The 57,671-nt window shown below is 70.9% G+C and carries 45 protein-coding genes and 1 pseudogene (2 of these 46 cut by a window edge); 27 read left to right on the top strand and 19 right to left on the bottom strand.

The window, feature by feature from the left end; translation table 11 throughout:
• From ACFYY6_RS20805 to ACFYY6_RS20815, 3 genes are all read left to right on the top strand, one after another.
• Positions 1 to 4,489 carry the 3' portion of a DNA repair ATPase gene (locus tag ACFYY6_RS20805; RefSeq protein WP_389194543.1) on the top strand. Its footprint begins 602 nt before the window's first position, so the window shows 4,489 of its 5,091 coding nt (coding positions 603–5,091); its start codon lies off the left edge, out of view; it ends in the stop codon at positions 4,487 to 4,489.
• A gap of 37 nt (positions 4,490 to 4,526) precedes the next feature.
• Positions 4,527 to 6,593, top strand: a complete 2,067-nt coding sequence (locus tag ACFYY6_RS20810) for an NAD-binding protein (RefSeq protein ID WP_351517639.1) — start codon at positions 4,527 to 4,529, stop codon at positions 6,591 to 6,593.
• Between the two features lie 209 nt (positions 6,594 to 6,802).
• Positions 6,803 to 7,423 carry a 3'-5' exonuclease gene (locus ACFYY6_RS20815; protein ID WP_351517638.1) on the top strand — a complete coding sequence of 207 codons (621 nt, stop codon included), beginning with the start codon at positions 6,803 to 6,805 and terminating at the stop codon, positions 7,421 to 7,423.
• Positions 7,424 to 7,499: 76 nt separating this feature from the next.
• Here ACFYY6_RS20815 and trpS read toward each other — a convergent pair whose 3' ends face one another.
• Entirely contained in the window at positions 7,500 to 8,615 is a 1,116-nt protein-coding gene (gene trpS, locus ACFYY6_RS20820; RefSeq protein ID WP_389194547.1) for a tryptophan--tRNA ligase, read from the bottom strand.
• Positions 8,616 to 9,023: 408 nt separating this feature from the next.
• Here trpS and wrbA point away from each other — a divergent pair, with 408 nt between their 5' ends.
• The 4 genes from wrbA to ACFYY6_RS20840 all read left to right on the top strand — a co-directional run bounded on the left by wrbA (position 9,024) and on the right by ACFYY6_RS20840 (position 12,524).
• Positions 9,024 to 9,641 (top strand): NAD(P)H:quinone oxidoreductase, encoded by a 618-nt coding sequence (gene wrbA, locus ACFYY6_RS20825; RefSeq protein WP_351517636.1) that lies wholly within the window; start codon positions 9,024 to 9,026, stop codon positions 9,639 to 9,641.
• Between the two features lie 363 nt (positions 9,642 to 10,004).
• Positions 10,005 to 11,150, top strand: a complete 1,146-nt coding sequence (locus ACFYY6_RS20830; protein WP_351517634.1) for an LLM class flavin-dependent oxidoreductase — start codon at positions 10,005 to 10,007, stop codon at positions 11,148 to 11,150.
• A gap of 5 nt (positions 11,151 to 11,155) precedes the next feature.
• Positions 11,156 to 11,836 carry an FMN reductase gene (locus tag ACFYY6_RS20835; RefSeq protein WP_388651566.1) on the top strand — a complete coding sequence of 227 codons (681 nt, stop codon included), beginning with the start codon at positions 11,156 to 11,158 and terminating at the stop codon, positions 11,834 to 11,836.
• Positions 11,837 to 12,101: 265 nt separating this feature from the next.
• Positions 12,102 to 12,524, top strand: a complete 423-nt coding sequence (locus tag ACFYY6_RS20840) for a universal stress protein (protein WP_351517632.1) — start codon at positions 12,102 to 12,104, stop codon at positions 12,522 to 12,524.
• Between the two features lie 209 nt (positions 12,525 to 12,733).
• Here ACFYY6_RS20840 and ACFYY6_RS20845 read toward each other — a convergent pair whose 3' ends face one another.
• Positions 12,734 to 13,144, bottom strand: a complete 411-nt coding sequence (locus ACFYY6_RS20845; protein ID WP_351517630.1) for a hypothetical protein — start codon at positions 13,142 to 13,144, stop codon at positions 12,734 to 12,736.
• A 165-nt stretch (positions 13,145 to 13,309) separates the two neighbouring features.
• On the opposite strand from ACFYY6_RS20845, the gene ACFYY6_RS20850 reads away from it, so the two are divergent.
• The 4 genes from ACFYY6_RS20850 to ACFYY6_RS20865 all read left to right on the top strand — a co-directional run bounded on the left by ACFYY6_RS20850 (position 13,310) and on the right by ACFYY6_RS20865 (position 17,773).
• Complete coding sequence (locus ACFYY6_RS20850) at positions 13,310 to 14,329, top strand: hypothetical protein (protein ID WP_389194550.1); 1,020 nt, start codon at positions 13,310 to 13,312, stop codon at positions 14,327 to 14,329.
• A 12-nt stretch (positions 14,330 to 14,341) separates the two neighbouring features.
• Positions 14,342 to 15,376: an NADP-dependent oxidoreductase gene (locus ACFYY6_RS20855; RefSeq protein WP_351517628.1), complete on the top strand. Its 1,035-nt coding sequence runs from the start codon at positions 14,342 to 14,344 to the stop codon at positions 15,374 to 15,376.
• Positions 15,377 to 15,399: 23 nt separating this feature from the next.
• Positions 15,400 to 15,696, top strand: a complete 297-nt coding sequence (locus ACFYY6_RS20860) for a DUF2630 family protein (RefSeq protein ID WP_351630773.1) — start codon at positions 15,400 to 15,402, stop codon at positions 15,694 to 15,696.
• 64 nt (positions 15,697 to 15,760) lie between these two features.
• Positions 15,761 to 17,773 carry an FUSC family protein gene (locus ACFYY6_RS20865; RefSeq protein WP_389194554.1) on the top strand — a complete coding sequence of 671 codons (2,013 nt, stop codon included), beginning with the start codon at positions 15,761 to 15,763 and terminating at the stop codon, positions 17,771 to 17,773.
• 114 nt (positions 17,774 to 17,887) lie between these two features.
• Here the strand turns inward: ACFYY6_RS20865 and ACFYY6_RS20870 are convergent, their stop codons facing one another.
• Together ACFYY6_RS20870 and ACFYY6_RS20875 are read right to left on the bottom strand one after the other, a co-directional pair.
• The gene (locus ACFYY6_RS20870; protein WP_351517623.1) at positions 17,888 to 18,289 is read right to left on the bottom strand and encodes an RNA-binding S4 domain-containing protein; all 402 of its coding nucleotides are present in this window, start codon (positions 18,287 to 18,289) and stop codon (positions 17,888 to 17,890) included.
• 63 nt (positions 18,290 to 18,352) lie between these two features.
• Positions 18,353 to 18,538: an aldehyde dehydrogenase gene (locus ACFYY6_RS20875; protein WP_351517621.1), complete on the bottom strand. Its 186-nt coding sequence runs from the start codon at positions 18,536 to 18,538 to the stop codon at positions 18,353 to 18,355.
• A gap of 486 nt (positions 18,539 to 19,024) precedes the next feature.
• Between ACFYY6_RS20875 and ACFYY6_RS20880 the strand changes: the two genes are divergently transcribed.
• A complete protein-coding gene (locus ACFYY6_RS20880; protein WP_389194557.1) occupies positions 19,025 to 20,899 on the top strand; it encodes a VWA domain-containing protein in 1,875 nt (624 codons plus the stop codon).
• Here ACFYY6_RS20880 and ACFYY6_RS20885 read toward each other — a convergent pair.
• Positions 20,833 to 22,044 carry a sensor histidine kinase gene (locus tag ACFYY6_RS20885; protein ID WP_386609019.1) on the bottom strand — a complete coding sequence of 404 codons (1,212 nt, stop codon included), beginning with the start codon at positions 22,042 to 22,044 and terminating at the stop codon, positions 20,833 to 20,835. The genes ACFYY6_RS20880 and ACFYY6_RS20885 overlap by 67 nt on opposite strands.
• 263 nt (positions 22,045 to 22,307) lie before the next feature.
• The gene (locus ACFYY6_RS20890; protein WP_073789152.1) at positions 22,308 to 22,961 is read right to left on the bottom strand and encodes a response regulator transcription factor; all 654 of its coding nucleotides are present in this window, start codon (positions 22,959 to 22,961) and stop codon (positions 22,308 to 22,310) included.
• A 203-nt stretch (positions 22,962 to 23,164) separates the two neighbouring features.
• On the opposite strand from ACFYY6_RS20890, the gene metG reads away from it, so the two are divergent.
• Positions 23,165 to 24,769 (top strand): methionine--tRNA ligase, encoded by a 1,605-nt coding sequence (gene metG / locus ACFYY6_RS20895; RefSeq protein WP_389194560.1) that lies wholly within the window; start codon positions 23,165 to 23,167, stop codon positions 24,767 to 24,769.
• Positions 24,770 to 24,884: 115 nt separating this feature from the next.
• On the opposite strand, the gene ACFYY6_RS20900 is transcribed toward metG, so the two are convergent.
• Both ACFYY6_RS20900 and ACFYY6_RS20905 read right to left on the bottom strand, forming a co-directional pair.
• Positions 24,885 to 25,466 (bottom strand): Uma2 family endonuclease, encoded by a 582-nt coding sequence (locus ACFYY6_RS20900; RefSeq protein ID WP_351517615.1) that lies wholly within the window; start codon positions 25,464 to 25,466, stop codon positions 24,885 to 24,887.
• Between the two features lie 66 nt (positions 25,467 to 25,532).
• Entirely contained in the window at positions 25,533 to 26,408 is an 876-nt protein-coding gene (locus ACFYY6_RS20905; RefSeq protein ID WP_389194563.1) for a L,D-transpeptidase family protein, read from the bottom strand.
• 798 nt (positions 26,409 to 27,206) lie between these two features.
• On the opposite strand from ACFYY6_RS20905, the gene ACFYY6_RS20910 reads away from it, so the two are divergent.
• Positions 27,207 to 27,383 carry an amidase domain-containing protein gene (locus ACFYY6_RS20910; protein WP_389194566.1) on the top strand — a complete coding sequence of 59 codons (177 nt, stop codon included), beginning with the start codon at positions 27,207 to 27,209 and terminating at the stop codon, positions 27,381 to 27,383.
• A gap of 54 nt (positions 27,384 to 27,437) precedes the next feature.
• On the opposite strand, the pseudogene ACFYY6_RS20915 reads toward ACFYY6_RS20910, so the two are convergent.
• Positions 27,438 to 27,554 (bottom strand): annotated as a pseudogene (locus ACFYY6_RS20915) (DUF397 domain-containing protein); the annotation flags it as partial.
• Between the two features lie 542 nt (positions 27,555 to 28,096).
• Between ACFYY6_RS20915 and ACFYY6_RS20920 the strand changes: the two are divergent.
• Positions 28,097 to 28,693, top strand: a complete 597-nt coding sequence (locus ACFYY6_RS20920) for a dihydrofolate reductase family protein (protein WP_351517610.1) — start codon at positions 28,097 to 28,099, stop codon at positions 28,691 to 28,693.
• A gap of 136 nt (positions 28,694 to 28,829) precedes the next feature.
• Here ACFYY6_RS20920 and aspS read toward each other — a convergent pair whose 3' ends face one another.
• On the bottom strand, positions 28,830 to 30,614 hold the full coding sequence (gene aspS, locus ACFYY6_RS20925) for an aspartate--tRNA ligase (RefSeq protein ID WP_351517609.1): 1,785 nt from the start codon (positions 30,612 to 30,614) through the stop codon (positions 28,830 to 28,832).
• 296 nt (positions 30,615 to 30,910) lie between these two features.
• On the opposite strand from aspS, the gene ACFYY6_RS20930 reads away from it, so the two are divergent.
• A complete protein-coding gene (locus tag ACFYY6_RS20930; protein WP_389194569.1) occupies positions 30,911 to 33,409 on the top strand; it encodes a SpoIIE family protein phosphatase in 2,499 nt (832 codons plus the stop codon).
• A 134-nt stretch (positions 33,410 to 33,543) separates the two neighbouring features.
• Here ACFYY6_RS20930 and ACFYY6_RS20935 read toward each other — a convergent pair whose 3' ends face one another.
• The 3 genes from ACFYY6_RS20935 to ACFYY6_RS20945 form a co-directional block, all read right to left on the bottom strand.
• Entirely contained in the window at positions 33,544 to 34,659 is a 1,116-nt protein-coding gene (locus ACFYY6_RS20935) for an AI-2E family transporter (RefSeq protein WP_351517607.1), read from the bottom strand.
• 192 nt (positions 34,660 to 34,851) lie between these two features.
• Positions 34,852 to 35,808, bottom strand: a complete 957-nt coding sequence (locus ACFYY6_RS20940; RefSeq protein ID WP_389194572.1) for a pirin family protein — start codon at positions 35,806 to 35,808, stop codon at positions 34,852 to 34,854.
• 225 nt (positions 35,809 to 36,033) lie between these two features.
• The gene (locus ACFYY6_RS20945; RefSeq protein WP_073790626.1) at positions 36,034 to 36,474 is read right to left on the bottom strand and encodes an SseB family protein; all 441 of its coding nucleotides are present in this window, start codon (positions 36,472 to 36,474) and stop codon (positions 36,034 to 36,036) included.
• Between the two features lie 174 nt (positions 36,475 to 36,648).
• Between ACFYY6_RS20945 and ACFYY6_RS20950 the strand changes: the two genes are divergently transcribed.
• The 4 genes from ACFYY6_RS20950 (at position 36,649) to ACFYY6_RS20965 (ending at position 44,549) form a co-directional block, all read left to right on the top strand.
• Positions 36,649 to 38,475 carry an acyl-CoA dehydrogenase gene (locus tag ACFYY6_RS20950; protein ID WP_351517604.1) on the top strand — a complete coding sequence of 609 codons (1,827 nt, stop codon included), beginning with the start codon at positions 36,649 to 36,651 and terminating at the stop codon, positions 38,473 to 38,475.
• Positions 38,476 to 38,967: 492 nt separating this feature from the next.
• Positions 38,968 to 40,266 carry a M18 family aminopeptidase gene (locus ACFYY6_RS20955; protein WP_351524242.1) on the top strand — a complete coding sequence of 433 codons (1,299 nt, stop codon included), beginning with the start codon at positions 38,968 to 38,970 and terminating at the stop codon, positions 40,264 to 40,266.
• 211 nt (positions 40,267 to 40,477) lie between these two features.
• On the top strand, positions 40,478 to 43,357 hold the full coding sequence (locus tag ACFYY6_RS20960) for a BTAD domain-containing putative transcriptional regulator (protein WP_351524243.1): 2,880 nt from the start codon (positions 40,478 to 40,480) through the stop codon (positions 43,355 to 43,357).
• Between the two features lie 430 nt (positions 43,358 to 43,787).
• On the top strand, positions 43,788 to 44,549 hold the full coding sequence (locus tag ACFYY6_RS20965; protein ID WP_389194575.1) for a DUF4232 domain-containing protein: 762 nt from the start codon (positions 43,788 to 43,790) through the stop codon (positions 44,547 to 44,549).
• Positions 44,550 to 44,662: 113 nt separating this feature from the next.
• On the opposite strand, the gene ACFYY6_RS20970 is transcribed toward ACFYY6_RS20965, so the two are convergent.
• A complete protein-coding gene (locus tag ACFYY6_RS20970; RefSeq protein ID WP_389194578.1) occupies positions 44,663 to 46,501 on the bottom strand; it encodes an NHL domain-containing thioredoxin family protein in 1,839 nt (612 codons plus the stop codon).
• Between the two features lie 159 nt (positions 46,502 to 46,660).
• On the opposite strand from ACFYY6_RS20970, the gene ACFYY6_RS20975 reads away from it, so the two are divergent.
• Positions 46,661 to 47,152, top strand: coding sequence for an LURP-one-related/scramblase family protein (locus ACFYY6_RS20975; RefSeq protein WP_389194581.1), 492 nt, complete (start codon positions 46,661 to 46,663; stop codon positions 47,150 to 47,152).
• A 98-nt stretch (positions 47,153 to 47,250) separates the two neighbouring features.
• Here ACFYY6_RS20975 and ACFYY6_RS20980 read toward each other — a convergent pair whose 3' ends face one another.
• Entirely contained in the window at positions 47,251 to 48,051 is an 801-nt protein-coding gene (locus ACFYY6_RS20980) for a carbon-nitrogen family hydrolase (RefSeq protein ID WP_351524247.1), read from the bottom strand.
• Between the two features lie 170 nt (positions 48,052 to 48,221).
• Here ACFYY6_RS20980 and ACFYY6_RS20985 point away from each other — a divergent pair, with 170 nt between their 5' ends.
• Positions 48,222 to 49,046 (top strand): maleylpyruvate isomerase family mycothiol-dependent enzyme, encoded by an 825-nt coding sequence (locus ACFYY6_RS20985; RefSeq protein WP_351524248.1) that lies wholly within the window; start codon positions 48,222 to 48,224, stop codon positions 49,044 to 49,046.
• Positions 49,047 to 49,320: 274 nt separating this feature from the next.
• Here the strand turns inward: ACFYY6_RS20985 and ACFYY6_RS20990 are convergent, their stop codons facing one another.
• A complete protein-coding gene (locus tag ACFYY6_RS20990; RefSeq protein WP_351524249.1) occupies positions 49,321 to 50,631 on the bottom strand; it encodes an MFS transporter in 1,311 nt (436 codons plus the stop codon).
• The gene (locus tag ACFYY6_RS20995) at positions 50,628 to 51,374 is read right to left on the bottom strand and encodes a GntR family transcriptional regulator (protein WP_389194584.1); all 747 of its coding nucleotides are present in this window, start codon (positions 51,372 to 51,374) and stop codon (positions 50,628 to 50,630) included. The genes ACFYY6_RS20990 and ACFYY6_RS20995 overlap by 4 nt, the downstream gene beginning before the upstream one ends.
• Positions 51,375 to 51,654: 280 nt before the next feature.
• Here ACFYY6_RS20995 and ACFYY6_RS21000 point away from each other — a divergent pair, with 280 nt between their 5' ends.
• Both ACFYY6_RS21000 and ACFYY6_RS21005 read left to right on the top strand, forming a co-directional pair.
• Complete coding sequence (locus ACFYY6_RS21000) at positions 51,655 to 52,674, top strand: BRO family protein (protein WP_351634762.1); 1,020 nt, start codon at positions 51,655 to 51,657, stop codon at positions 52,672 to 52,674.
• 141 nt (positions 52,675 to 52,815) lie between these two features.
• Positions 52,816 to 53,715 (top strand): serine hydrolase, encoded by a 900-nt coding sequence (locus ACFYY6_RS21005; RefSeq protein ID WP_351634760.1) that lies wholly within the window; start codon positions 52,816 to 52,818, stop codon positions 53,713 to 53,715.
• A 76-nt stretch (positions 53,716 to 53,791) separates the two neighbouring features.
• Here the strand turns inward: ACFYY6_RS21005 and ACFYY6_RS21010 are convergent, their stop codons facing one another.
• Both ACFYY6_RS21010 and ACFYY6_RS21015 read right to left on the bottom strand, forming a co-directional pair.
• Positions 53,792 to 54,133 (bottom strand): DUF5713 family protein, encoded by a 342-nt coding sequence (locus ACFYY6_RS21010; protein WP_351524253.1) that lies wholly within the window; start codon positions 54,131 to 54,133, stop codon positions 53,792 to 53,794.
• A 110-nt stretch (positions 54,134 to 54,243) separates the two neighbouring features.
• On the bottom strand, positions 54,244 to 55,185 hold the full coding sequence (locus ACFYY6_RS21015) for a hypothetical protein (protein ID WP_351524254.1): 942 nt from the start codon (positions 55,183 to 55,185) through the stop codon (positions 54,244 to 54,246).
• 488 nt (positions 55,186 to 55,673) lie between these two features.
• On the opposite strand from ACFYY6_RS21015, the gene ACFYY6_RS21020 reads away from it, so the two are divergent.
• The 3 genes from ACFYY6_RS21020 to ACFYY6_RS21030 form a co-directional block, all read left to right on the top strand.
• The gene (locus ACFYY6_RS21020) at positions 55,674 to 56,159 is read left to right on the top strand and encodes a hypothetical protein (RefSeq protein WP_351524255.1); all 486 of its coding nucleotides are present in this window, start codon (positions 55,674 to 55,676) and stop codon (positions 56,157 to 56,159) included.
• 79 nt (positions 56,160 to 56,238) lie between these two features.
• Positions 56,239 to 56,985, top strand: a complete 747-nt coding sequence (locus tag ACFYY6_RS21025; RefSeq protein ID WP_388651544.1) for an ABC transporter ATP-binding protein — start codon at positions 56,239 to 56,241, stop codon at positions 56,983 to 56,985.
• Positions 56,986 to 57,056: 71 nt separating this feature from the next.
• Positions 57,057 to 57,671 carry the 5' portion of a hypothetical protein gene (locus ACFYY6_RS21030; protein ID WP_386608846.1) on the top strand. The gene runs 573 nt beyond the window's last position, so 615 of the gene's 1,188 nt are visible here — the first part of the coding sequence; the start codon lies at positions 57,057 to 57,059; the stop codon falls past the right edge of the window.

Raw genomic sequence — 57,671 nt, forward strand, 5'->3', positions numbered from 1 at the left:
CGTCGCGGGACGCGAGTCCCACGTCCCGGGCCGGCACCCGCACATCGCCGTCGGCGGGGACGCGGACGGACCGGGCGGCGCCGTTCTCTTTGTCGACACCCTGGGCGGCACCCTGACCGTCAAGACCGTCAACGACACCGACACCCCCGACGGGATCTACGAGGAGCCGGTCGCCGAACCCCTCCAGTCCCTCGCCGACGCCGATGTCGAGCACGCCACCGTCGGACCGCTGGTCCTGCTCCGGGTGCGCCCGTACAACGAGGAGAACTGGCGGCACCTGGTCTTCAACACGCTGCTCGGCAGCGTGACACGCCTGGACGGCATCGGGCCCGCATGCCACCGGCTCCCGGAGGACCAGGGGATCATCTTCCCCGGCGGCTACTACCTCACCACCGGCACGGCGAAGACCTTCGACATCGCCGAACCGCTCACCGACCCGGTCTTCGAGGGCGCCGTCCGCTCCCCGAACGGGGAGGACGTGCTCTACGTCTTCCGCTCCCCCGACGACGGCCGCGGCCTGCTCCTGCCCTACAACCTGATCCGGCAGGAGGTCGCCACCCCGCTCCAGGGGCGCGGCCACGCCCTGCTCGACGACGGCACGCTGATCCTGCTGAAGGCCGGTGCCGGGGGCGACGAACCGGCCCGCGTCCACCCGGTGCAGCGCTGGCGGACCCCGTACGTCTCCGACACCCACGCCGCCTCCCGCCCCGCCGGGACCGGCCCGCTCGCCCGGATCGGCAACGCCGACCTGGTGCGCGGCGTGTCCGACCTGCTGGCGCTCGCGCACAGCACCGAGCAGATCACCGGCACCACTCCCACCGCCGCCGGATACGCCCAGCTGGTCGCCGACTGCACCCGGGCCACCGACCGTTACCACTGGCTCGCCGATCCCGAACTGGGCCGTCTCGACGCCCCGTTGGCCGAGCTGCGGGAGACCGCTCAGCAGATCATCGGCGAGTTCGAGACGGTACGGGAGCTGACCCGGCAGGCCGCGGACGCGCTGACCGGGGCCGCCGACCGGATCACCGCGCTCGTCCGCCGCGTCCGCGGCGAGGCCCCGCGCTCGGCCGCCGACTGGGTAGGACAGCTCGCCGAACTCAGGCGTGCTCAGGGCCACTTGGCGACCCTCGCGGAGATGCGGTACGCGGACACCGAGCGGATCGCCGAACTGACCGCCGCCACCGCCCAGGACATCGAGTCGGCGGGACGGCGTGCCGTCGCGTTCCTCGCCCGGGACGACGCGTTCGCCGACCACCACGCCGACATCGCCCGTCTGACCGACGAGGCGTCCGCGCTCTCCACCGTCGTCGACGCCGCCGCCCTGGGCGACCGGCTGACCGGAATGACGGAGGGCCTGAGCACCGTCACGGACGTCGTCGCCGGGCTCGACATCGGCGACGCCACGGTCCGTACGTCCATCCTGGAGCGGATCGCGGAGGTCCTCGGCGGGATCAACCGGGCCCGGGCCGCCCTCGACGCGCGCCGCCGCGAGCTGCTGGAGCACGAGGGGCGGGCCGAGTTCGCCGCCGAGTTCGCCCTGCTCGGGCAGGCCGTCGCCGGGTCCCTGGCCGCCGCCGACACACCGGACGCCTGCGACGACCAACTCTCCCGGCTGCTCCTTCAGCTGGAGAACCTGGAATCGCGGTTCGCGGAGTTCGACGACTTCCTCGCCGAGCTGGCCGAGCGCCGCACAGAGGTGTACGAGGCGTTCTCGGCCCGCAAGCAGACGCTCCAGGACGCCCGGGCGCACCGAACGGAGCGGCTGGCGGACTCGGCGGCCCGGGTCCTGGAGACGGTGTCGCGGCGGGTGTCCGCCCTGCCCGACCCGGACGCCGTGCACACCTACTTCGCCTCCGACCCGATGGTCGCGAAGATCCGCCGCACCGCGGACGAGCTGCGCGAACTCGGCGATCCGGTGCGCGCCGAGGAGCTGGACGGCCGGTTGCTGGCCGCCCGGCAGGAGGCCGGACGGGCGCTGCGCGACCGGGGTGAGCTGTACGCGGACGGCGGTTCCGTGATCCGGCTGGGCCGACACCGGTTCGCGGTGAACACCCAGCCGTTCGACCTGACGCTCGTCCCGCACGGGGAGGAGCTGGCGTTCGCGCTGACCGGCACGGACTACCGGGCCCCGGTCGGTGACCCGGACTTCGCGGCGACCCGCCCGTACTGGGACCAGACGCTGCCCTCCGAGTCGCCGCACGTCTACCGCGCCGAGCACCTGGCCGCCCGGCTTCTCGACGAGCACGGCGCGGACGCCCTGACCGCCCTGGAACCGGCCGAACTCGCCACCTTGGTACGGGAGTCGGCGGCAGCCGCGTACGAGGAGGGCCATCAGCGAGGGGTGCACGACGAGGACGCCGCCGCGATCCTCACCACCCTGCTCGAACTCCACGCCGGGGCCGGGCTGTTGCGCTTCCCGCCCGCCGTACGGGCGGCGGCCCAGCTGTTCTGGGCGTACGGGACGGACGAGGCCCGGCGCACCTCCTGGACCCGGCGCGCCGTCTCACTGGCCCGCGCCCGGGAGACGTTCGGGCTCGCACCCGCAGTCTCCGCCCTCCAGGAGGAATGGGCACACGCCATGGGCACGGCTTCGGCCCTGCTCCCCGGCTCGGGGACCGGGGCCGAGGCACCCGACCTCGGGGCCGTGGCCGCGTACCTCTTCGAGGAGCTGACCGGCGGACCCGACGGCTTCGTCACGAGCGTCACCGTCCGCACGTTCCTGGACAAGTTCCGCCGCGCCGTGGGCTCGTCGGCGTACGACGAGGACCTGGCCGCCCTCCACGACGACCTCCCGGCCCGCCGCCAGCTGGCCGAGGGCTGGCTCGCCTCGTACGCGGCGGCGAGCGATGCCGACATCGAGCCGGGCGACCTCGCGGAGGCCGTCGCCGTGGAGCTGTGCCCCGAGCCGGTGCTCGCCCGCTACGACTGCGCGGCGCCGCTCGGCGCGACCGTGGACGGTCTGCTCGGCACCCATCCCCGCGTCGACCGTGGCCGACTGACCGTACGACTGGACGAAATCCTCGCCCGTACCGCCGAGTTCCGCGCCACCACCGTCCCCGGCTTCCGCGCCTACCAGCGCCTGCGCACCGAACTCGTGGCCGCCGAACGCGGCCGGCTGCGGCTGGACGACCACCGGCCGCGCGTCATGTCGGCGTTCGTCCGCAACCGGCTGCTGGACGAGGTGTACCTGCCGCTGATCGGCGACAGCCTCGCCAAACAGCTCGGCACCGCCGACGCCGACCGCCGCACCGACTCGCAGGGCCTGCTGCTGCTCGTGTCGCCGCCCGGCTACGGCAAGACGACGCTCATGGAGTACGTCGCCGACCGGCTCGGGCTGGTCCTCGTCAAGGTCAGCGGACCGAACCTCGGCCACGACGTGACCTCCCTGGACCCGGCGCAGGCGCGGACCGCGACCGCCCGCCAGGAGATCGAGAAGATCAACTTCGCGCTGGAGGCGGGCAACAACACCCTGCTCTACCTGGACGACATCCAGCACACCTCGCCCGAACTGCTCCAGAAGTTCATCCCGCTCTGCGACGCCACCCGCCGCGTCGAAGGCGTACGGGACGGCGAGCCGCGCACCTACGACCTGCGGGGCAAGCGGTTCGCGGTGTGCATGGCGGGCAACCCGTACACCGAGTCGGGGGCGCGGTTCCGGATCCCCGACATGCTCGCCAACCGGGCCGACGTGTGGAACCTCGGCGAGGTGCTGACCGGCCGCGAGGACGTCTTCGCGCTGAGCTTCGTCGAGAACGCGCTGACCGCCAACCCGGTGCTGGCCCCGCTCGCCGGGCGTTCCCGCGAGGACCTGGCGCTGTTCGTGCGGCTCGCGTCCGGAGACCCTTCCCCAAGCTCTCAACTCCGTTCGAGCAGCGGAGACCCCCTCGCCCGCCCGGACCGTCTCGAACACCCCTACGCGCCCGCCGAGGTGGAGCGGATCACGGCGGTGCTGCGCCATCTGCTGACCGCCCGGGACACGGTGCTGGCCGTGAACGCCGCGTACATCGCCTCCGCCGCACAGACCGACGAGTCCCGCACCGAGCCGCCGTTCCGGCTCCAGGGCTCGTACCGCAACATGAACAAGATCGCCGAGCGGATCGTGCCGGTAATGAACGACGCCGAGCTGTCGGCCGTCATCGACGACCACTACGCCGGGGAGGCCCAGACGCTGACCACGGGCGCCGAGGCCAACCTGCTGAAGCTCGCCGCACTGCGCGGCCGGCTCACCACGCGGCAGGCCGCGCGCTGGGCCGAGATCACCGCCTCCTACGTCCGCGCTCAGGCACTCGGCGCCCCCGACGACGACCCCCTGGGCCGGGCCGTCGCCGCCCTGGGACTGCTCGCGGACCGGATCGCGGCGGTGGAGTCGGCCATCGTCCGCGTCGCCGACCCGCGCCACGTCCTGACCAACCCGACGGCCCGCCACGCCGCCTCTCCCCCCGCACTCACCCGCCCCGCGGAAGGCCCTGTGTCACACGAAGATCACTGACTGCCCGAACGGGTCGAACGACGGAGGTCGGCAAGGCATGCTGGGTCGCGTGTCCACACTTCCGCAGCAGACCCAACGTGCTTCGTCCGGCGGCCACATGGTCGTCTGCGGCGACGACGCCCTCGCCCGCCGGCTCGCGGTGGAACTGCGGTACGTGTATGGAGAGCGGGTCACGCTGCTGCTCCCGCCGGGGCGCGACGCGCGCCGCCCGGAGCTGCCGCTGACCGGGCGCGGGCGGGCCGCCACGCTGTTCGGCCGGATGTCGGCGGCGATGAACCGCAACCTGGGCGGTCTCGGCGGCGCGGGCGCCCCGGGCGGCGATCCGGCCGGTGACAGCGACGGTTCCGGCGTCCTGACCATCGGCGACTCCGGTGTGCTGACCATCGACGGCTCCGACACCAACGCCGGGGTCGAGGCCGTGCGCATCATGGAGGCCGCCGAGCCCTCCGACGAGGCGCTGGAGGAGGCGGGCGTCGACTCGGCCGCCGCGCTGGCCCTGGTCTACGACGACGACGAACGCAACATCCGCGCCGCGCTGATCGCCCGCCGACTCAACCCACGCCTCCGGCTGGTGATCCGGCTCTACAACCGCAAGCTGGGCCAGCATCTGGCGACGCTCCTCGACCAGGCCGCCGCCGTCACCGCCCCCGACCTCGACCCGGCGCAGCCGGACACCTCCACCACCGTCCTGTCCGATGCCGACACCGCCGCGCCCGCCCTCGCCGCGACCGCGCTCACCGGCTCCAGCAAGGTCATCCAGGCGGAGGGCCTGCTGCTGCGCGCCGCCGAACGCACCCCGCCCGAGGACGGCCGGATCGCCGACCCCGGCCTGTGCACCCTGGCCCTGCTGTCCGCCACCACCCATGACCCGGCGGGCACCGAGGGCTCCGACAGCAGCGGCGCCGATGGCCCCCAACTCCTCCCGGACGCAAGCCAGGTGGCGGCAGCCACGGGCCGCGGCGCCGTCGTCCTGGAAACGGTGAGCCGGGCCGACCCGGACGCGCCGCCGCCCCGGATGGGAGGCAGGGGCGCGCCGCTGAGCCGGATCTTCTCGCGGCGGCTGCGCTGGTCGGCGCTGGGTGTCGGGCTGGCCGTCGTCGCCCTGGCCGTCGCCTCGACGCTCACCACCGGCGACGACCCCATGCACGCCGCGTACCTCACGCTCCTGGACCTGTTCGCGATGGGCGACCCGGCGACCGGCGAACCGACAGCCCGTCAGCTCATCCAACTCCTGTCCGGGGTTGCCGGGTTGATGCTGCTGCCGCTGCTCGTGGCAGCCGTCCTGGAAGCCTTCGGCTCACTGCGCACGGTGTCGTCGCTGCGCCGCCCGCCCCGGGGCCTGTCGGGCCACGTGGTGCTGCTCGGACTCGGCAAGATCGGTACGCGGGTCCTCGTCCAACTGCGCGAGATGGGCGTCCCCGTGGTGTGCGTGGAGGACGATCCGGACGCGCGCGGCATCCCGGTGGCCCGGCGGCTGCACGTGCCGGTGGTCATCGGAGACGTCACGCAGGAGGGCGTGCTGGAGGCGGCGAAGATCCACCGCTCCCGCGCCCTGCTGGCGCTGACCAGCATCGACACCACGAACCTGGAGGCGGCCCTCTACGCCCGTTCGGTCAAGCCGGACCTGCGGGTGGCGCTGCGGCTGTTCGACGACGAGTTCGCGACCGCGGTCTACCGGACCCTGCGCACCGCGCACCCCCAGGCCGTGACCCGTTCCCGCTCCGTCTCGCACCTGGCCGCCCCGTCCTTCGCGGTCGCCATGATGGGTCGTCAGATCCTGGGCGCCATACCGGTGGAGCGCAAGGTGATGCTGTTCGCGGCGGTCGAGGTGGCGGGGCATCCGCAGCTGGAGGGCCGCACGGTGCAGCAGGCGTTCCAGGCGGGCGCGTGGCGGGTGCTGGCCCTGGACGCCACACCGCCGGAGGACCGCCGCCCGGACCTGGCCGCCCCCGTCTCCGGCGTCCCGGACCATCCGTCGGGGCTGGTGTGGGACCTGCATCCGGGGTACGTGCTGCGCCCGCAGGACCGCGTGGTGATCGCCGCGACCCGGCGCGGCCTGGCCGAACTCCTGCGCAGGCGCCGGGTATCGACGCCGCGGACGTAGCCGGTCCCCGCCGAGGCCCCCGCCGGGTATCGGCGCCACGGATGTAGCCCCCGCCCCCGCCCAGGTCCCGGACGCCCAACACCGTCCCGAATGCCGGACACCATCACGAATGCCGGACTTCGGACACCCGGACACGCTCCGGATCCCGGAACCCGGACGCGCTCAAAATCCGCATGCCCGGGCACTCCCCGCCACCTACCCTCGTTCCCATGTCTGCCGAACCGGATCTCCTGAACGTGATCGACGTCGAGGCGACGTGCTGGGACGGCCAGCCGCCGCCCGGCGCGGTCAGCGAGATCATCGAGATCGGGCTGACCGTCGTCGATCTGCGCGCGGCCGATGGGGTCTTGCCTGCTCGAACGGGGTCGAGAGCTCGGGGAAGGATCGCCCGGCACCGGATCCTGGTCCGCCCGGCCCGGTCGACCGTCAGCGCGTTCTGCACGGAACTGACCGGCCTGACCGCGGCCGAGGTGGGCACGGGCGTCTCCTTCGCCGAGGCGTGCGCGCTGCTGGCGTCGGAGCACGAGGCGGGGATCCGGCCCTGGGCGAGCTGGGGCGACTACGACCGCAACCAGTTCATCCGCCAGTGCCGGGCCACCGGCACCCGTTACCCGTTCGGCCGACACCACACCAACGCCAAACTCCCCTTCACCGCCGCCCACGGCCTGCGCAAGCGCCCCGGCATGGCGCAGGCCCTGCGGATCGCCGGCCTTCCGCTGGAGGGCCGGCACCACAGCGGCGCCGACGACGCCTGGAACATCGCGGCCCTGGTCCTGGACACGGCAGCCCGAGGCGCCTGGCCCAACCCATCGGATGCCTCAATGAGTTGACGACATCGTCAGGGGTCTGCCGACCGGGCCGGTGGGCCAGAGCACCCGCGGGGCGGAGATCCCATGGAACAGAGCGCTACAGCACCCCGCCCATCGCGCCCCGCACCTCGTCCAGCGCGGCCCCGGCGATCTCGTTGGCGCGCACGTTCCCGGCCCGCAGCACGGACCGCACATAGCCCATGTCCCGCGCGTACTCGGCCCGCCGCGCCCGGATCGGCGCCATCCGGTCGTTGACCGCCTCGGTCACGGTCCGCTTGAGCGCGGAGGCGCCTCCGCCGCCGATCTCCTCCGCCAACTCGCGCGGGTCTCGGTTCAGGCAGAGCGCGGCCAGCAGGACGAGCGAGGACACCCCGGGCCGGTTCTCCGGCTCGTACGTGATGTGCCGGTCGGCGTCCGTCCTCGCCCCCTTGATCAGCCGCGCGGTCTCGTCGGCGGTGGCGCCGAGCGCGATGGAGTTGCCCCGGCTCTTGCTCATCTTGGTGCCGTCGGTGCCGAGCAGCAGCGGCGCGGCGGAGAGCAGCGCGTCCGGCTCCGGAAAGACCTGTCCGTACCGCTCGTTGAAGCGGCGCGCGACGGTCCGGGTCACTTCGAGGTGCGGCAGCTGGTCCCGCCCGACCGGCACCAGATTGCCCTTGCAGAACAGGATGTCGGCGGCCTGGTGCACCGGATACGTGAACATCAGCCCGCTCACCGCCGACTGCCGGGAGTGCGCGATCTCGTCCTTGACGGTGGGGTTGCGGTTCAGCTCGGCCACGGAGATCAGGCTGAGGAAGGGCAGCATCAGCTGGTTGAGCGCGGGCACGGCGCTGTGATTGAAGATCGTCGAACGCTCGGGGTCGACGCCGATGGCCAGGTAGTCCAGGACCATGGCCTCCATGTGCTCGGCGAGCCGGTCGGCGACGTCCCGGTCGGTGAGCACCTGGTAGTCGGCGATGATCACGAAGACGTCCACCCCGAGGTCCTGGAGCCGGACCCGGTTGTGGAGGGTGCCGAAGTAGTGCCCGAGGTGCAGCGGTCCGGTGGGCCGGTCCCCGGTCATCACCCGGAACCGTTCCGGGGCCCGCCGGATCAGCTCCTCCAGTTCGGCGGAGCGTCGCAGGGCGGCGGTGTCGGTGGCGGAGGCGTCGGTGGGCACGGCTTCGACGACGGGCGCGTCGGCGGTCACGGTGGCGGTTGTGGTGGCTGCGTTCATGGAACTGTCTCTCCTCGCTGATGCCGCGGTACTGGCTGGGTGGAGGACGGCCCGCCGGAGTCCACCGGCATCCGCACCCGTACGAGGCAGAGAGAAGGGCCGTCCGATTCGAACGGCCCTGGTTCCGTGCGCGTGGAGTGGCCGCTCCTAGAAGGAGCGCCACCAGTTCCGGCACGGGGCATAGGTCATGGGCCGATGGTAACGCGTCAGTACGCCTGGCGGTACGGAAAGGCCCCCCATGGCCCGGCCCGCGCCTCGGCTTGCCGGCCCAGGACCGTCGGACGCGCCGACCAGGGACATTTGTTGAATCATGAACCAAATGGTTAAATGATGGCCGCCCCGCACAGGCGCGGGTGATCACCCGGATTATCTCGTATGTCTCGTATGCACTGAACGGAGATGCGTCCCATGTCTACCGCCGTGAAGCTCGCTGTCATCTACTACTCCTCCACCGGCTTCAGCGCCGAGATCGCCAAGGAGATCGCCGAGGCGGGCGCCAAGGCCGGTGCCGAGGTGCGCCTGTTGAAGGCCGCCGAGCTCGCGCCGGAGGCCGCCATCGCCTCCAACGAGGCATGGGCCGCGCACGCCGCCGCCAGCGCCGGCATACCGGTCGCCACGCCGGACGACGTCGAATGGGCCGACGCCGTGATCTTCGGTACGCCGACCCGCTTCGGCAACGTGTCCTCGCAGCTCAAGCAGTTCCTGGACACCCTCGGCGGCCTGTGGGCCCGGGGCGCCCTGGCCGACAAGGTGTACAGCGGCTTCGTGACGACCGCCACCACCCACGGCGGCCAGGAGTCGACGCTGCTCGCCCTGTACAACTCCATCCACCACTTCGGCGGCCTGGTCGTCGCTCCCGGCTACACCGACGCGGTGAAGTTCATCGACGGCAACCCGTACGGCACCTCCCACGTCGACGCCCAGGGCAACAACCCGATCGCCGACCAGACGCGCAACGCCGCGCGCCACCAGGCCGAGCGCGTCGTCAAGATCGCCTCGGCCCTCAAGGCCGGCCTCGGCGCCTGAGCCGCGCCCGACCCCGAAGCGCCCGTCGCCCGCATCCATCGCGGCGACGGGCGCTTCGACGTATGCGCGCGGGAGCCCGGAATGCCGGGCCGGAGCGGGCGAAGAGCCGACGGGCGCCGCCACACTTCTCCGCCTCCGTCCGGCGCGGGCCGCGCACCGGGCCCGCAGATCCTGCCCAGAGTAGGCGCCACCCCCGGCAGGCCGCCGCGGAACGGAGACCCGCGGAACGGAGACCCATGGAGCGGCGACACGCGGAACAGCGGCCCGCGGAACAGCGGCACGCCCCCTCGGAATAGCCCAGGAGCCCGTCCCGTTGTAGGGTGTGTTCGCATAGTTCAACGTTCAACAAACCGGAGGCGGGCCATGGAGTTCGGGATCTTCACCGTCGGGGACGTCACCACGGACCCGACCACCGGCAGGACACCGACCGAGAACGAGCGGATCAAGGCGACGCTCGCGATCGCGCAGAAGGCGGAGGAGGTCGGGCTGGACGTGTTCGCGACCGGCGAGCACCACAACCCGCCGTTCGTCCCGTCCTCGCCGACGACCACGCTCGGCTACATCGCCGCCCGCACCGACCGCATCATCCTGTCCACGTCCACCACGCTGATCACCACCAACGACCCGGTGAAGATCGCCGAGGACTACGCGACGCTCCAGCACCTCGCGGACGGCCGCGTCGACCTGATGATGGGTCGCGGCAACACGGGCCCGGTCTACCCCTGGTTCGGCAAGGACATCCGCCAGGGCATCCCGCTCGCCATCGAGAACTACGCCCTGCTGCACAAGCTGTGGCGCGAGGACGTCGTGGACTGGGAGGGCAAGTTCCGTACGCCGCTGCAGTCGTTCACCGCGACCCCGCGCCCGCTGGACGGCGTCCCGCCGTTCGTCTGGCACGGCTCGATCCGTTCCCCGGAGATCGCCGAGCAGGCCGCGTACTACGGCGACGGCTTCTTCCACAACAACATCTTCTGGCCCATGGAGCACACCAAGAAGATGGTGAACCTCTACCGCCGCCGGTATGCGCACTACGGGCACGGCACCGCCGAGCAGGCCGTCGTCGGCCTCGGCGGCCAGGTGTTCATGCGGAAGAACTCGCAGGACGCGGTACGGGAGTTCCGCCCGTACTTCGACAACGCGCCGGTCTACGGGCACGGGCCCTCGTTGGAGGACTTCACCCGGGAGACCCCGCTGACCGTCGGTTCCCCGCAGCAGGTCATCGAGCGCACCCTGACCTTCCGCGAGGCCGTCGGCGACTACCAGCGCCAGCTGTTCCTGATGGACCACGCGGGACTGCCGCTGAAGACGGTCCTGGAGCAGCTCGACATCCTCGGTGAGGAGGTCGTCCCGGTGCTGCGCAAGGAGTTCGCCGCCCTGCGGCCGGCCGGGGTTCCGGACGCCGCGCCCCTCCACCCGGCCGTCGCCGCCGCCCGTGGCATCGCGGCCGACGCCCCCGGTGCCGACAGCACCACGACCGGCACCACCGTCACCGCCGCGAAGGAAGTCTGATCACCGTGTCCACCACGTCCGGCACGCCCACCCTGCCCACCACCGAGCCGCTGCGGATCGTCGCCGTGTCGGCGGGACTGAGCAGCCCCTCGTCGACCCGGCTGCTGGCCGAACGGCTGGCAGGCGCCGCCCGCGAACGGCTGCTGGCCGAGCAGGACCGCACGGTCGAGGTCCGGCTGATCGAGCTGCGCGACCTGGCCGTCGACATCGCCAACCACCTGGTGACCGGCTTCCCGCCGGCCGCCCTGGACAAGGCGATCAAGGAGGTGACGGAGGCCGACGGCCTGATCGCCGTCTCGCCCGTCTTCACCGCGTCGTACAGCGGACTGTTCAAGTCGTTCTTCGACCTGATCGACAACACCGCGCTCACCGGCAAGCCCGTCGTCGTCGCGGCGACGGGCGGCACCGCCCGCCACTCGCTGGTCCTGGAGCACGCGATGCGCCCGCTCTTCGCCTACCTGCGAGCCAGTGTCCTGCCGACCTCCGTGTACGCGGCGTCGGAGGACTGGGGCTCGTCCGGCGACGAGTACACCGAGGGCCTGCCGTCCCGCATCCGGCGGGCGGGCGGCGAACTCGCCGCCGTGCTCACGGGCGGACGGGTGGCCTCCAGGGCTCCGAGGACGCTCGGGCTCGACGACGAGGTCATACCGTTCGAACAGCAGCTCGCCGACCTGCGGCTGGACTGATCCGTTCGGTCCGCCCGTTCCGTTTCCCGGTCCGGGCCGGCCGTCCTGGGACGACCGGCCCGGGACCATCGGCCCCATCGTTGGGGGCGGTTCGGGCCGAACGGCCGGACAGCCGGGGCCGACAGGCCCGCGTCACCAACACATCTGTCCCGTTTGATTACATTGGCGTGAAAGATGCGTCACGCGAAAGCGGCCCGTACCGGGTGTACGAGGTTTCTTCGCGTGCCGCCTCTGCGCACTGAGCCGAACCGAGCTGGAGGCAGAGATGGGCAGGATCGTGGTGGGCGTCGACGGCTCCGAGTCGTCGATCAAGGCGCTGCACTGGGCCGTACGCCAGGCGGAGCTGACCGGCGACACGGTGGAAGCCGTCAACAGCTGGGAGTACCCGGCGACCAGTTGGGCGTCCATGATGCCCGGCATGCCGGAGGACTTCGACCCGCAGGCCCTGGCGACCGTGTCGCTCACCGAGGCGCTGGAGGAGGCCCTGGGCGCCGAGGGCGCGGCCAAGGTGACCAAGGTCATCGTGATCGGCAACCCGGCCCAGTCCCTGCTGGAGCGGGCCAAGGGCGCGAACCTGCTGGTCGTGGGCGCACGCGGGTACAGCGGTTTCAAGGCGACGCTGCTCGGCTCGGTCAGCCTCCACGTCACCCAGCACGCGCCGTGCCCGGTGACGGTCGTACGCGACTGATGATCACCGCGGCACACCCCGACGCCGCACACGAATCACCGCGACGACGTCACTGCACTGCGACGGCGTCATGACGAATCATCATGACCGGCACGGCGACGGGCCCGCACGGATTTCCGTGCGGGCCCGTCGCCGTGCCGGTCATGCAGGCCGTACTGGTCGTGCCGGGTGGCGCCGATGGTGGTACCGGGGGACCCCGGCGGCGGAGGTCACGCTCTCTCGTGCGTGTAGAAGAGGTAGAACGCCGTGACGAACATCCCGAGGCCGACCGACAGCCCCAGCGCCGATGACCGCAGCACGCTCGACCCGGTCAGCCCCACCAGCAGCCCGATCGCCGCCCAGGTGAGCGCCCCGTAGGCCACCGCCTTCATCAGGGGAATCATGCCGCGCTGGAATCGGCCCAGCACGAAGCAGAGTGCCCCGAGGACCACGGCCGTGATCAGGCCGTACCAGAACTGCCGGCCGCCGCTCGCGCCGTGGTTGCGGAGGATGAACGACGCGTACAGGCCGTACGCCGCACCCAGTACGACGGGTATCGCCCAGGCGAGCGTGCTGCGCCGACGCGCGTGTGCCCCGCCCCGGGACCGGCCGCGTGCCGGACTCGCTACGTGAGTGGCCATGGCGGAGAGCTCCTTCCGTCGCCGCCCCTCCAGGACACGACGCCCCGCTTTCCCCGGGGCGCACCATCCTCTGTTCCCTCCAGAGCACACCCGGCCGCCCCACCCGGCAACTCGGATGGCCCAGGGCCTGGGACACGGGACCGTCGTACGGGCTTTCCTGGAGGGGTGCGGACGTATCTCTCGAAGACCCTGTCGGTGGTGGTGCCGGTGCTGCTCGCCGTGCTCATCCCGCTGAGCGCGCTGTCCGCCTGGGTGGACCTGGAGATCGACGACACGGACCGGTACGTCGCCGCGGTGGCCCCGCTCGCCTCCGACCCGGAGGTACGCACCACCGTCGCCGACCAGATCACCGACGCGACGATGCAGCAGATCGACGCCGGGCCGATCCAGGACGTCGTACGGAACTTCCTGCACCAGGCGGTGCTGTCCTTCACCACCACCGACGCCTTCCAGGACGCGTGGAACGCCACCAACCGCACCGCCCACGAGGCCGTCACCGCCGCGCTGAACGGCAACACGGGCGAGGCGGTCACCATCGATCTGGCGCCCGTGACCGAGCGGATCAAGGAAAACCTGAAGGCGGACGGAATCCCGTTCGCCGACCGGATCCCGGTCCAGCACACGGAGATCACGCTCATCTCCGCCGACCGCGCCGACCAGTTGCGCCACACCTTCCGCCTGCTGCGTGCCGGAAGCGTGTTGCCCGCCGTCGGCACGGTGGTGTTCGCCGTCCTGACCGTGGCCGTGGCCGGGATCGCGGCCCGGATGCGCGCCGGGCGGCCAGGAGGCGAACACGGCGCGGCGGGCACCGGTGACGCGAGGGACCGGACGCGCGCCCGGGGCACGGCGGGCGCGGAGGCCGCGCTCGCGGCCACGGCGCTGGTCGGGCTCGGTTTCGCGCTGGGGGCTGTGGTGCTGCGCGTGGTGGTCGCGATCGCCCGCAACCGGGTGCTGGCCGGGGTGCCGGCCGGTCAGACGGGCGGTGCGGCGGCGGTGTACGACGCGCTGACGGGCTCGCTGCGCACGACGGCGTGGACGGTGCTCGGTGCGGGGCTCGCGGTGGCCCTGTGCGCGGTGCTCGCCCGGCGGGGCGGTGTCCCGGCCGGGGCGTGGCGGGCTCGACGTGCGTCGGCGGACGGGCCGGGACACAGTGGTTCCCGTGACTGCCGTATCGGGGACGACTGAGAGGTCATCCACATGCGAGCGATAGCCGTCAGCGCGTTCCGGGCCGCGCCCGAACTGGTCGAGTTGCCCAAGCCGGAACCGGGGGCCGGGGAGATCCGGGTCAGGGTCGAGTACGCCGCGCTCAACCCCTGCGACTGGCAGACCGTGCCCGGCTCCGCCGAACCCTCCGGCTCAACCGAATCACCTGGCTCCCCCATCACACCCGGCTCCTCCCTCGACGCGCCCGGCTCCCCCGACACCGCCGCCCCCGGCGCACCCGCCGCCACCCCTGCCTTCCCCCTGGTCGTCGGCGTGGACTTCGCCGGGCGGGTGGAGAAGATCGGCAGCGGCCCGAACCGCTTCCGGGTCGGCGACCAGGTCTTCGGCCGCACCGCCGGCCCCGCCGTCAGCGGCACCTGCTGCGACTACCTGACCGTGCCGCAGGAGTCCGCCGTCACGCTCGTCCCGCCCGGCCTCCCTCTCGCGGTCGCGGCGGCGCTGCCGTCCGCCGGGATGGCCGCCGCCCAGATCCTGGAGACCGTGGCGCTCCGCGGCCACGAGAGCCTGCTGGTCGTCGGGGCGGCGGGCGGCGTCGGCAGCTGCCTCACCCAGCTCGCGGCGGCCCGGGACATCCGCGTGATCGCGGCCGTGCGCGGCGACGAACGCAGGCGCATGGCCGCCCTGGGCGCCACCACCACCATCGACACCCTGGCCCGTCCCCTCGAAGAGGCGGTACGGGAGGTCTGCCCGGACGGCGTCGACGCGCTCGTCGACCTGGTCTGCGCCACGCCGGACGCCTTCGCCGCGCATGCCGCGCCGGTACGCGCCGGGGGCATCGCCCTCAGTACCCGCGACGCCGCCGCGAGGGCCACGCTCCCCGGCGGGGTGACGGGCATCGACTTCCGGCTCGAACCCACCCCGGTCCTGCTCGACATCCTGGCGGCGGGCGCCGCCGAAGGCGTACTGCGCGTGCCCATCGACGCCGAACTCCCGCTGGAGAAGGCCCCGCAGGCCCTCGACCGGCACCGGGAGGGCGGCGCACGCGGCAAGACCGTCATCGCGCTCTGAGCCGGGCCGCCGCAGGAGGCACCATGAACAACGAGATCAACAAGGACAACAAGGGCGACCAGCACAACAGGAACAATGAGGAGCGCGACATCATTGATGACATCGGCGCCCTCGTCGCCGAGGAACGGACCCTTCGCGACCGCTCCTCGCGGGAGATGGGCCTCGCCCCGGACGAGAAGTCGCGGCTGCACGCGGTCGAGATCCGGCTCGGTCAGTGCTGGGATCTGCTCAGACAGCGCCGCGCACTCCGGGAAGCGGGCGAGGACCCCTCCACCGCGAGGATCCGGTCGGCCGACGAGGTCGAGGGCTACCAGAGCTGAACGCACCGGACCTGAACACGAGACAGAAACGCACCGGAGCTGAACACAGGACAGAGGGGAATCGTTGACCCAGACGGAGACCAGGAACGGCCGCAGGCGCACGACTCCACCCACCTGGCTGCTGAGCGGGCTCCGCCCCCAGTCGTCCGCCCCCGTGCCCTGGGCCGCGGTCGTCCGCGCCTCCATCGCCCTGGCCGCACCGCTCGCCGTCGGCTTCGCGCTCGGCCGGCCGGCGTACGGCGCGCTCGTCTCCATGGGCGCGTTGTCCGGCGTCATCGGCGACACCGCCGACGCGTACCGCATGCGCATACTCAACATCGCCCTACCGCAGCTCTTCGGCGCGCTCGGCGTCATGCTCGGCACGCTGGTGTACGGGACGGGGTGGGGGGCGGTCGCCGCGCTGACGGTGGTCGGCCTGGTCTCCGGGATGATGTCGACGATCGGCGCGGTCGCCTCCGTGTCCGGGCTGCTGCTCCTGCTCAACGCGGTGGTCGGCGCGGGTCTGCCGATGCCGGAACCCTGGTGGGTGGCCCCGCTGCTGCTCACGGTCGGCGGTCTGTTCGTCCTCGGCATGACCCTGCTGGCCTGGCCGCTGCGGCGGAAACTGCCGGAGCGGGTCGCGGTCGCGGGCACCTATCTCGCGGTCGCGGATCTGCTGGCCGCCGCGGGCGGCGACGCGTACGACGAACGGCGCCAGGCCGTCACGCAGTCCCTCAACACCTCGTACGACCTGATCCTGGCGCGCCGGGCCCGCTATCACGGCCGCAGCAACGCCATGGTGCGACTGCTCGCCCAGCTCAACGTCGTCATTCCGCTCGTCGAGGCGGCGCCCGCGGTCCATGTGCGCGGGGTCCGGCTGCCGGACGCGATCCCCGAGGCGGTACGCGAACTCGCCGCCGCCGTCGAGGAGAGCCGTACGGGCCGCCCCGAACTCAGCCTGCCCACCCCGGACTCGCCCGCGACCAGGGCCGTGGACAGCGCGCTGCGGCACGCCGCGACCGTCGTGCACAAGGCCGATCCCGACCCGTACAACGTCGACGACCGGCTCGGACGCCCCGCGGCGCTCGGGGTACGCGTGCGGCGGACCGCCCGCAGCGTGCTGTTCACCGGGGCCTCGTGGCGGTACGGGCTGCGGCTCGCCCTGTGCGTCGGCCTGGCCCAGGCCCTGACCTCACTGATCCCGGTGCCGCGCTCCTACTGGGTCGCGCTGACCGTCACGTTCGTCCTCAAGCCGGACTTCGGTTCGGTGTTCTCGCGGGCCGTGCTGCGCTCGGTGGGCACGGCGGCCGGGCTCGTGGTCGCGGCGCCGGTGCTCGCCGCGGTGCCGATCGGCTGGTGGGACGTGCCGGTGATGGTGCTGCTCGCGGCGCTGATCCCGGCGTTCACGGCGAAGGGGTACGCCTTCCAGACCGCGGCCATCACCCCGGTCATCCTGCTCCTCTCCGACCTGCTGAACCACGAGGGCTTCGACCTGGTCTGGCCGCGCTTCCTGGACAGTCTGATCGGCTGCGCCATCGTGCTCGTGGCGGGCTACCTCCTGTGGCCGGAGAGCTGGCACGCCCGCGTCGGGCACCGGCTCGCGGACGTGGTGACGGACATCGCCGACTACGTGGCCTGCGCGTTCGAGCCAGGCGGGTACGGCGGGGGAGGCGGGAGCCGCGCGAGCGCGCAGGGCCCCGGGAGCGGTGGTGCGGGCGACCGGGCGGAGCGTCTGCGGGCCCGGCGCCGCATCTACCGCGATCTGTCGGTCGTACGGTCCGAGTTCCAGCGCGCGCTGACCGAACCGCCCCCGGTCGGCGTCCGGGCCGCCGCCTGGTGGCCGCTGGTCGTCGCCGTCGAGCGCATCGTGGACGCGACGACGGCGGCCCGGGTCCGGGTCAACCACGGAGCGCCGGAACCACCGGCGGAGGAGGTGGCGGAGATCCGGCGGCAGTTGATGGAACTGGCCGATGGGATACGGTCGAGCGAGGTCCTGGTGGAGGTGCGTGCCGAACTACCGGGCGACGAGAAGGGGGTACTGGCCCCCCTGCGCCGGGAGGTGGCGGCGGCACGGGCCATCGCGTCCCCCCAGCCGTAGCCGCGCTCGTGGTCGTGGCCCCGGCCGCGGACGCAGCCGCGATCGTACGAACCGTCCGGGCTGTGGCCGCACGGTCGCGGTCCGGCCCGCACGGTCAGGAGCCGGGGCCGCCGCTCACCTCGTGGAACCGCCGCCCCGCAGCCGCTCCATCTCCCGCCGGTCCCGCTTCGTCGGCCGCCCCGCGCCCCGGTCGCGTACCGGCACCTGGATCGCTGCCTCGCGCGGCGGCGGGGGCGGACTGTTGTCGATGAAGCACTCGGCCGCCACCGGTGGGCCGACCCGCTTCTTCACGATCTTCGACACGACCACGATCCGGTCCCGGCCCGCGTGCCGAAGCCGTACCTCGTCGCCGACGCGCACCGTCTGAGCCGGCTTGGCACGCTCACCGGCGACCTTCACATGCCCCGCACGGCAGGCGGCAGCGGCCTGCGAACGGGTCTTCGTCAACCGGACCGACCAGATCCAGACGTCGACCCGGGCACTGCCCTCCGCCTGCGGCGCCTCACCGGAAACCATGTGTCCGACTGTAGTGCGGCGCGGGCGTCGGGTCGGGCCGGATCACTCACGAGGCCCCGGGCCTCAGCCGAAGCCGCCGATGACCTCCGACATGTCGTAGCTGTACAGCTCGCGCCTGCACGCCCCGCACTTGCTCGGCGGGTGCTCGCTCGGTGACCACAGCTGCGGCGCGAAGCCGTCACCGCGCCCGTGCGCCGGATAGAGGTCCTCGGGCCCGAACGACGACCGCAGGATCTTCGCGTTCGGCAACGTGAGTCGGCGGCCCGTCCGGGAACGGGCGCCGCGGCGACGGCGGCCCTCGGAGCGGCCGAAACCGTTGTGGCCCCGGCCCCCGGAGCAAGTCCGGAAAGCAGCGCTCCGACCGCGACTGGCACAAGCCGCAATACGTGTTCGACGAGAGGGTTTCCCCATATGAAGGGCCCTTCTTGGCAATGCAGGTGAATAACGGACAACGGTTCACCTGACTTACCGTCACATGCACGTGCGCTCACGCCGACAAGGCAATTCGGGCCCGCATCAGTACATTTGAACGAAGCACACCAGGCCCGCACGACATGCGCACAGGGCTCGTTCGGGGTTTGGCGGGAGATCGTTCGCCGATCGCTTTTCCCACGGGCGGGCCGTGCCGACGAAGGGCCGGATCCGGCCGCTAACCTTACATATCCGCCCTGGCCAGGGATCAATTCCCGCAGGTCGGACATTCATCGCACCCCACTCACGCGAAAGGCCTCGCCCATGGGCATTCGGAGCTTGCTGCGCAAGGTGTTCGGCCGTGACCGCGCGGAGCAGGACGCGCCGACGGCCACGGTCCCGCCCCAGACCGAACGCACCGCGCCCGCGGAGTCGGAGCCGGTCGCAGCACCGGCGGACGAGCCGGCCACGGCGGAGGCCCCGGCGGGCGCAACCGACCCGGCCCCCAAGGCTTCGATCCCGGCCCCCGCCTCGCCCCGGTCCGCCGAGAGCGACGGCAGCACCGGCCTGGCCTCGGACCTTGTGGCGGCGGCCTTCGACAAGGCCTCCATCCCCTCGTTCCCGTCGCAGGGTTCGGCCTCGAAGCCGAAGTCCGACGAGCTGAACTCGAACGAACCCGAACCGGAACCCGTGTCGGAGCCGGTTTCCGTGTCGGAGCCGGGTTCCGTGTCGGAGCCGAAGCCTGAATCGAACTCGGAGCCGGTCGCGGTGTCAGCGTCGGCGGCGGCATCGGCGGCCTCGGACGAGCCGGAGGCTGTGGGGCGGAAGCCCGCAGAGGAGGCGGTCGCGGAGGTCGCGGAAGCAGAAGCCGCAGAGGCGATGGTCACCGAGCCGAAGAACGACGAGGCCGACGAGGCCGACGAGGCCGAGGCTGTCGCCGGGGCCGAGCCGACCGTCGCGCGGCCAGAACCCGAGCCGGTGGCCGCGACCATCGCAGAGACCGCCGCAGAGACCGCCGCCGAGACCGAGCCGGAACCGCTCAAGGACGAGACCGAGTCCGAGACCCGGATCGAGAGCGAGGCCAAGGCTGAGGTCGAGGTCGAACCCAAGGCCGAGCCCAAGGCCGAGCCCAAGGCCGAGGTCGAGGCCGAGCCCAAGGCCGAACCCATCGTCGAGACCCCCGCCCGGCCCGAGGCCGACGCCGAGCCCGAGCCCACCCCGGTCACTACCGCCGAGGCCCCCGAGCCGACGCCGATCCCCGAGGCCGACACCACCGCGACTCCCGGGCCCGAAGCCGCCGCAACCCCGGCCGAGCCGGAACCCACCTCCGAACCTGCCGCCACCACCACGGCCACCACGGCCGCCACCATGGGGACCACCACGGCCACCACCGCCGCCCCGGATCCCGCACCGGCCCCCTCGTCCGCTCCCGCCCCCGAGCCGGAGTCCGTCCCGGAGCCTGCCCCGGCCCCCGCCGCCCCGACCCCCATCGCTGCGGCACCGACCCCCAAGCCGGCCCTCTCGCTCGCCCGCGTCAAGACCCGCGCGCCCGGCCTCGTGGGCGCGTACAAGGCCGCCCAGGCCGGACTCAAGGCGCACGGGCTGACCGGCCTGCGCGCCACCGTCTACCTCGTCCTCGACCGCTCCGGCTCCATGCGCCCGTTCTACAAGGACGGCAGCGCCCAGCACCTCGGCGACCGCGCCGTGGCCCTCGCCGCGCACCTGGACGAGACCGCCACCGTTCAGGTCGTGTTCTTCTCGACCGACATCGACGGCACCGGCACGGTCGAGCTCGCCGGTCACGAGGGCCGCATCGACGAGATGAACGCGGGTCTGGGCCGCCTCGGCCGTACGAACTACCACCGCGCCGTCGAGGAGATCGTCACGCACTACGAGAAGTCGGAGGCGACCGGTCCCGCCCTGGTCGTCTTCCAGACGGACGGCCCGCCGGACGCCAAGCAGGCCGCGAAGCAGGCGCTCGCCGACGCGGCGCGGCTGCCGCTGTTCTTCCAGTTCGTCGCGTTCGGCGAAGAGGACGCGAAGGGCTTCGACTTCCTGCGGAAGCTGGACGCCCCGAACGCCGGGTTCTTCCACGCGGGCCCCACCCCCCGCGAGGTCCCGGACGCCACCTTCTACCGCGAGGTCCTCGCCGCCCTCCCCGACTGGATCGCGGCCCGAGCGGCGGCCACCGAGGCCTGATCCGCCGGCAGGCGTACGGTCACGGCGAGCCCGCCCCCGGGGCCCGGCACCGCCGTGACCGTACCGTCGTGCGCGACCGCGATGGAGCGCACGATCGACAGGCCCAGCCCCGACCCGCGCCCCATCCGGTCCCTGCCCTCACCGCGCCGGAACGGCTCGAACAGCCCGGGGACGTCCTCCGCGTCCACCACCGGCCCGGTATTGCGCACCTCCAGCAGCACGCTCTCGCCGGCCGTCACCGCCGACACCTCCACGGTCCCGTCGGGCACGTTGTACGTGACGGCGTTGGCCAGCAGGTTCGCCACCAGCTGGGCCAGCAGCATCCGGTTCCCCCGTACCGCGCAGGGCCCGGTATCGACGCGCACGCCCGAGTGCCGGGCCGCCTCCTCCGACACGACCCGCGCGAAGTCCACCTCCTCCCGCTCGCCCGCCGCGAGCCCGCGTTCGCTGCGGGCCAGGACCAGCAATCCCTCGATGAGCCGTTCGCTGCGCCGGTTGTTGTCCAGCAGCGTCTGCCGGGTCCGTACGAGATCCTCCTGGGACGGGTCGTCCAGGCCGATCTGGATCGCGGCCCGCTGGGTGGCGAGCGGGGTCCGCAGTTCGTGCGAGGCGTTGGCGATGAACCGCCGCTGGCTGTCGAACGCCTTCTCCAGCCGGGCCAGCAGGGCATCGAGGGTGTCGCCGAGTTCCTTCAGCTCGTCGTCGGGGCCATGGGCCGCGATGCGCTCGTGGAGGGTGTGCTCGGAGAGCCGGCGCGCCTTGGCGGTCATGGTGTGGACGGGACGCAGGACCCGCCCCGCGGTCCACCATCCCACCCCGACCGCGCACGCCGTCATGACGAGCAGCGAGGCGACGGACCAGATGAGCAGTTGGTGACCGGCCGCGTCGCTGACGTGGTCGGTGAGGTCGTAGACGGTCGGCGGCCCGAGCGTGCGCCGGGTGACGAGGGGGCCGTTGACGGCGTAACCGGGCTGGACGACCGCGGCCGTGCGCGCGATGTCCCGCGCCTGGGAGTCCGTACCCGCGCGCGAGGCGAGGTTGACGGTGGCGAGCAGTGCCGTACCCAGCACCAGGAAGGCCCCGCCGTACACGAGCGCGATCCGGGTCCGGATCGTGGAATGGCGGATGAGCGGCGGACAGCGCAGGCGCGGGACGCGGAAGACGCACGGTACGCGAAAGGCGGCACCGGGAACACGAGGCGCTCGCGGAACGCGCGCGGCATCGCGCGGAACGCGCCCGCCCTGGCACGGCACACGCGCGGCATCACGGTCCACCCGCGACGCACGCTTCCCACGCAGCCGACGCGTCCCATGCGACGAGCCGGACGGGCGTGACGAGGGAGACGGGCATGACGAGGGAGACGAAGGAGACGAGGGAGACTCACCCGACGACGGAGAGGAATCACCGTTCACAGGGCGTACCCCACACCCTGCACCGTACGGATCAGCGCGGGTTCCCCGAGCTTCCCCCGCAGCTTGCTCATGCAGACCCGGACGGCACCGGTGAAGGGGTCGGCATTGGCGTCCCAGGCCCGCTCCAGCAGCTCCTCCGCGCTGACGGTCGCGCCGTCGGCCTCCAGCAGCAGCTGGAGCACCGAGAACTCCTTCGGCGAGAGGTCGAGTTCCCGGCCCTCCCGGGAGGCGGTGCGCCGCACGGTGTCGAGCCGGATGCCGTGCCGTTCCAGCTGCGGCGGTACGGGGCGCGCGCTGCGCCGCCGCAGCGCCCGTACCCGCGACACCAGCTCCGGGAACTCGAAGGGCTTGCCCAGGTAGTCGTCGGCACCGAGATCGAGCCCGGCGACCCGGTCCTCCATGGAACCGGCGGCGGTGAGCATCAGGATCCTGGTCCGGGAGCCGGTGGCGACCAGCTTCCGCGCCACGTCGTCGCCGTGCACCCGTGGCAGATCGCGGTCGAGGACGACGACGTCGTAGTCGTGCAGCCCCAGGTAGGCGAGGGCGGCGTCACCGCTGTACACGGTGTCGACGGCGAATCCGGCCCGTCGCAGCCCTGTGGCGACCAGCTCCGCCAGCATCTCCTCGTCCTCGGCGACCAGTACCCGCATCGTGATGTCCCCTGCTTCGTGTGCCCCGTGCATGCGTGTCCACTCCCTCCCAGGATGCGTCTTTGTTATGGGAAGGCATGTTTCGCAGAGGTCTCCGCAGCGGCCAGGGGCGTCCCGTCACGGCCCGGAACGCTCCCGGCCCCGACCGCCACCGGCCGTAATCGGTGTGAGTCGATCTTCGGCAGGCCGTTAGGATTTTGCCCATGGCGGCCACTGGATCCGAGAAGCAGGGGGCGACGGCGTACTACGTCTCGACCCCCATCTACTACGTCAACGACGCTCCTCACCTGGGCCACGCCTACACGACCGTCGCAGGCGACGTGCTCACGCGCTGGCACCGCCAGCGCGGCGAGAAGGTGTGGTACCTCACCGGCACGGACGAGCACGGTCAGAAGATCATGCGCACTGCCGAGGCGAACAATGTCACTCCGCAGGAGTGGTGCGACAAGCTCGTGGAGGAGGCGTGGAAGCCCCTCTGGGAGCACCTGAACATCGCGAACGACGACTTCATCCGTACGACGGAGAAGCGGCACACCGACCGGGTGCAGGAGTTCGTGCAGGACCTGTACGACAAGGGTGAGATCTACAAGGGCGGCTACGAGGGCCCGTACTGCGTGGGCTGCGAGGAGTACAAGCTCCCCGGCGACCTGATCGAGGACGAGGACGGCGTCAAGCTGTGCCCGATCCACAAGAAGCCGGTGGAGATCCTCAAGGAGGAGAACTACTTCTTCAAGCTGAGCGCGTACGGCCCGAAGCTGCTGGAGTTCTACGCGAACAACCCCGGCTTCGTGCAGCCCGAGTCCGCCCGCAACGAGGTCGTGAACTTCGTCCGGCAGGGCCTCCAGGACCTCTCCATCTCTCGCTCCACCTTCGACTGGGGCGTCCCGGTGCCGTGGGACGAGAAGCACGTCATCTACGTGTGGGTCGACGCGCTGCTGAACTACGCCACGGCGGTCGGCTACGGCGCCAACCAGGAGAAGTTCGACGGGACGTTCCCGGCGAACGTGCACCTGGTGGGCAAGGACATCCTCCGCTTCCACGCGGTGATCTGGCCCGCGATGCTGATGGCGCAGGGCCTGCCGCTGCCGGGCAAGGTCGCGGCCAACGGCTGGCTGATGGTCGGCGGCGAGAAGATGTCGAAGTCGAACCTGACCGGCATCAAGCCGCAGGACCTGACCTCGCACTTCGGCGTGGACGCGTACCGCTGGTACTTCCTGCGCGCCATCGCGTTCGGCAGCGACGGCTCGTTCTCCTGGGAGGACTTCTCCGCCCGGTACACCTCCGAGCTGGCCAACGACTACGGCAACCTCGCCTCGCGCGTCGCCGCGATGGTCGGCAAGTACTTCGACGGAGTGCTCCCGGAGGCCACCGCCGCGGGTGACGCCGAGAAGGCCGTCCAGGAGGGGCTGGCGAAGGCCGTCGCCACGGCCGACCAGAAGATCGGCGAGGAGCTGGACTTCCAGGCCGGCATCCTGGCGATCTTCGACTTCGTGAAGCAGGTCAACGGCTACATCACGGAGCAGGAGCCCTGGAAGGTCGCCAAGGACACCTCTCCGGAGGGCCGGGCCCGCCTCGCGACGATCCTGTACACGGCCGCCGAGTCGCTGCGCGGCGTCGCGGTGCTGCTGAACGCCGTGATGCCGGAGACCTCGCAGAAGCTGTGGGACTCACTGGGCGCCGAGGCATCCCTGGGTGCGCTGTCCGACCAGCGCGTCCAGGAAGCGGGCGACTGGGGCCGCCTCCCGGCGGGCACCACAGTCACGAAGGGCGCGGTGCTGTTCCCCCGCCTGGAGGAGAAGCCGGCGTAACGCACGCCTCTCCCGCACGAACGGTGAGGGCCGGGACATCCGCTCGACGCAGCGGTCCCGGCCCTCGATCGTGCGCGCACACCACCGGCGCACTCGTTTCGTCGAACCCGGTCCTTCAGCGAACCCAGTCCTTCAGCGGCTCGGTGTCCAACTCGATGCCGACCGGATCGGGCAGCTCGACGGTCTTCCCGTAGGGCACCGTCACCACGCGCTCGTACCGCACGCCGTCGGGCTCCGAGTGCACCTTGACCTCGCAACTGTCGCGGTCGATCAGCAGGTAGACGGGAATCCCGGCCTCGGCGTAGGCGCGCGGCTTCTCAACCCGGCCCCGACGGTCGGTGTCCTCGTCGTAGGAGGTCACCTCGACGACCATGAGCGCGCCGTCAGGGCTGGCCCACTCCCCCTGACCGACGAAGGTGTCGAGCGAGGCGAGCGAACCGTCCGGACGTGCATTGCCCTTGCGATACGTCCCGATCCGCAGCCCCTGCTCAGCGAAGAGCCAGTTGCCCGGGTCCGACTGCATACAGATCCGCGTCAGCCAGGCGATGATCCGCCCGTGATCCCCGTCGGGCACAGCCTTGACCCCCAGTTTCCCGTTCACGAACTCCAGACGCAGCGCTTCTTCGGCGCGTGTGGCGTGACGGGCGAGGTCCTCGAAGACCTCCTGGGTCAGCACGCTCTCCTCAACCACGGTCATCACTGCCTCCTGCTGGAAACCGGACTGCGTCCAGCGTACGGACACACGCCTCGGCCAGGGCTCGCTTCACCGCTCCAGCCATTCGGCGTCCCCCATCACCACCACCGGGTTCTTCCGCGGGTCGAGCAGCCTCAGCAGTTCCTTCATGTGCTCCACGGGCAACGAGACACAGCCCTGCGTCGGGCCGCCGTGGTCCACGTGGAGCCAGATGCCGCCGCCCCGTTCCTGGCCGAGCGGGCGCTCGCCGTCCAGGGGAGAGACACCGGGGGTCCGGTTGTAGTCGATCGCGACGACGTAATCGAAAGAGCCTTCGAGGGGTTCACCGTCGAACCCTTCGCCGCTCACGGTGTAGGCCGGGTCCTGCTCGTACGGGAACACGGTGTTCGGCGCCGCGAACCGACCGCCCGCCGCCGTCAGCCCGTAGACCCCGGTCGGGGTGCGGAGGTCACCCTCCCGGTGGTTGTCGGCCCAGCCGTTGAGGCCGTTGTGGGCCGGCCATCGGGAGGTGACCGCCCGCCAGCCCTGGGCGGGGTTGTCACGGGTGTACAGGACGGCGGTGGACAGGCTGGAGTCGTACGAGTCACCGGTGACGACGAGGGCCTGCCGGGCGTCGACCGGCATCCTCCCCCTGGTCCGCAGCCCCAGCCCGGGGATCAGGGCGGGGCGAAGACCCGGGGCCCGTGGCGCGGGCTCGGCGAACCGTCCCGGCGGCCCGTCCGCCTGCGAGCCCGCGGACGGCTTCCGACCACCCCGCCCGTCCCCGGCCTGCGCCCCGGCGGTCCCGGTGGAGGAGGCGGATGACGCCGGGGTGGCGCGGGAGGCGGTGTCGGTGACGGCCGTATCGCCGCAGGCGGCGAGCAGAACGATCACGGCAACGCAGCTACCGGCCCGGACGGCGTACGGGGGACGACGCCGGGCGGCCGACGTACGGGACACGGACACGGCTCTCTCTCCTCAGCGGACGTGCGGCGGCGCGGTGCGACGCGGGCCGGGTAGGTCGGATCGGTCACGGGCATGCGGCTCGACGGGACTCGCCGTCACGCTCGGCCCCGCCGACCCCAGTCAACGCCGAGTCACGAGAACGCGAATCCGCACGAGGGCCATACGGCGGTACGCACGCCGCGTCCGGACTCTTCTCCCGGCGGTCAGTCCGATCGCGGCGGCGGAACGCGACGCGGGCCGCCCGTACCGCAGGCCAGGCAGACCACCCAGCCCCGGAACCCACCGTCCTGCTGTCGCCACCCTTCGCCTCCGCAGGGGAACGGAGGCTCGACCTTTGCCGAGTCGAGGCCGCGGGCTCCGCGAAGAAGAAGTGCCCGGTGTGACAGGTGTGCCCGCTCTCGTACCCGACGTGCAGCACGGTGCGGGGAAGCCGTGTGTGGGCACAGACCTCAACCTCGGCAATGTGCCTGCACACACCCTGGCCGTCCATGACGTGGGCGCACAAGCGACCACGGAAGGTCATTCAGAAGCGATTCTGTGTGGCCACCGGCGGAGCCTGTGCCCGGCTCAGCCCACGTCATTTTCACCCCGCTCGCAGCGGACAAGGCCGAGCTCGATGGCGGGCCCGTGCCGAGCACTCAGATCGCTGAACCTGCCGACGCCCCGGCTCCGGACTCGGAGAACGAAGGCGACAAGGGCACGGCCTCCGCGACAACCGAACTGCCCAGCGGCTCAGTTGATCCGAAGGCCACCCCTGATGCCGAGGCTTCCGCAACCACTTCGTACAACTAAAGCGCCATGGTGCGCTACGCCGACAAGTACTGGAAGACGCCGAGCAACGACTATCGCACCTACCAGAACGACTGCACGAACTTCGTCTCCCAGGTGATGCGGGCCAGCGGCTGGAAGGCAACCTCCGGCAGCTACGCCAGCCGCAAGGACAACAAGAAGTGGTTCTATGCACGCACCGAATAAGGACGGCGCGACGAGCAGCGCAGGACCCTGTGTGTCCTCGCTGTCGTAAATCACGAACCCTGCGTACGCCGTGCCGGTGAGGTCGGCGACCTCGACGCAGTTGTTGCCGGCGCCGTCGGAGTACGACGACTTGCTGTGAACAAGCAGTCGGTTCCCTATGCCTCCCGCCACCGGCCACGGCCGATGACCTTGAGGCTTGGGCGGCTGCGGCTGGTGCCGCCGTGGAGGCCGCAGATCTTAGGAGTCGCCTGCGCGGTCTGGAATCACAGCAGCGATCCTGGCGTAGGCAACTGTCCACCGGACACAGGGGGTGTACAGGAGAAGTACGTCGCGGAGTACCGCGCGACATCCACCGTCCGAGGAGACGAAGCCACCGTCATTCCTGGACCTTTCCAGACGCCGGACTACGCCAAAAACCCGGCCGCCTTACACCTGCGCCGGGCGGGCCGCGCACTGCGCATCGGCGTCAGGAACGCGGACCCGACCCCGCCCGCGCCGCCGTTGCTCACTCGTCAAAGGACATGGCACCGCCCGTTGCGAGCAATCCAATGGCCGTGGGCCAGATCCGCAATCTGCCGCAGAAGCAAGAATTGACGTTCCGGTGCTCGCGCAGTCGACCCAGTGTGATGATCACTCGGCGGCCCCGCACCCAGGCACCCATCCGGCGGCCCCGGGGCCGCTCCGCGACAGAGGACCGACGGAAGGGACACGGCGTGCGCAGACTCGTCCACTACATCGCCACGACTCTCGATGGCTTCATCGCGGGCCCGGACGGCGCGGACCCCACTGGTCCGAACGGATTCTGGCCCATACCGGAGGACTACCTCCAGCACCTCGTGGCCGAGTACCCGGAGACGCTTCCCGTACATGCCCGGCAGGCGCTGTCTGTCACTGCGGGGGGCACCCACTTCGACACGGTGCTGGAGGGGCGGCGCAGCTACGAGATCGGTCTTGCGGCCGGGATCACCGACGCCTACCCGCACCTGCGTCACCTGGTATTTTCCCGGACCCTGAGCGAGAGCCCGGATCCGGCTGTCGAACTGGTCGCCGACGACCCGGTGGCGACCGTGCGGGAGCTCAAGCAGCTGGACGGCAAGGACATCTGGCTGCTCGGCGGAGCCGAGCTGGCGGGCTCCCTGTACGCCGAGATCGACACGCTGATCCTCAAGGTCGGCCCCCTGACCATCGGCGACGGGATCCCCCTGTTCTCCCGCAAGGCCACCTTCGACCCGCGCACCTGGACGCTCACCGACCACACCGCCCTTGAAAGCGGCGCGGTGTTCCTCACCTACACGCGCGTCACCGGCTGAGCGCTCCGGGCGGGCGGCGCTGCACGAGACCGGGCGCGGGCGCGCTCAGCGAACAGCCCCCCGGCCGTCCGGCCGGGGGGCTGTTTCACGTGGAACCAAGAGAAGGAACGGACGCTTACGACCTCGCCCGCGGTCGTTACTTCTCCGTCTTGTCGTTCGCCGTCGCGACCGGCTTGCGGAGCTGGATGTTCAGCTCGCGCAGGCGGGACTCGTCCAGCTCCGTCGGGGCGCCCATCATCAGGTCCTGGGCGTTGCCGTTGAGCGGGAAGGCGATGGTCTCGCGGATGTTGGGCTCGTCCGCGAGGAGCATCACGATGCGGTCGACGCCCGGAGCGATGCCGCCGTGCGGCGGCGCGCCGAGGCGGAAGGCGCGGAGCATGCCCGCGAACTCGTGCTCGACGGTCTCGCGGTCGTAACCGGCGATCTCGAACGCCTTGAGCATGACGTCGGGCTCGTGGTTGCGGATGGCGCCGGAGGACAGCTCGATGCCGTTGCAGACGATGTCGTACTGCCAGGCCAGGATGTCGAGCGGGTCCTTCTCCTCCAGGTCCTTCATGCCGCCCTGAGGCATCGAGAAGGGGTTGTGCGAGAAGTCGATCTTGCCGGTGTCCTCGTCCTTCTCGTACATCGGGAAGTCGACGATCCAGCAGAACCGGAAGACGTCCTCCTCGAAGTGGCCGGCGCGCTTGGCGGCCTCGACGCGGACGGCGGACATGATCTTGGAGACCTCGTCGAACTCGCCCGCGCCGAAGAAGACGGCGTGGCCGGGGACGAGGGACAGGCGCTCGGTGAGCGTCTTGACGTCGTTCTCGGTGAGGAACTTGGCGATCGGGCCGGCGAGGGCGCCGTCCTCGCCGACGCGGACCCAGGCCAGGCCCTTGGCGCCGTGCTGGACGGCATAATCGCCGAGGCCGTCGAAGAACTTCCGGGACTGACCCGCGGTGTCCGGGACCGGGAGGGCGCGGACGTGCTTGCCCGCGAACGCCTTGAACTCCGAGTCGGCGAAGATGTCGGAGATGTCGACCAGTTCCAGCTTGGCGCGCAGGTCCGGCTTGTCGTTGCCGTACTTCAGCATCGACTCGCGGAACGGGATGCGCGGGAACGGCGAGGTGACGTGGCGGCCGTTGCCGAACTCCTCGAAGAGCTCGGTCATCAGCTTCTCGATCGGCTGGAAGACGTCCTCCTGCTCGACGAACGACATCTCGACGTCGAGCTGGTAGAACTCGCCGGGCGAACGGTCGGCGCGGGCGTCCTCGTCACGGAAGCACGGCGCGATCTGGAAGTAGCGGTCGAAGCCCGAGATCATCAGCAGCTGCTTGAACTGCTGCGGGGCCTGCGGCAGGGCGTAGAACTTGCCCGGGTTCAGGCGGGACGGGACGACGAAGTCGCGGGCACCCTCGGGGGACGTCGCGGTGAGGATCGGGGTCGCCATCTCGTTGAAGCCGAGGGCCACCATCTTGGAGCGGATGGAGGCGATGACGGCCGAGCGCAGCATGATGTTGCGGTGCATGCGCTCGCGGCGCAGGTCGAGGAAGCGGTACTCCAGGCGCCGCTCCTCGTTGACCCCGTCCTCGGTGTTGATCGTGAACGGCAGCGGGGCGGCCTCGCCCAGCACCTCGACCTCGGTGACCTCGACCTCGACCTCACCGGTCGGGAGCTCCGGGTTGACGTTCTCGGCGCCGCGCGCGGAGACCTTGCCGTCGATACGTACGACGGTCTCCTTGGTGAGCTTCGCCAGCGCCTCGTTGGCGGGGGTGCCGGGGCGGGCGACGAGCTGCACCAGGCCGTAGTGGTCGCGCAGATCGATGAAGAGGATGCCGCCCAGGTCTCGGCGATTGTGCAGCCAGCCGCTCAGCCGGACGTCGGTGCCGACGTCAGAGGCGCGGAGCTCGCCGCAGGTGTGGGACCTGTACCGATGCATCGTCGTTCATCCAGTCTTCGCGGTTCGGGGTGGATTCAACCACCCCAGGCTACCGCCCACGCCCGCACCAATTCATTGACATTGACATTTCAAGATCGCCCGGCGGCGGCGCGGGCCCCCGGGCGAGCCGCCCCCGGACCATCCGGCGGGGCCTCACCTCGGACCGCCCCGGCGGGGCCACGCCCCGGACCTCGTACACGACTTCTCCGGGTGCGCCCGCCCCGAGCAGCGGCCCGCGTGGCCGCTATGGCCGCCCACAGTGGCGTTTACCGAGCAGATCTTCTTAAAGTGGGGCAATGCGCACCGAGGATGTCCTGGCCGCGACCGCGACCGGTCTGTGGCGCTGGGACAGCGGAGCCCGGACCGTGACGCTTGACGCGGAGGCGGCCCGGCTGCTCGGGCTGCCCGCGACGGCCGGTGTCTTCCGCGAGTCGGCGGTACGTTCCCACTTTCATCCGGTCGACTGGAACGAGATACACGGAGTGGTGGGCCTCGCGCTCGCCGAGGGCACCCTCGCCGAGGCCCGGCTGCGGATCGTGGATCCGCAGGGACGGGTGCTGCGCACGGTACGCAGCCGGTCCAAGCCGCTGACGCTCGGGAACGAACCGCTGCCGCCCATGAACGAGTCGGTGCCACCCGGAGGGTCACCCTCGGACCTCACGGATCCCTCGGACCTCACGGATCCCTCAGACCTCACGGATCCCTCGGATCTCGCGGATCCCGTGGACCTCATGGATCCCTCGGACTACATGGATCCCGTGGACCGTACGGATCCCGTGGAGCACACAGGCCCCTCAGGCCCCATGGGTCTCACGGGCCCTGCGGGCCACACAGCCCCCGTGGGCCGCACAGCCCCCGTGATCACCACGGACGCCGTGAGCCCCGCGAACGTCAGAAATCCCACGAAAGAGTCGGTGCCGCCCGAGAAGCCGGGCGGCGCCTCCTTCATCATGGTGGGCACCCTCCAGGAGGTCGCCGAGCGGCAGTCCGGGACCACCAGGACCGGGACCGGCACCACCACCGGGGACTGGCACCGCTCCCGCGAGGCGTTCCTGCTGGACGCGGGCCGCGCGCTGGCCGAGGCCCGGTCCACCGAGGAAGTGCTGCGGGTCGCCGCCTCGCTCTCCATGCCCGGGTTCTCGCCGGACGGCCTGGCCGTCTTCGGAGTCGCGGGCGACCGGTTGACGATCACCGGGCACTACGGGCACAAGAAGGACGACGAGCGTCCCTTCAACGGCATGCCGTTGGACGCCGACTACCCGGCCGCCGAGGTCATACGGACGGGGCGGGCGATCTATCTGCCCTCGCCCGAGGAGTACCGGCGCCGCTACCCGGGCACCTGGCCGCTCGCCAGCACGTTCGGCCGCCGGTCCTGGGCCTTTCTGCCGCTGACAGTGGCGGGGCGGACCATGGGCGCCTGGCTGGCGGCGTTCCGCCAGCCGGTGGCGTTCACGACGGACGAACGGTCGGTGCTGACGACGGTGGCCCGGATGCTGGCCCAGGCGCTGGCCCGCGCCGGGGTCGCCGAGACCGAGCGTGAACTGTCGCTGGGACTGCAACGCTCGATGATGCCGTCCCTCGGCCCCGGGGTCCCCGGGATGACGGTCGCCGCCCGCTACGTCCCGACCGGCGGCGGGCTCCAGGTCGGTGGCGACTGGTACGACATGATCCCGCTCCCCAACGGCCGCATCGCCCTCGTCATCGGTGACGTCCAGGGCCACGACGTGCGCGCCGCTGGGCTGATGGGGCAGTTGCGCATCGCGCTGCGCGCGTACGCCGCCGAGGGCCACCGGCCGGACGCGGTGCTCTCGCGTGCGTCCCGCTTCCTCTCCGGGCTCACCGACGCCTACGAGGACGGGGAGGGGCCCGGCCCCCGCTTCGCGACCTGCCTGTACGCGGAGGCCGACCCGGAGACCGGAACCCTCGACATCGCGCGGGCCGGCCACCCCCACCCCGTGGTGGTGACGGCCGACGGGACCGCGACGATCCGCTTCACCGACGGCGGGCTGCCGCTCGGCATCGAGTCGGACGCGGACTACCCGACGAGCAGGCTCACCCTGGAGCCCGGCGAGACGATCATGCTCTGTACGGACGGGCTGATCGAGACCGGCGGCCACGACATGGCGACGGGCTGGCTCCGGCTGCGGCCGATCCTGGAACAGCAGACGGCCGACCTGGAAAAGCTCGCCGATGCCCTCGTGCAGGCCGTGCACGGACCGACCGCCCACTACACGACGGGCCCGCTGGCGGACCGCCGCGAGGACGACCTCGCCGTACTGCTGCTGCGGCGCGACGGCGAACCGTCGCAGGAGACGACGACGCGCCGGGCCACGCTGACCATCGCACAGGCCGCACCGGAGCGGATCTCGGCGGCCCGGCAGCAGCTGCGGGAGCTGCTGCACGACTGGGCGGATCCGGAGCAGGTCGACGCCGCGGTGCTGATGGTCTCCGAGATGACCACCAACGTCCTCGTCCACACGGACGGGGACGCGCTGCTGATCGTCCGGGCAACCGGGGAATCGGGGGAGCGTCGGCTCCGGGTCGAGGTGGCCGACGGCAGCGACGAACTGCCGCACCGGCGAAGCCCCGGGGAGATGGCCTCCAGCGGACGCGGGCTCCTGCTGCTGGAAATGCTCGCCGACGCGTGGGGCGTGGACCCCAGGGGCGGAGGAAAGCTGATCTGGTTCGAGCTGTACGAACCGGGCGCGAGCGCGGAAGCACGGACACCCGCGGAAGCGGAAACAGGACCGGAGCCAGGAACGGCAGCAGGAACGGGAACGACAAGGGACGCGTGAACGGACGCGTGAACGGCGACCAAAGCCGAAACGGACACGGGAACAGGCACGGGAGCGGATGCCGGCCCGGGCCCCGGGTCGGACGGCTGAACCGGCCCCTCCACTGAGCGCTTCCGTCCCGCCCCTCCCCCTTCTCAGGCCTCGGAGGGGCCGGAGGAACCGGGCGAGGCGCCGGACGGGGAAGGGCCGGACGGGGAGGCGCCGGCCGGACCGGGACGGTCCCCGCGCAGTTCGCCGATGATCCCGAAGGCCGCCGCGCACACCGGCACCGCGAGCAGCATGCCCAGCAGCCCCGCCACCCCGGCGCCCGCGGTGATCGCGATCATGATCGTGGCCGGGTGCATCTGAACCGTACGGCTCTGGATCATCGGTTGCAGGACGTGGCCCTCCAGCACCTGTACGGCGAGCACGACGCCCAGCGCCCACAGCGCGATCACCACCCCCCGGTCGGCGAGCGCCACCAGGATCGCGACCGCGCCGGAGATGAACGCCCCGAGATACGGGATGTACGCGCCGACGAAGACCAGCGCCCCCAGCCCCACGGCGCCGGGTACACGCAGGATCAGCAGACCGACGGTGATGCAGACCGCGTCGATCAGGGCGATGAACGTGGTGCCGCGCATGAAGCCCTGGACCGCCTCGAAGGCCCGCCGCCCCATGGCCTCGACCAGGTCGCCCGTACCGCGCGGGGCGACCGCGTGGGCGAGGCCCGCGGCCCGGTCGGAGTCGCGCAGGAAGAAGAAGGTCAGCAGCAGGGCCAGGACGCTCGTCGCGAGCAGCGAACCGATCAGGCTGATCCCGGACAGGAGCCCGCCCGCGGCGCTCGCACCGAATTTCTCCAGGATCTTCTGCGCGTTGGCGGCGAGTGCGTCCACATCGGTCGTCCCTCTGATCCCGAGGTGGTCGACGAACCACTGCCCGGTGCGTTTGAGCGAACCGAGGATCTGCGGGCCGGTGTCCACGAGCGCGGTGACGACGATGTATCCTGCGCCGCCGACCACCGCGACGAGCAGGGCGCAGGTGAGCCCCGCGGCCACCGAACGGTTCATGCCGCGCGCCGTCAGCCTGCTGTGGACCGGGCCGAGCAGGGCCGTACCGAGCAGGGCGAGCAGTACGGGCGTGACGGCCGTCTTGAAGGCTACGCACAGCCAGATGGCGACCGCCACGACCCCGGTGACGAGGAGGACGACACCGCACCAGGCGGCGGTGCGCCGAGCGCCGTCGGGCAGAAGGGGCTTCTGGGTCTGCACGCTCCCATCCGATCATGTCGTGAATGCAATGTCTCGCCCGTGCCGCCGTACGGGCGACGGGCCGCCACGCCCCGGGCGTCGCGAGCCGGTGAACCTTTCCGGTCGCAGCACTAGGGAATCATGCACGATATCGGGACGAAGGGTCACCCCCCGGAGGGCGGGCAGCCGGGGGGTGACCCGGAGCAGGACGGCTCACATACCGTGGACGGCCGGGATCCGACCGAGCCGGCCGGCCTGGAAGTCCTCGAACGCCTGCTTGAGTTCGGCCTGACTGTTCATCACAAACGGTCCGTAGTGCGCCATCGGCTCACGGATCGGACGGCCGCCGAGCAGCACGACCTCCAGGTCCGGGGTGTTGCCGTCCTGCTTCTCGTCCGCGCGGACGGTCAGCGAGGAACCGGCGCCGAAGACCGCGGTCTGCCCCAGATGGATCGGACGGCGGTCCGCGCCGACGCTGCCGCGCCCGGCCATCACGTACACGAGCGCGTTGAAGTCCTCGCGCCACGGCAGGGTCACCTCGGCACCGGGCCGGATGGTGGCGTGGACCATCGTGATCGGGGTGTGGGTGACGCCGGGGCCATCGTGCCCGTCGAGCTCACCGGCGATGACGCGGAGCAGCGCGCCGCCGTCCGGGGAGGCGAGGAGCTGGACCTGGCCACCGCGGATGTCCTGGTAGCGCGGGTCCATCATCTTGTGGGACCTGGGCAGGTTCACCCAGAGCTGGAGGCCGTGGAAGAGGCCGCCCGACATCACGAGGGACTCCGGCGGCGCCTCGATGTGCAGGAGGCCCGAACCGGCGGTCATCCACTGGGTGTCACCGTTCTGGATGATGCCGCCGCCACCGTTGGAGTCCTGGTGGATGAAGGTGCCGTCGATGATGTAGGTGACGGTCTCGAAGCCGCGGTGCGGGTGCCACGGGGTTCCCTTCGGCTCCCCGGGCTGATACTCCACCTCGCCCATCTGGTCCATCATGATGAACGGATCGAGGTGCTTGTAGTTGATCCCGGCGAACGCGCGGCGAACCGGGAAGCCCTCGCCCTCGTATCCGCTCGGTGCCGTCGTGACGGCGAGCACGGGACGGGCGACGGCGTCGCCGGAAGCGGCGACCTTGGGCAGAGTCAGCGGGTTTTCGACGGTCACTGCGGGCATGGGAGCCACCTCCGGTTTGTCCTGCCTCCAATTTAGTTGAACAATGAACATCACGCAAGGCGCCCGGCATTCCCGTGCCGGAACCCCCGCACGGGAAGCCACGGCGGCAACCCCCGCACCGGAACGACGAGGGGCCCGCACCGCGCCCGGGTGCCGCCGGTTGATCACCGGCGGTGTCCGAACGTGGCACGGGCCCCTGAGAAGGACGGGGGAGAAGCGAGGGCGTCAGCCGTACATGCGACGCATCGCGAAGTCGACCATCTGCTCCACGGCCTTGGCGTCGAAGACCATGCGGTGCTCGCCCTCCATGTCGAGGACGAAGCCGTAGCCGGTCGGCAGCAGGTCGATCACCTCGGCGCCGGTGATCACGAAGTACTTGGACTCCTTGCCCGCGTACCGCCGCAGCTCCTTGAGCGTGGTGAACATCGGGATCACCGGATGCTGCGTGTTGTGCAGCGCGAGGAATCCCGGGTTGTCGCCGCGCGGGCAGTAGACCTTCGACGTGGCGAAGATCTGCTGGAAGTCCTCCGCGGACAGCGAGCCGGTGGTGAAGGCGCGTACCGCGTCCCGGAGGGACGGCGGCGAGGGCTCGGGATACAGCGGCTGCTCGCCGTAGCCGCCGCCCATCTGCTGCTGCGCGCCCGGGTTCTGGTCGTAGCCGTACATGCGGCAAAGAGTAATCGGACACATCGCCCCCTTGAGGGGTTGCATCTTATTACTGACGGGTAGCATCATCGGACGGGTCAGCTGATATGCGCACCGCCAGCTCGTCGCCCACCCGGCCCGCACGCCGCGCCCGGGGCGTCGCGTGCCACTGCTATTGATTACGGAGAGCCTTCCATGGGGCACTACAAGTCGAATCTCCGCGACATCGAGTTCAACCTCTTCGAGGTGCTCGGTCGCGACAAGACGTACGGCACCGGTCCGTTCGCCGAGATGGACGTCGAGACGGCGAAGAGCATCCTCGACGAGATCACCCGCCTCGCGGAGAACGAGCTGGCCGACTCCTTCGCCGATGCCGACCGCACCCCGCCGGTCTTCGACCCGGAGACCAACACCGCGCCGGTCCCGGACACGTTCAAGAAGTCGTACCAGGCCTTCATGGACTCCGAGTACTGGCGCCTGGGCCTGCCCGAGGAGATCGGCGGCACCACCTCGCCGCGCTCCCTGATCTGGGCGTACGCGGAGCTGCTGCTGGGCTCGAACCCGGCCATCTGGATGTACTCCTCCGGCCCGGCGTTCGCCGGGATCCTCTTCGACGAGGGCAACGAGGCGCAGAAGAAGGTCGCACAGATCGCCGTCGAGAAGCAGTGGGGCTCGACGATGGTGCTGACCGAGCCGGACGCCGGTTCGGACGTCGGCGCGGGCCGCACGAAGGCGGTCGAGCAGGAGGACGGCTCCTGGCACATCGAGGGCGTTAAGCGGTTCATCACCTCGGGCGAGCACGACATGTCCGAGAACATCCTCCACTACGTGCTGGCCCGCCCCGAGGGCGCCGGACCCGGCACCAAGGGCCTCTCGCTCTTCCTCGTCCCCAAGTTCCACTTCGACTGGGAGACCGGCGAGCTGGGCGAGCGCAACGGCGCGTACGCGACGAACGTCGAGCACAAGATGGGCCTCAAGGCGTCCAACACCTGCGAGATGACGTTCGGCGACAAGCACCCGGCCAAGGGCTGGCTGATCGGCGACAAGCACGACGGCATCCGCCAGATGTTCCGCATCATCGAGTTCGCCCGCATGATGGTCGGCACGAAGGCCATCGCGACCCTGTCGACCGGATACCTGAACGCGCTGGAGTACGCCAAGGAGCGCGTCCAGGGCAGCGACCTGTCGCAGTTCATGGACAAGACCGCGCCCAAGGTCACCATCACGCACCACCCCGACGTGCGCCGCTCCCTCATGACGCAGAAGGCGTACGCGGAGGGCATGCGCTCCCTCGTCCTGTACACCGCGTCCGTCCAGGACGCGATCCAGGAGAAGGAGGCCGCGGGCGAGGACACCAAGGCGCTGAACGGCCTGAACGACCTGCTGCTCCCGATCGTGAAGGGCTACGGCTCCGAGAAGTCCTACGAGCAGCTGGCGCAGTCGCTCCAGACGTTCGGCGGCTCCGGGTACCTCCAGGAGTACCCGATCGAGCAGTACATCCGTGACTCCAAGATCGACACGCTGTACGAGGGCACGACGGCGATCCAGGGCCAGGACTTCTTCTTCCGGAAGATCGTCCGTGACCAGGGCGCCTCGCTGAACACCCTGTCCGAGGAGATCAAGCAGTTCCTCACCGACGCCCAGGGCGACGAGGAGCTGTCCGGCGCGCTGGACTCGCTCGCCAAGGCGGCCGTGGACCTGGAGGCGATCGTCGGCACGATGATCACCGACCTCACCGCGACCGGCGAGGACGTCAAGAACATCTACAAGGTGGGCCTGAACACCACCCGCCTGCTGATGGCCTCCGGCGATGTCGTGGTCGGCTACCTGCTGCTCAAGGGCGCGCACGTCGCGTCCCAGAAGCTGGCCACCGCCTCCGCGAAGGACGTCGCCTTCTACCAGGGCAAGATCGCCGCCGCGAAGTTCTTCGCCGCGAACGTCCTGCCGGGCGTCTCCACCGAGCGGGCGCTCGCCGAGTCCGTCGACAACTCGCTGATGGAGCTGGACGAGGCCGCGTTCTAGTGCCGCGGCAGGCAACGTTTGCCCGTCAAGGAGCGCGTCCGGTACGTGCTCTCGGTGTGCCGGCCGAAAGCCCTCGGATGGGGTCTCCCCTGCTCGAACGAAGTCGAGAGCTTGGGGAAGGGCTACGTGGGCTTTCGGCCAACGCCGAAGGGGGTCCCCCCTGGCCCTTGAGGCCTTGGGGGAGTGCGTGCCGGACGGTGCGACGGGGCAAACGTTGCCGGGAGCGGCACTAGGCCTCTCCCGCCCGGGATCGTCGACCGGCACCGCCACCCGTACGCACTTTCGGGTGGCGGTGCCTTCGTACGGGCTGGGCACGCTGCGGGCACGGCCGAGAATCCCGTTCATGGGAGGAACCACGACCACCGAGGCACTGCCCGAAGCGTCGTGATCGCGGCGCTTCGGGGACGGCGCGCCGCCGTCCCGTACGGCGACGCGTGCCGACTGCGGGACGACGGGGAAACGTTCCGGCCCGGCCTCGTTACAGTGAAGAACATGAGTTCCTCCCTCCGCTTCGACCGCGGGCACACCGACGACCTGATGGCCTTCCTGATGGCCTCCCCCTCCCCGTACCACGCGGTGGCCACCGCGGCGGCGCGGCTGGAGAAGGCCGGGTTCCGGCAGGTCGAGGAGACCGCGGCCTGGGACGGCACTCACGGAGGGAAGTACGTCCTGCGCGGCGGCGCGATCGTGGCCTGGTACGTGCCGGAGGGCGTCGAGGCGCACACCCCGTACCGGATCGTCGGTGCGCACACCGACTCGCCGAACCTGCGGGTCAAGCCGCTGCCCGACACCGGGGCGCACGGCTGGCGCCAGGTCGCCGTGGAGATCTACGGCGGGACGCTCCTCAACACCTGGCTGGACCGCGATCTCGGGCTCGCCGGGCGGATCTCGCTGCGCGGGGGAACGCACCGGCTGGTGAACATCGACCGGCCGCTCCTGCGCGTGCCGCAGCTGGCCGTGCACCTGGACCGCTCGGCCAACCCGGACGGTCTGAAGCTCGACCGGCAGAAGCACATGCAGCCGATCTGGGGTCTCGGGGACGTCGAGGAGGGCGACCTGATCCGGTTCGTCGCCGAGGAGGCCGGAGTCGACGCCGATGACGTCATCGGCTGGGACCTGATGCCGCACCCCGTCGAGCCGCCCGCCTACCTGGGCCGGGACCGCGAGCTGCTGGCCGGCCCGCGGATGGACAACCTGCTCTCCGTGCACGCGGCGACCGCAGCGCTCGCCGCCGTCGCCGGGCAGCCGGACGCCGAGCTCCCGTACATCCCGGTCATGGCGGCCTTCGACCACGAGGAGAACGGCTCCCAGTCGGACACCGGCGCCGACGGGCCGCTGCTGGGCACGGTGCTGGAGCGCTCGGTGTTCGCGCGCGGCGGTTCGTACGAGGACCGCGCACGGGCGTTCGCCGGTACCGTCTGCCTCTCCTCCGACACCGGCCACGCCATCCACCCCAACTACGCCGAGCGCCACGACCCGACCCACCACCCGGTGGTCAACGGCGGGCCGATCCTCAAGGTCAACGTCAACATGCGGTACGCGACCGACGGCGGCGGCCGGGCCGTGTTCGCGGAGGCGTGCCGGAAGGCGGGCGTGCCGTGGCAGACGTTCGTCTCCAACAACTCGATGCCGTGCGGCACCACCATCGGGCCGATCACCGCCGCCCGGCACGGCATCCAGACCGTGGACATCGGCGTCCCCATCCTGTCGATGCACAGCGCCCGCGAACTGTGCGGCGCGGACGACCCGTACCTGCTGGCCAACGCGCTGTCGGCGTTCCTGACGGGCTGATCCGCCGGGCCGGGCCACCGGGCTGCCCCATCGGGACGGCCCTTGGCCACCAGGCCGATCCGCCGGGTCGATCAGCCGGGAAGGAACTCCTCGGGCCGACGGCCCCGCGGTCGACCGGGAATCGCCGCTCTCGGCTCCCCGACACCCCCGATATCCTGGGGCTATGCCGTGCCCCCGCCGGGGCGCATCCCGCCCGGAAGGGGAGCCGCACGTGGAGTTCCGGCTGCTCGGCACCGTCTCCGTAGAAACGCTCACCGGACCGCTGCCGCTCGGACCCGCGAAACGCCGCAGCCTGCTCGCCGCGCTGTTGCTGTCCGCCAACACCCCCGTGTCCATGGCCCGGTTGACGGACTCGCTGTGGGACGAAGCCCCGCCGCTGCACGCCCGCGGCGTCATCCAAGGACACGTGTCCCGGCTGCGTGCCCTCCTGGTCGGCGCGGACGCCGGGGCATACGGGGTGGAGCTGGTCACCCTCGGCGACGCGTACCTGCTCCGGCTGCCGGAGTCCCTGCTGGACACGCACCGGTTCGAGGAACTCCTGCTGCTGGCACGGGAACAGCGTGATCCCGCGGACTCCGTGCTGATGCTCAAGGAGGCCCTGTCCCTGTGGCAGGGCCCGGCGCTCACCGGGGTGTTCGCCGCCCCGCCGCTCCAGGCCGCCGCCCACTCCCTGGAGGAGTCACGGCTGGCGACTGTTGAGCAACTCGCCTACGCCTACGGGGCGTTGGGCGAGCACAGCCGGGCCGCGGCGGTGCTGCGAACGGAGGCTGCCGCGCATCCGATGCGGGAGTCGCTGGCCGCCGCCCTGATGACGGCGCTGTACCGGGCGGGGCGCCAGTCCGAGGCGCTGGACTGGTTCCACCGCACCCGGCGGCTGCTCGCCGAGGAGTTGGGCATCGACCCGGGACACGAACTCGCCGACGCGTACGCCCTGATCCTGCGCGGCGACCCCGGCCCGGAGCGCGCCGCCGAGCCGGACCGTACGGCCGGAGGAGCGGACGGGACCGACCGTGCGGCCGGAACGGACCGCACGGACGGAGCGCACCACGCACCGGTCCACTCGGTCCAGACGGACCGTGCGGACGGACCGGGTCTCGCGGGCCGCGCAGCCGTCCTGTCGCCTCCCCATGCCCCCACCGCCCCGGCTCTGGCTCCCTCGGCCGGCGAACCGCGCCCCGCCGATCTGCTCCCCCGCGCGCCCCGCGGCTTCCAGGGACGGGCCGCCGAGCTGGCCGCGCTCGGCCGGGCCGCGGCGGGCGAGGCACCCGTCTGCCTGGTCACCGGACCGGCGGGGGTGGGGAAGACCGCGCTGGCCCTCCACTGGGCGCACCGCAACGCCGCAGCCTTCCCGGACGGGCGGCTCTTCGCCGATCTGCGCGGGTTCAGCGACACCGGTGAACCCGCGGCCGTGGAGGTCCTGCGCGAGTTCCTGCTGGCGCTGGGCGTCGCACCGCGTCGCGTCCCGGAGTCCGTGACCGCGGCGGCCGCGCTGTTCCGGTCGCTGACCGACCGGCGCCGACTGCTCGTCGTCCTCGACAACACCCGCGACTCCGCCTCCGTCCGGCCGCTGCTGCCCGGCGGCGCCGACTGCGTCACGCTGGTCACCAGCCGCAACCGGCTGGAGGGCCTCATCGCCTCGGACGCGGCCCGCCCCGTGCCGGTCGATGTCCTCGAACCCCAGGACGGCACCGCCCTGCTGGCCGGAGTGCTCGGCGAGGAACGGGTCCTCGCCGAACCCGTGGCGGCCCGACGGCTCGCCGAACTGTGCGGGGGCCTGCCCCTGGCCCTGCGGGTCACCGCGGCCCGGCTGGCCGGGCGCCCCCACTGGACGCTGGCGGGCCTGGCCGACGAACTGGCCGACGAGCGCAGCCGGCTGACGTACCTCGATGTCGACGACACCGGTGTCCCGGCCGCGCTGCGGCTGACCGTGCAGCAGCTGTCGCCGGACGCCGTCCACCAGTTCACCCGGCTCGGGCACCACCCCGGCAGCCACTTCGACCCGTACACGGCCGCCGCGCTCGCCGGTACGGACCCGGTCACCGCCGCGGCGGCACTGGAACGGCTCGCCACCGCCCATCTCGTCACCGAGACGGCTCCCGGGCACTGGATTCTGCACGACCTGGTGCGCCTCTACGCCCGCGGCCTGGACCCGGCTTCCGCGGACGAGGCGCTCCGCGATGTCCTCGACCACTACATCGCCACCGCACTCGCCGCCGCCGACACGGCCGAACCCGGCGGTGAGCCCTGCTTCGTCGTGCCGGAGGACTTCCGCGCGCCCGCCGCGGTCCGGGACTTCGCCGACCGGGCGACGGCCATGCGCTGGCTGGCCGCCGAACGCGACGATCTCGCCCTCGCCGCCGTGGCGGCCCGGACCGCGGGACTCCACGACCGGGCCTGGCGGATCATCCTCCTCCAGTGGCCGCAGGTCGTGTGGCGGGTACGGGACAACTGGTCGCCGCTGCTGGAGCTGGCCCTCGGCTCCGCCCGCGCCGAGAAGGACCCGTACGCCGAGTCGCGGGTGCTCAACCTGCTGGGCTGGGTGCTCACCGAGGAGGGCAGGACCGCGGAGGCCATCGCCCTGCTGGAACGCTCGCCCGGTCTCGCCCGGCAGGCCGGTGACCGGCTCGGCGAGGCAACCGCGCTGGTCAACCTGGCCGTCGTCCAGGCCGAGGACGGCGGGCTCGACGCGGCGTTGGAGGACTGCGCCCGCGCCGTCGACCTGGCCCGCGAGGAGGGCGACGCGCACACGGAGATGCTCGCCCTGCAGCATCTCGCCCGGATGCAGCTCACCGCGAACCGGCCGCAGGACGCCCTCGACTCCGCTCGCGCGGCCCTCGACCTCGGGCCCGAACAGGAGGAGGAGGCCCGCCGGGTACTGCTGCTGACCGTCGGCGGAGAGGCCCGGCTGGCGCTCGGCGACGAGGAGGAGGGCATCCGGATGCTGGACCTGGCGGCAGCGGAGGCGGAACGCGCCGGGTACGACCAGGGGGCGGTCCGGGCCCTCGAAGCACTGCTGCGGGTCACCGCACGCGCGGAGTACCGCAGACGGTACGAAGAGGCGGTCAGGCGGCTCGCCGTCGGCGACGACTGAGCCCGCGCCGCGTGCGTTCCCACCGTTCGAGCGGGCGGGCGCGGCGGCGAGGAGACCCACGCAGGCACCCACCAGGACAGCTGCACAGGCAACCGCGGGGGACAGCCGCGCAGGCAACCGCGGGGGACAGCCGCGCAGGCAACCGCGAGGCCGCCCGCGCAGGCACCTGTGGAGAGGTGCCCCCGAGGAGCCCTGCGGGAGCGCCCGCGCGAGCCCCTGCGAAGACGTCCGCTCAAGCCCTGACAAAGACGCCCGCGCAGCACGGCAGGGAACGTCAGCGGGACGTCAGCGGGACAACAGCGGAACATGAGCGACGGGCCCCAGACTCATGGATGTCAGCAGGTCAGAGGCGTCCGCCGGATGACCGGGGCCGAGGCGTCCGCCTCCCATCGCACTCATCACACTCGTCACACTCGGGGGAAAAGAAACCATGAGTACCTTCCGCAGCCGCTCCGCCGTCCTCGCCGCCGCGACCACCGCCGTGCTCGCCCTGGCCCTCACCGCCTGCGGCGGCAACGACGACACCGGCACGAAGTCCGCCGGCCCGGCGAACGACGCCGCAGCGGCTGCCGCCTCGGCGGACTCCTCCCAGTCAGCGACCGACGGGACGACCACGACCACCGCGAAGTCCGGCGGGGCCGCGCAGAACACCGGGACCACGAAGACGGGCGCCTCGAAGACCGGCACGTCCAACGGCGGCGCCAAGACGGGGGGCGGCAACACCAGCGACAGCTACGCCTACGCGCACCCGTGCAAGAGCGGGGACCTGTCGGTGCGCGTGTACCCCCGTCAGGGCTCGGCCACCCAGCACGTGATCGAGGTCAACAACGTCGGCGCGAACTCCTGCGGCCTGAGCTACTTCCCGCAGGTCAGCCTGGGCGCCGCGAAGGCCTCGGACCACAGCGGGGACGTGCAGCCGAAGGTTCCCGGGGGCCTGGGCGGCGCACCGGCCTACCCGGTCAAGCCGAAGACGGCCGCCATCGCGGTGATCGACCTCAACCCGAAGGGCGGCGACGGCATGACCTGGATCAACGAGATGAACGTGCTCGCCGACGGCGACCACATGCCCAACGCGGACACGCAGAACTTCGACCTCGGCCCCGATGTGAAGGTGCTCGACCCGAAGCTCGGCCTGTACCGGAGCACGGTCGCCGACGCGGTGAGCTCCATGAAGCAGGCGGGCACCTCCTGACCCACTGAGCCGGGCCGTACGACGAGCCCCGCGGGACGCGCGGCCCCGCCTCGCCGTGTGGACACCGCACCCGGACGCGGAAGGCCCTCCGCGTCCGGGGCTCCGTCGCGCCGTCAGGCCCGCTCCTGCTCCTGCTCGTCCAGCCCTGCCAGCACCAGCGGCAGTCGGGGCGTTCCCCCCGTACTCACGCGGACGGGGACGCCCCAGTCCTGTTGGTGGACGTGACAGGCCGGGTACTCGTTCGACGGGTCGTCGTCGCAGGAGGCGGCCATCGCGGAGACGTGCAGCACCCCCTCGGTGAACCCGTCGGCCAGGACCAGGTCGCGGAAGAGGTCGCTGCCGGCACCGGCCCCCTCCGCCAGGAGTTCCGGCGGGGTCGCGGAGACCAGCAGCCGCGTCGACGGGCCGTACCGGGTGTCCAGCTTCTGCCCGGCGGGCGCCCGGAAGACCACGTCGAGCCGGAGCGTGCCGGGAGCGATCTCGGTGGCGGCGCGTTGCGTGCGGTGCGCCCGGTCGACGACGCGGACGGCCTCCTCGGGCAGTCGCAGCCGGGTCAGCCGGTGCCGGGCGGACTCGACGACCACGAGGTCGCCGTCGACCAGCACGGAGTCGCTGGGCTCGCGCAGATCCGTGGCCAGGGTGGTGACCTCGCCGCTCGCGGGGTCGTAGCGCCGCAGCGCGTGGTTGTACGTGTCGCAGACGGTGACGGACCCGTCGGGCAGGGCGGTCACCCCCAGCGGATGCTGGAACAGCGCCTGGTCCGCGGCGCCGTCGCGGTGCCCGAAGTCGAAGAGGCCGGTGCCGACAGCCGTACGGACGGCGAAGCCGGTGCCGTCGCGCTCGACGTACCGGAGCGCCGACGTCTCCGAGTCCGCGACCCACAGCCGTTCCCCGTCCGCCGACACGGCGAGCCCCGAGGGCTGGGCGAACCACGCCTCCTCGGCCGGCCCGTCGACCAGGCCCTCGTTGGTCGTGCCCGCGGCGACCCGCACGGTCTCCGTCGCGGGGTCGTAGGTCCACAGCTGGTGGACCCCCGCCATGGCGATCCACAGCCGGTCCGCGAACCAGGCGACGTCCCAGGGCGAGGAGAGGTCGACCTCGCGGGCCGGACCGGACGTCGGCGACCCCTGCCACCACTGGCGGCCGGTACCGGCGAGGGTCGTCACCGTTCCCGTGGTGCGGTCCAGGGCCCGGACGGCGTGATTCACCGTGTCCGCGACCGCGATCCGGCCGTCGGGCAGCACGGCGAGTCCCTGCGGTTCGGAGAACCGGGCGTCGTCCGCCGCGCCGTCGGCATACCCCCGGTCGCCGGTGCCGACGTGGCGGCGCACCGTCTCGCCGTCTGCTTCGAGCTCGACCAGGCGGTGGCGGGTGGCGTCGGAGACGAGGAAGCCCCCGTCGGGCAGGAGCAGTGCCTTGCCGGGAAACCGCAGATGCGTGGCGACCGGCTCGGGCGGCACGTAGGGGCCGTCGCCGCGCCGCAGCGTGCCCTTCGCCGCGTGCTCGGTCTCCAGCTCCTCGACCAGCTTCTCGATGGCATGGGCGTGGCCCTCGCCCGCGTGCTGCGCGACGACATAGCCCTCGGGGTCGATGACGACCAGGGTGGGCCAGGCCCGTACGGCGTACTGCTTCCAGGTCGCCAGCTCCGGATCGTCGAGGACCGGGTGCCGGACCTCGTACCGCTCGACCGCGTCGACGACCGCCTCGTGCTCGGCCTCGTGGACGAACTTCGGTGAGTGGACCCCGATGATCACGACGGTGTCGCGGTGCTTCTCCTCCAGCTCGCGCAGCTCGTCGAGGACGTGCAGACAGTTCACACAGCAGAAGGTCCAGAAGTCCAGGACGACGATGCGTCCGCGCAGGTCGGCGAGGGTGTACTGCCGGTCTCCCGTATTGAGCCAGCCGCCCTTGCCGATCAGTTCGGGGGCCCTGACGCGCGCACGTGTTGCCATGTCGACAGTCAACAGCACCGCGAACCGCACGCATTCCGGAGGGTGCGCGCGGGCCGGAAGGTACGTGTGGGCCGGAAAGGGTCCACATGTTCCGGAAGCGGGGTCCGCGCGTTCCCGGGGTCCGCGTGTTCCGGAGAGTCATGGGGGAACCTGTGGGCCATGAGATTCCAGGTGCGGGAACGCCTCTTCGGCATCGGTGACGACTACTGGATCGAGGACACCGACGGCCGCAAGGTCTTCCTCGTCGACGGCAAGGCCATGCGGCTGCGGGACACCTTCGAGCTGAAGGACACCGAGGGCCATGTACTGGTCGAAATCCGTAAGAAGCTGTTCAGCCTCCGCGACACGATGCTCATCGAGCGCGGCGGCGAACAGCTCGCCACGATCAGGCGCAAGCGGCTGTCACTGCTGCGCAACCACTACCGGGTCACGCTGGTCGACGGGACCGAGCTGGACGTCAGCGGCAGGATCCTCGACCGCGAATTCGCCGTCGAGTACGACGGGGAGCTGCTGGCCCAGATCTCCCGCCGCCGGCTGACCGTCCGCGACACCTACGGCATCGACATCGTGCGGGAGGACGCCGACGCGGCACTGCTCATCGCCGTGTCGGTGTGCGTCATCGTGCTCGCGGAGAAGGAGCACGAGGGCTGACCCGGCCCCGCTCGATCAGGACCGACCCGCCCCGCCCCAGCTCGGGTGGGCCCGGGTGCCCACGGGCCGACCCGGGGGCACCCGGACCGGGCCGGTGACTATGCGCGGGCCGGAGGCGGGATCAGTCCGAGCCGACGGTCCTTGAGCGCGGGAAACTGTGCGCGGGTCGTCGCCACCTTCTCCGGGTCGAACTCCACGCTCAGCACCTCCTCCTCCGCGCCCGCCTCGGCGAGCGTCTCGCCCCAGGGGTCGACGACGATGCTGTGGCCGGCCTGCGGGACCCCGCCGTGGGTACCGGCGGTGGCGACGGCCAGGACGTATGCCTGGTTCTCGACGGCGCGGGCGCGGGCCAGCAGCGTCCAGTGCGAGCGGCGCCGCTCGGGCCAGCCCGCGGCGACGACCAGGGTCTCGGCGCCCGCGTCCACCAGCCCCCGGAACAGCTCCGGGAAGCGCAGGTCGTAACAGGTGGCGAGGCCCAGCGTGGTCTGCGGCAGGTCCACCGTGACCAGTTCCTCGCCCGCGCCCATCATGACCGCCTCGCCCTGGTCGAAGCCGAAGCGGTGGATCTTGCGGTACGCGGCGGCCCGCTCGCCCTCGGGCGTGAAGACGAGCGCGGTGTTGTAGAGCGTGCCGTCGGGCGCGCGCTCGACGAAGGAGCCCGCGTGCAGCCAGACCCCGGCGTCCGCCGCGGCCTTCGCCATGATGGTGTGAGTGGGCCCCTGGAGCGGTTCGGCCTCGTCCCGGAAGGAGTCGTAGGCGAAGGCGCCGACCGGCCAGAGCTCGGGCAGGACCACCAGATCCGCGCCGCGCTGGTCGGAGACCAGCGATGCCGCACGCTGCCTGCGGGAATCGACGGATTCGTCCGGGTCTACTGCGATCTGGATGAGGGAGGCGCGCACACTACCACCGTCCTGGCATTCGAGCCGTCAACACGGGCCTACGATCGTCACACGAAAGCACTGCCGGGGTGCCTGCTCGCAGCGTAACTTAGCGATCGAACCTCCCACGCAGTCCGCCGCCCGCGCCCAGCACTCCAGCCCATGCACCGCAGAACCGCACGAGGGGTCCCGTGACCGTCCATCCCAGCCTTCAGAACTACGCCGATGCCTGGACCCACTCCATCGAGGCGATAGCCGAGCTGGTGAAGCCGCTCGCCGAAGGGGAGTGGAACGGCCGTACGCCGTGTCCCGCCTGGTCCGTGCGCGACATCGTGTCGCACATCATCGGCATGGAGTCCGAACAGCTCGGAGATCCGCGCCCGATCCACTCACTGCCGCGCGACCTGTACCACATGCAGAACGACCTGGCCCGCTACATGGAGATGCAGGTCGACGTGCGGCGCCACCACACCTCGCCGGAGATGCTCGCCGAACTGGAGTACACGATCATTCGGCGCGCCCGTCAGCTCCGCAACGAGAACCGTGCCCCCGAGACCATGGTCCGGGCGCCGCTCGGCACCGAGCAGACCCTCGAACTGGCCCTGCGGATGCGGGCGTTCGACGTCTGGGTGCACGAGCAGGACCTGCGGGTGGCGCTGGGCCGACCCGGCAACCTGGACTCGCCCGGGGCCACCATCGTCCGCGACGTCCTGCTGGAGGCGTTGCCGAAGGTGGTCGCCAAGGACGCGGGGGCGCCGCCGCATTCGGCGGTGGTGATCGATGTGAACGGCCCGGTGGAGTTCCTGCGCACGGTCAGGGTCGATGCGGAGGGCCGGGGTTCGGTGGACGGTTCGCCGTCGCTCGGACCGGCCGTGACCCTGGCGATGGACTGGGAGACGTACTCCCGGCTGGCCTGCGGGCGGATGCGCGCCGGCGCGGTGCCGGACCGCGTCAAGGTCGAGGGCGACCAGGACCTGGCGGACGCGATCCTGCGGAACTTCGCCGTGACACCGTGAGGTCCTGCCACCGCGCCCTATGGCGTGGGGTCCTGGCGCCCTGACGCCTCCTCCGGTAGCACACCCGTGCCACCGACGTCGGCGGCGCCCGTCGAACGGGGACGGGCGCGCCGCCGACCCGGCGCTACGCGCACCACTCGGGCACAGGGCCGGGCCCGAGCGGGCAGCCGGATCGCACGAGCCGGCGGTCCGGGACGGCCGCACGGCACGCGGGTCACGCCGCACGGCACGCAGGTCACGCCGCACGGCACGCAGGTCACCCCGACCACACCAGTCACACCGGCACGTGCACGGCCTCCACGCGGCTGATCACGTGCTGTTCGCGCTCGCGGTGCGTGGCCCGGGAGTGCAGCCGCAGGATCTGTACGACGCCGAGCGTCTCCAGCACGAAGACCGAGGCGAACGCGATCCGGTAGTCGTCGCCGGTGCTGTCCAGCAGCACACCGATGGCGAACAGCGTGGTCATCGAGGCGATGAAGCCGCCCATGTTGACGATGCCCGACGCCGTGCCCTGCCGCTCCGGCGGGTTCGCGGGCCGCGCGAAGTCGAAGCCGATCATCGACGCGGGACCGCAGGCGCCGAGCACCACGCACAGGACGATCAGCAACCACATCGGAGCGTGGTCGCCCGGGAAGAAGATGACCGACGCCCAGAGCAGTGCCGTCACCGCGACCGTCCCCAGGGCCAGCGGGGCACGAGCCGCGTGGTGCCGGGCGATGACCTGCCCGTAGACGAGCCCGAACGCCATGTTGGAGAGCACCACCAGGGTCAGCAGCTCACCGGCGGTGGACCGGCTGAGCCCCTGCGCCTCCACCAGGAACGGCAGCCCCCACAGCAGCAGGAACACCATGGCCGGGAACTGCGTGGTGAAGTGCACCCACATGCCGAGCCGGGTGCCCGGTTCCCGCCAGGCGGCGGCGATCTGCTTGCGTACGAAGGCCGCGCCCGCGTGCGCGACCGGCGGCGGCTCGTGCCCCTCGGGGTGGTCCTTCAGGAACAGGAGCAGGAGCACCAGGACGACGACCCCGGCGACGGAGCTGCCGACGAAGGTGGTGGTCCAGCCGAGTCCGTGCAGGGCCCGCGCGATGAAGAGCGTCGAGACGAGGTTGCCCGCCATCCCGAACAGCGCGGCGACCTGGCCGATCAGCGGACCGCGCCGGGCCGGGAACCAGCGGGCGCCCAGCCGCAGCACACTGATGAACGTCATCGCATCGCCGCAGCCGAGCAGGGCCCTGGACGCCAGCGCCATGCCGTACGAGGGCGAGAGGGCGAAGCCGAGCTGTCCGATCGTGAACAGGACGGCCCCGAAAGCGAGGACCTTCTTCGTGCCGAGCCGGTCGACCATCAGGCCGACAGGTATCTGCATGCCCGCGTAGACGAGCAACTGAAGGATGGAGAACGTGGAGAGCGCGGAGGCGTTGACGTGGAATCGGTCGGCGGCGTCGAGTCCGGCGACGCCCAGGCTGGTCCGGAAGATGATGGCGACGAAGTAGACGGCCACCCCGACGCCCCACACCCATACGGCACGTCGGCCGCCGGGTGGATCGCCGGGCAGGGAAAGGGTGGGAGCGGCGCCCGAACTCATCGGTCCTCACCCCTGACCAGCACCTTGACCCGGCCCACATGGCGCCGTACGACCTGCGCGGCGCCGTCCGCGTCCCCGGACCTGATCGCCTCCAGCAGCTCGCCGTGCTCGGTGATGTTCGCGGCGATCCTGTCCGGATGCGCCTCCATGACGGCGACTCCCATCCTGAGCTGCCGGTCCCTCAACTGGTCGTAGAGCCGGGCGAGGATGTCGTTGCCCGCGTTGCGCACGATCTCCGCGTGGAAGCAGCGGTCCTTCACGGACACCGCGGCCAGATCGCCCTCATGGGCCAACTGCCGCTGCTCGTCCAGCAGCTCTTCGAGCCGCTCGATCAATCGCGCCGAGGCGGGAACGGCCTTGCGGGCCGCGAACTCCTCGACCAGCAACCGGGTCTCCACCACGTCGGCGATCTCCTGCGCGGAGACGGCGAGCACGAGGGCACCCTTCTTGGGGTAGAGCTTGAGCAGCCCCTCGACCTCCAGCCGGAGCAGCGCCTCACGCACCGGGGTGCGCGACACCCCGACCGCCTCGGCGAGATGACCCTCGGTGAGCAGCGTGCCGCCCTCGTAGCGACGGTTCAGCACCGCTTCCTTGACGTGGGCGTAGACGCGCTCGGTCGCGGGCGGCTGCTTGGCCTCCCCCGTCGGCCCGGCCGACTTCACGGACGCCTTCACGGCGGTCTTCACGGTGGACTCGGTTGCGGGCTCGGCAGGGATCTTCACGACGGGGAGAGGGGAAGGCATGCGCACATGATAGATACAACATGTGTACATCATGAAAATCGTCCAATCTACGGACCCGGCCGGGACGCATCCCGGACGGACGCGGGACCGGATCGGAACGGAGATCGGGGACCGGATCGGGACGGGCACCGGTCGGGATTCGGACGGAATCCGGTCGGGATTCGGTCGGGATCCGGACGGGCGAAACCTCGCCAACCCTCCTCGATGTGATGAAACTTCCCGCTTCCGTGGGCATCCGAGCTTTGCTCCGCTTTACGTTCCGCTACGGAGGTGGTTTCCGATGACCACGGAAAACGCGACGGAAGCGACCGGCGCGGCGGGACAGAACGCTGTACGGCCGGACGCTGTCGACATCAGCGACTTCGTCCACGGGGCGACCGGTGCCCACATCCGGCGACTCACGATGCCGGACGGGAAGCACTGGTTTCCGGCGGTGGACGTGTGCAAGCACCTGGGGTACACGAACCCCCGGAAGACTCTCCTCGACCACGTACCTGAGACGCACCGGGACATTCTCGAGAACCTAACTGGAGGTTACGGTCTCAGCGTTCCCGCAGGCAGGGAGTGGCGTCGAGACATGAACCTCATCGACCTGCGAGGGCTGCTCCACCTCGTCAACGGCTGCACGAAGCCCTCGTGCCGACCGTTCAAGGAGTGGGTCGTGGATGTCGTGGTCACTGTTCAGCGGGAGGGCTCGTACTCTCTCGCCGGTCCTCGCACGGTCTCACCGGACCCTGAACCGGAACCGGTCCTCCCCACCCCCACTGTCGTCCACACCCTTCCCGATCGGGTGGCCGAGGCGATCGTCCGGCTCGAAGAGCGGAGCATCCGGGTAGACGAGCAGTTCGCAGCCGCACAGCGTGAAACGCTCCGCGCCCAGCAGGCCACTGCACGCGCCCTGGAACGTATCGCCGACCGCCTCGACACCCTGTTCGCCACCGACGGCGCCCCGGCCCCCACCCCGGCCCCGACCTCCGCCCCAGCCCCGGTATCGGTCCGGCCCGCCGTACCCCGGCAGCAACGCCCCCGACCGGTCCGCCCCACGACCGAGGCCGTCCTCGACGACTGGCGATCCCGCATGTCGGTCACGGAGGACGTGTGGGCCGTCGCCGTCAGCATCGCGCCCGTACTGGCGGCGGACGGCGAACTGGCGCAGCCGCTCGAATCGATCGCCGACCGCACAGGCCTCACCGTGCATCGCGTCAACGAGTGCCTGCGGTTCATGCGCAAGCACGCCTGCCTGCGCCCCCACGGCGTCACCCCCGACGGCGCGCCCATCTACCTCCTCAATCGCCCTTGACCTTTCCCCGACACCCTCTTGACCCCGAAATTGCCCCAGAAATCCGGGGAATCGGCACATCCTTTCCGACCTCCCAGGAGTCACATCACCGAGCGGCACCTTCATGTGGCCGCATTTCAGGGGCATTTGGGAGCACTCAAGTTGAAAATCGGCATTAAGGGCATACACCGCGTTTCTGCCACTGCCACCGTGGCCCTCACCGCGGGTGCCGTCATCGCGGGCAGCGTGTTCGCCTCCACCGCACAGGCCGCCACACTGCCCACCCCCACGATCACCGCCAAGGGCGGCTTCGTGATGAACAACGGGACCGGCAAGGCCCTGTACGGCAAGGCCGCGGACATCCGTCGCTCCACCGGTTCCACCACCAAGGTCATGACCGCCAAGGTCGTCCTGGAGCAGAAGAACCTCAATCTGGACTCCAAGGTCACGATCCAGAAGGCGTACAGCGACTACATCGTCTCCAAGGGCGCCTCGTCGGCCCGTCTGATCGTGGGCGACAAGGTCACGGTCCGCCAGCTGCTGTACGGCCTGATGCTGCCGTCCGGCTGCGACGCCGCGTACGCGCTGGCCGACAAGTTCGGCTCCGGTTCCACCCGTGCGGCGCGCGTGAAGTCGTTCGTCGGCAAGATGAACGCCTCCGCCAAGGCCCTGGGCCTGAAGAACACGCACTTCGACTCGTTCGACGGCATCGGGAACGGCTCCAACTACTCGACGCCGCGCGACCTGACGAAGATCGCCTCCAGCGCGATGAAGAACTCCACGTTCCGCTCGATCGTGAAGACCAAGTCGACCAAGCAGAAGGTCACCACGAAGTCCGGTGGCTACCGCTACATGTCGTGGTCCAACACCAACGCGATGCTCAGCAGCTACAGCGGCGCGATCGGTGTGAAGACCGGCTCCGGCCCGACGGCCAAGTACTGCCTGGTCTTCGCCGCGACCCGCAACGGCAAGACGATCATCGGCACCGTGCTCGCCTCCACGAGCGCGACCACCCGCTCCGCGGACATGAAGAAGATCATGGACTACGGCTTCAAGAAGTAGCCGTACCGGAAGCACGAGGAGGGGTTCCGCGCCGCGCAGGGCCCCTCCCGCCGTACACAGGTCCGAGCCTCACAGCTCACCATTCCCGGGGGGCGATCATCTCCTCCACGTCCGCGTCCGTGAACCCGTAGGCCGACGCGACGATCCAGAAGTCCTCGGCGATCTCCTCGCGGGCGACCGTCTCGATCTCGCTCCCGGCCGCTTCGAACTCCGCCTCCAGAAGGTTGAACTCCTCCGTCGCTGCGTGGCTGAGCACATAGAGGGACGCCAGATCCGACGGCTGCTCGGCCTCGATCCGCTCGCACAGCCGCAGCAGGATCGCCCTGCCCTTGTCGACGACGTGATCGGGGAAGTACGAGTCCTCGTACAGCAGCTTCAGAAACGCGTGCTCCGCTATCTGCTGGTTCGTGATCGGCATGGCGCCCCGCGGCTTGTAGAAGGGGTGGAAGAACTGACCTGCCGATCATGCACGACACCACTGACAACGACGCGCCGCCGCACGATGGCCCGACATCCCCTTTTTCGCGGTCAGGCCCCGGCAGCGGCGGGCACCTCCGCGCGGTCCGGCGTCCGCAGCGCGGCGCGTACCAGGGCGCGGCCTCTGGCGGCCGTGCGGGCGCGGATGGTGGTGTCGTCGTCGGGTCGGGGGTGGTCTGCTCCGTCGGCCGGGGCCGCGCAGTCGCGGCAGAGGCCCTTGTCCGGGACCGGGCGGCGGCACTCGTCGCACTCGGCCCAGCGGGGCAGACCGGATCCGGGCGGCGGCTCGGGCATCGCGTACCCGGGGAACGAGGGCTCGGGCGGCGGGGGCAGTTTCCGGGTCAGGCGGTCGCGCAGGAGCGCCGAGGCGGAGTGAATACGGGCGGGCAGCCCGCCCAGCAGCGCCCCGGCCAAGTCGCGATGGTCATAGCCGCGCTCCAGCCACGCGGAGACCAGCGGCGCGAGCGCGAGCGCCTCGACCGCGCCCAGCCGCAGACGCTGTTCCGGACGGATCACCCGGAACAGCGTGGCGACGGCCACGCCGTGCGCCTCAGCATCCGACGGAACGACCGGCTCCCCACCAACACCGGGACCGGGCTCGGAACCGGGACCGGCATCGACACCAGGTCCGGGACCGGCGCCGAAGACCTCCCCCGCCGTGAGCACGTCCTCTGCCACCACCTCACCCACGGTCGGTCGCTGCGGCGGTCGCCGGCGCCGGCCGGGGAGGGAGGGTTCTTTCCTTCGGTTCTTTACGGGGTTGACGCCCGCGCCACCGGCGGTCGGCCCACCGGAACCCGGACGGTTGATACCCGGTACGACCTGGCAGGCAAGACCCGAAACCGGCTGCTGCGGGGTGTCGTAGACATGGGCCTCGCTGACGAACGTCCCGTCCTCACGACGGACCTTGTGGACCCGGTAGTACCCGAAGGCCGTCAGCTCCCGCAGCGCCTTCGCCACCGCCAGCCGACCCTGCGGACTCGCATCGGCCATCCGACGACCGTCCTCGGACCAACCATCAGGACGGGAAAGAAGATCGGCAAGAAGGCCACGAGCGGTGTACGACAACCGCCGGTCCTGCAACAACGCGTTGGGCAGAACAGTGAAACCGCACGTATGACGGCTACGATGAATCTGCATGAGGAGGTCCGCTCCTTGTGCCGGACCCCGGGGCGTTGGCGCGCGGCCGGGGTCACCTTATTGAGTTTCTGGGTCACAGAACGTACCACGTTCGACACGCTGGGTTTATCGCCGTGTCAACGCCCGGCGCACGAAGGGCATATGGGGATACCGGTCGGCCGTACGCTCCGGTCAGGCCCTAGCGTGGCCTGGCCGGCGACCACCGAATGATCGGTCCTCAGCCCGCGGTCCTGGCCTTGATGAGCGGCGCGTCCCGCGTGAACTCCCGGAATCCGACGCTGTAGTAGAGCCCGCGCGCCTGGGGATGCCCCGGCGCACCCAGGCAGGCGACCGTCAGATGCGTGGCCCCTGCCGCCCGCGCCAGATGCATCCGTGCAGGAGCATCCCAGTACGGAGCCATCGAGTACATCACCAAGGGCCCCAACCGCAAGCGCCAGGGGGGAACCTCGTACAAGCAGTGGGCATACGCTGGCAAGTACAACTGCCGCAAAGGGTCCTGCCGCCTGGTAAAGCAGTACAAGGTCGTCGTCGCGGTGCAGGAGAGCAAGAAGCACTCCGGCCGTGACGGCAAGCCCAAGGGCGTCATCACCGGCTACTGCGAGGGCGTCGTCCGCTGCCCCGCCTGGGTCTCCACCACGCTGAACAAGCAGACACCGTGGGCCGGCCCGTCCTACGTGAACGCCGCGTTCACGAAGTGCTTCGAAAGCGGGTCCTCCACCTCTACCGGCAGCTGGGATGACCACGGCTCCGGTGAGCACCACTTTGCCGTGAAAGTGGGCGCGGTCAGCCTGAACATCTGGGTCAATTCGCTGACTGTCTCATACTGATTGCACGTCGTCCTTGTGTGGCCCTCCGCTAAGAGGGGGCCGCATAAGGGCCCTCTTTTCTGCCGACGAGGTCCCCGAAATGCCCTTGCGCTACCAGTCCTGCACCTTCCGATACGCGCGCCGTTCGCGCCCTGTGCTGGACGGACTCGATCTGAACTTCTCACAGGGCCATACCGTCCTCCTTGGGCCGAACGGCGCGGGAAAGAGCACGTTACTCACTCTTGGCGCAGGTGTGGAGCTTCCGAAATCTGGACATGTTCGATATGGCCGCCTCGATCCGGCCAATCGCAGGCATCTACGGGACTATCGACGCAGGATCTCTTGGCTCCCCCAACGCCCCAGTTTTCTTCCCGGGCTGACATGCCGGGAGCACGTTGCCTATGTCGGCTGGCTCAAGGGCATGGGGGAGCGTGACGCCTGGAACGCCGCTCCAGCGACACTCGAGCGGGTCGGGCTCATCGACAAGATCGACAACAAGATCAAGACGCTGTCGGGCGGACAACAGCAGCGGGTCGCCATCGCACAAGCACTCGTTCACGACGCTGAACTTCTGCTCCTCGACGAGCCCACTGTGGGTCTGGACCCGCACCAGCGTCGCCGGTTCCTGGACTTGCTGATCTCGCTTCGCGGGACGGTCAACGTGATCGTTTCGACCCACGACATCGGCGATCTCGACCAGGCATTCGACGAAGTCGTGGTCCTGGAATCCGGGCAGTGCCGTTTTCGCGGGACGGTTGAGCAGTTCGCCTCACACGCTGAACCCGATCACGCGCCCGGGCACCAGTTGGTAAGTGCCTACTCGACGCTGCTCGGGGTGACGGAGTGAGGGTCACCCTAGCGAATCTGCGTGCCTCGTCGGCACCCTGGCTTGCCATACCCATCCTGCTCTACGCCGGGTTGTACATCACCGACGCCTCACACACCGTCCCGTCCAAATATGGCGTGGAGTCGGGTGAACTCGCAGGCTACGGCATGGCTGTAATCGCCCCCGCTATAGCTGGTGCCGCCGCATGGGAAGCCGGCCGCCACCGTCTGGCCGAAGCAATGCGCGCAGCCAGCACACGCAGCTTCCTACGCAAACTGATCCAGGCCACCACACCCGCCCTGGTACTCCTCCTGATCCTCGTCGCCGGATCCCTTGTTCTCGCTCGTAACGAAGTCGGAGTCTGGCCAGGAGGCGCAGGCTGGCTGGCTGTTGCGCACCTGATTGTGCTTCCTCTCGCCTGGCTGGCCATCGGCTGGTCGTTCGGGCTGATCATGCCCAGAAGCATTGCAGCGCCCATCGTCAGCATCGGCTGCTGGGCATGGCTTTCCATGCCACATGCGACGTCCAACGCGACCGTGCGGCATCTCGGAGGATTCATCGACGGAGCTTCAACGGTGACCGATCTACGCAGCCCTGCTGCATATCTCGTCCCGTGGCTGGTCGCTGCCGGGTTCGCAGTCGCTGCCCTGCTCCTTACTCGGGTGCGGAAGCGCCCCGTCACAAGCGTGGTCGGGAGCGTCCTGGTC

Source organism: Streptomyces sp. NPDC001750, assembly GCF_042892615.1.
Classification (GTDB): Bacteria; Actinomycetota; Actinomycetes; order Streptomycetales; family Streptomycetaceae; genus Streptomyces.

Bases quoted from the DNA above. Each gene is read 5' to 3' on its own strand.
- ACFYY6_RS20815 (WP_351517638.1), top strand. From the start codon at position 6,803: ATGTCTGCCGAACCGGATCTCCTGAACGTGATCGACGTCGAGGCGACG.
- ACFYY6_RS20970 (WP_389194578.1), bottom strand. From the start codon at position 46,501: ATGGCAACACGTGCGCGCGTCAGGGCCCCCGAACTGATCGGCAAGGGC.
- ACFYY6_RS20975 (WP_389194581.1), top strand. From the start codon at position 46,661: ATGAGATTCCAGGTGCGGGAACGCCTCTTCGGCATCGGTGACGACTAC.
- metG (WP_389194560.1), top strand. From the start codon at position 23,165: ATGGCGGCCACTGGATCCGAGAAGCAGGGGGCGACGGCGTACTACGTC.
- ACFYY6_RS20945 (WP_073790626.1), bottom strand. From the start codon at position 36,474: ATGTACGGCTACGACCAGAACCCGGGCGCGCAGCAGCAGATGGGCGGC.
- ACFYY6_RS21000 (WP_351634762.1), top strand. From the start codon at position 51,655: ATGACCACGGAAAACGCGACGGAAGCGACCGGCGCGGCGGGACAGAAC.
- ACFYY6_RS21015 (WP_351524254.1), bottom strand. From the start codon at position 55,185: ATGGCCGATGCGAGTCCGCAGGGTCGGCTGGCGGTGGCGAAGGCGCTG.
- ACFYY6_RS20860 (WP_351630773.1), top strand. From the start codon at position 15,400: ATGAACAACGAGATCAACAAGGACAACAAGGGCGACCAGCACAACAGG.
- trpS (WP_389194547.1), bottom strand. From the start codon at position 8,615: ATGAACGCAGCCACCACAACCGCCACCGTGACCGCCGACGCGCCCGTC.
- ACFYY6_RS21025 (WP_388651544.1), top strand. From the start codon at position 56,239: ATGCCCTTGCGCTACCAGTCCTGCACCTTCCGATACGCGCGCCGTTCG.
- ACFYY6_RS20965 (WP_389194575.1), top strand. From the start codon at position 43,788: ATGAGTACCTTCCGCAGCCGCTCCGCCGTCCTCGCCGCCGCGACCACC.
- ACFYY6_RS20900 (WP_351517615.1), bottom strand. From the start codon at position 25,466: ATGACCGTGGTTGAGGAGAGCGTGCTGACCCAGGAGGTCTTCGAGGAC.
- ACFYY6_RS20880 (WP_389194557.1), top strand. From the start codon at position 19,025: ATGGGCATTCGGAGCTTGCTGCGCAAGGTGTTCGGCCGTGACCGCGCG.
- ACFYY6_RS20955 (WP_351524242.1), top strand. From the start codon at position 38,968: ATGAGTTCCTCCCTCCGCTTCGACCGCGGGCACACCGACGACCTGATG.
- ACFYY6_RS20855 (WP_351517628.1), top strand. From the start codon at position 14,342: ATGCGAGCGATAGCCGTCAGCGCGTTCCGGGCCGCGCCCGAACTGGTC.
- ACFYY6_RS20830 (WP_351517634.1), top strand. From the start codon at position 10,005: ATGGAGTTCGGGATCTTCACCGTCGGGGACGTCACCACGGACCCGACC.
- ACFYY6_RS20950 (WP_351517604.1), top strand. From the start codon at position 36,649: ATGGGGCACTACAAGTCGAATCTCCGCGACATCGAGTTCAACCTCTTC.
- ACFYY6_RS20930 (WP_389194569.1), top strand. From the start codon at position 30,911: ATGCGCACCGAGGATGTCCTGGCCGCGACCGCGACCGGTCTGTGGCGC.
- ACFYY6_RS20990 (WP_351524249.1), bottom strand. From the start codon at position 50,631: ATGAGTTCGGGCGCCGCTCCCACCCTTTCCCTGCCCGGCGATCCACCC.
- ACFYY6_RS21010 (WP_351524253.1), bottom strand. From the start codon at position 54,133: ATGCCGATCACGAACCAGCAGATAGCGGAGCACGCGTTTCTGAAGCTG.
- ACFYY6_RS20810 (WP_351517639.1), top strand. From the start codon at position 4,527: ATGCTGGGTCGCGTGTCCACACTTCCGCAGCAGACCCAACGTGCTTCG.
- wrbA (WP_351517636.1), top strand. From the start codon at position 9,024: ATGTCTACCGCCGTGAAGCTCGCTGTCATCTACTACTCCTCCACCGGC.
- ACFYY6_RS20890 (WP_073789152.1), bottom strand. From the start codon at position 22,961: ATGCGGGTACTGGTCGCCGAGGACGAGGAGATGCTGGCGGAGCTGGTC.
- ACFYY6_RS20940 (WP_389194572.1), bottom strand. From the start codon at position 35,808: ATGCCCGCAGTGACCGTCGAAAACCCGCTGACTCTGCCCAAGGTCGCC.
- ACFYY6_RS20840 (WP_351517632.1), top strand. From the start codon at position 12,102: ATGGGCAGGATCGTGGTGGGCGTCGACGGCTCCGAGTCGTCGATCAAG.
- ACFYY6_RS20845 (WP_351517630.1), bottom strand. From the start codon at position 13,144: ATGGCCACTCACGTAGCGAGTCCGGCACGCGGCCGGTCCCGGGGCGGG.
- ACFYY6_RS20995 (WP_389194584.1), bottom strand. From the start codon at position 51,374: ATGCCTTCCCCTCTCCCCGTCGTGAAGATCCCTGCCGAGCCCGCAACC.
- ACFYY6_RS20870 (WP_351517623.1), bottom strand. From the start codon at position 18,289: ATGGTTTCCGGTGAGGCGCCGCAGGCGGAGGGCAGTGCCCGGGTCGAC.
- ACFYY6_RS20910 (WP_389194566.1), top strand. From the start codon at position 27,207: ATGGTGCGCTACGCCGACAAGTACTGGAAGACGCCGAGCAACGACTAT.
- aspS (WP_351517609.1), bottom strand. From the start codon at position 30,614: ATGCATCGGTACAGGTCCCACACCTGCGGCGAGCTCCGCGCCTCTGAC.